Source organism: uncultured Psychroserpens sp. (genome assembly GCF_947494225.1).
Taxonomy (GTDB): Bacteria; Bacteroidota; Bacteroidia; order Flavobacteriales; family Flavobacteriaceae; genus Psychroserpens.
Map to the genome: position 1 here is coordinate 1 of NZ_CANLUG010000011.1, position 57,671 is coordinate 57,671.

62 protein-coding genes (1 of these 62 running past the window's edge) are annotated in these 57,671 nt (G+C 33.4%); 29 read left to right on the top strand and 33 right to left on the bottom strand.

Annotation, left to right across the window (positions count from 1 at the left end; translation table 11 throughout):
* Positions 1–499: 499 nt before the first annotated feature.
* The 6 genes from Q0893_RS18510 to Q0893_RS18535 all read right to left on the bottom strand — a co-directional run bounded on the left by Q0893_RS18510 (position 500) and on the right by Q0893_RS18535 (position 6,533).
* A complete protein-coding gene (locus tag Q0893_RS18510) occupies positions 500–961 on the bottom strand; it encodes a DUF5063 domain-containing protein (RefSeq protein WP_299278547.1) in 462 nt (153 codons plus the stop codon).
* Between the two features lie 477 nt (positions 962–1,438).
* Entirely contained in the window at positions 1,439–3,367 is a 1,929-nt protein-coding gene (locus Q0893_RS18515) for an NACHT domain-containing NTPase (RefSeq protein ID WP_299278550.1), read from the bottom strand.
* A 384-nt stretch (positions 3,368–3,751) separates the two neighbouring features.
* The gene (locus tag Q0893_RS18520; RefSeq protein ID WP_299278553.1) at positions 3,752–4,669 is read right to left on the bottom strand and encodes a site-specific integrase; all 918 of its coding nucleotides are present in this window, start codon (positions 4,667–4,669) and stop codon (positions 3,752–3,754) included.
* 79 nt (positions 4,670–4,748) lie between these two features.
* Positions 4,749–5,102: a MauE/DoxX family redox-associated membrane protein gene (locus Q0893_RS18525; RefSeq protein ID WP_299278556.1), complete on the bottom strand. Its 354-nt coding sequence runs from the start codon at positions 5,100–5,102 to the stop codon at positions 4,749–4,751.
* Positions 5,095–6,075, bottom strand: coding sequence for a hypothetical protein (locus Q0893_RS18530; RefSeq protein ID WP_298904711.1), 981 nt, complete (start codon positions 6,073–6,075; stop codon positions 5,095–5,097). Before Q0893_RS18530 ends, Q0893_RS18525 begins: the two co-directional genes overlap by 8 nt.
* Positions 6,076–6,188: 113 nt before the next feature.
* Positions 6,189–6,533, bottom strand: a complete 345-nt coding sequence (locus Q0893_RS18535; RefSeq protein ID WP_298904712.1) for a DUF6249 domain-containing protein — start codon at positions 6,531–6,533, stop codon at positions 6,189–6,191.
* Positions 6,534–6,674: 141 nt separating this feature from the next.
* On the opposite strand from Q0893_RS18535, the gene Q0893_RS18540 reads away from it, so the two are divergent.
* On the top strand, positions 6,675–7,265 hold the full coding sequence (locus tag Q0893_RS18540; RefSeq protein ID WP_299278560.1) for a sigma-70 family RNA polymerase sigma factor: 591 nt from the start codon (positions 6,675–6,677) through the stop codon (positions 7,263–7,265).
* A complete protein-coding gene (locus Q0893_RS18545) occupies positions 7,246–7,659 on the top strand; it encodes a hypothetical protein (protein ID WP_299278563.1) in 414 nt (137 codons plus the stop codon). Before Q0893_RS18540 ends, Q0893_RS18545 begins: the two co-directional genes overlap by 20 nt.
* On the opposite strand, the gene Q0893_RS18550 is transcribed toward Q0893_RS18545, so the two are convergent.
* On the bottom strand, positions 7,660–8,976 hold the full coding sequence (locus Q0893_RS18550) for a hypothetical protein (RefSeq protein WP_299278566.1): 1,317 nt from the start codon (positions 8,974–8,976) through the stop codon (positions 7,660–7,662). It lies immediately after the preceding gene.
* 109 nt (positions 8,977–9,085) lie between these two features.
* On the opposite strand from Q0893_RS18550, the gene Q0893_RS18555 reads away from it, so the two are divergent.
* From Q0893_RS18555 to Q0893_RS18570, 4 genes are all read left to right on the top strand, one after another.
* Complete coding sequence (locus Q0893_RS18555; protein WP_299278569.1) at positions 9,086–9,634, top strand: RNA polymerase sigma factor; 549 nt, start codon at positions 9,086–9,088, stop codon at positions 9,632–9,634.
* Entirely contained in the window at positions 9,618–10,163 is a 546-nt protein-coding gene (locus Q0893_RS18560; protein ID WP_299278572.1) for a hypothetical protein, read from the top strand. Before Q0893_RS18555 ends, Q0893_RS18560 begins: the two co-directional genes overlap by 17 nt.
* Complete coding sequence (locus Q0893_RS18565; RefSeq protein ID WP_298904723.1) at positions 10,144–11,322, top strand: hypothetical protein; 1,179 nt, start codon at positions 10,144–10,146, stop codon at positions 11,320–11,322. Before Q0893_RS18560 ends, Q0893_RS18565 begins: the two co-directional genes overlap by 20 nt.
* Before the next feature lie 96 nt (positions 11,323–11,418).
* On the top strand, positions 11,419–12,036 hold the full coding sequence (locus tag Q0893_RS18570; RefSeq protein WP_298904725.1) for a hypothetical protein: 618 nt from the start codon (positions 11,419–11,421) through the stop codon (positions 12,034–12,036).
* Positions 12,037–12,105: 69 nt separating this feature from the next.
* Here the strand turns inward: Q0893_RS18570 and Q0893_RS18575 are convergent, their stop codons facing one another.
* From Q0893_RS18575 to Q0893_RS18615, 9 genes are all read right to left on the bottom strand, one after another.
* Positions 12,106–12,465, bottom strand: a complete 360-nt coding sequence (locus tag Q0893_RS18575; RefSeq protein WP_299278578.1) for a hypothetical protein — start codon at positions 12,463–12,465, stop codon at positions 12,106–12,108.
* 32 nt (positions 12,466–12,497) lie between these two features.
* Positions 12,498–12,971, bottom strand: coding sequence for a YHS domain-containing (seleno)protein (locus tag Q0893_RS18580; protein ID WP_298904731.1), 474 nt, complete (start codon positions 12,969–12,971; stop codon positions 12,498–12,500).
* Between the two features lie 19 nt (positions 12,972–12,990).
* The gene (locus Q0893_RS18585; protein WP_298904733.1) at positions 12,991–13,347 is read right to left on the bottom strand and encodes a hypothetical protein; all 357 of its coding nucleotides are present in this window, start codon (positions 13,345–13,347) and stop codon (positions 12,991–12,993) included.
* Positions 13,348–13,422: 75 nt separating this feature from the next.
* Positions 13,423–14,478, bottom strand: coding sequence for an AraC family transcriptional regulator (locus Q0893_RS18590; RefSeq protein WP_298904735.1), 1,056 nt, complete (start codon positions 14,476–14,478; stop codon positions 13,423–13,425).
* A 12-nt stretch (positions 14,479–14,490) separates the two neighbouring features.
* Positions 14,491–15,726 (bottom strand): DEAD/DEAH box helicase, encoded by a 1,236-nt coding sequence (locus Q0893_RS18595; protein ID WP_299278583.1) that lies wholly within the window; start codon positions 15,724–15,726, stop codon positions 14,491–14,493.
* A 94-nt stretch (positions 15,727–15,820) separates the two neighbouring features.
* A complete protein-coding gene (locus Q0893_RS18600) occupies positions 15,821–16,453 on the bottom strand; it encodes an MOSC domain-containing protein (RefSeq protein ID WP_298904740.1) in 633 nt (210 codons plus the stop codon).
* A gap of 1 nt (position 16,454) precedes the next feature.
* The gene (locus Q0893_RS18605; protein WP_298904742.1) at positions 16,455–16,982 is read right to left on the bottom strand and encodes a nuclear transport factor 2 family protein; all 528 of its coding nucleotides are present in this window, start codon (positions 16,980–16,982) and stop codon (positions 16,455–16,457) included.
* An 8-nt stretch (positions 16,983–16,990) separates the two neighbouring features.
* The gene (locus tag Q0893_RS18610) at positions 16,991–17,764 is read right to left on the bottom strand and encodes a hypothetical protein (RefSeq protein ID WP_299278587.1); all 774 of its coding nucleotides are present in this window, start codon (positions 17,762–17,764) and stop codon (positions 16,991–16,993) included.
* Positions 17,765–17,868: 104 nt separating this feature from the next.
* Positions 17,869–19,524, bottom strand: coding sequence for a serine hydrolase (locus Q0893_RS18615; RefSeq protein WP_299278590.1), 1,656 nt, complete (start codon positions 19,522–19,524; stop codon positions 17,869–17,871).
* Positions 19,525–19,848: 324 nt separating this feature from the next.
* Here Q0893_RS18615 and Q0893_RS18620 point away from each other — a divergent pair, with 324 nt between their 5' ends.
* Entirely contained in the window at positions 19,849–21,228 is a 1,380-nt protein-coding gene (locus Q0893_RS18620) for a vanadium-dependent haloperoxidase (RefSeq protein WP_299278593.1), read from the top strand.
* Between the two features lie 33 nt (positions 21,229–21,261).
* Here the strand turns inward: Q0893_RS18620 and Q0893_RS18625 are convergent, their stop codons facing one another.
* The 3 genes from Q0893_RS18625 to Q0893_RS18635 form a co-directional block, all read right to left on the bottom strand.
* Positions 21,262–21,954: a YafY family protein gene (locus Q0893_RS18625; RefSeq protein ID WP_299278596.1), complete on the bottom strand. Its 693-nt coding sequence runs from the start codon at positions 21,952–21,954 to the stop codon at positions 21,262–21,264.
* A gap of 71 nt (positions 21,955–22,025) precedes the next feature.
* Positions 22,026–22,403, bottom strand: a complete 378-nt coding sequence (locus tag Q0893_RS18630; protein WP_298904750.1) for a VOC family protein — start codon at positions 22,401–22,403, stop codon at positions 22,026–22,028.
* 81 nt (positions 22,404–22,484) lie between these two features.
* Positions 22,485–23,162, bottom strand: a complete 678-nt coding sequence (locus tag Q0893_RS18635) for an RNA polymerase sigma factor (protein ID WP_299278599.1) — start codon at positions 23,160–23,162, stop codon at positions 22,485–22,487.
* Between the two features lie 120 nt (positions 23,163–23,282).
* On the opposite strand from Q0893_RS18635, the gene Q0893_RS18640 reads away from it, so the two are divergent.
* Positions 23,283–23,666: a hypothetical protein gene (locus Q0893_RS18640; RefSeq protein ID WP_299278602.1), complete on the top strand. Its 384-nt coding sequence runs from the start codon at positions 23,283–23,285 to the stop codon at positions 23,664–23,666.
* 83 nt (positions 23,667–23,749) lie between these two features.
* On the opposite strand, the gene Q0893_RS18645 is transcribed toward Q0893_RS18640, so the two are convergent.
* From Q0893_RS18645 to Q0893_RS18660, 4 genes are all read right to left on the bottom strand, one after another.
* The gene (locus Q0893_RS18645; RefSeq protein ID WP_299278605.1) at positions 23,750–24,925 is read right to left on the bottom strand and encodes an NAD-dependent epimerase/dehydratase family protein; all 1,176 of its coding nucleotides are present in this window, start codon (positions 24,923–24,925) and stop codon (positions 23,750–23,752) included.
* Positions 24,926–25,110: 185 nt separating this feature from the next.
* Positions 25,111–25,695 (bottom strand): Crp/Fnr family transcriptional regulator, encoded by a 585-nt coding sequence (locus Q0893_RS18650; protein WP_299278608.1) that lies wholly within the window; start codon positions 25,693–25,695, stop codon positions 25,111–25,113.
* Positions 25,696–25,864: 169 nt separating this feature from the next.
* On the bottom strand, positions 25,865–26,944 hold the full coding sequence (locus Q0893_RS18655) for a serine hydrolase (protein ID WP_299278612.1): 1,080 nt from the start codon (positions 26,942–26,944) through the stop codon (positions 25,865–25,867).
* Between the two features lie 64 nt (positions 26,945–27,008).
* The gene (locus tag Q0893_RS18660) at positions 27,009–27,800 is read right to left on the bottom strand and encodes a LytTR family DNA-binding domain-containing protein (protein WP_299278615.1); all 792 of its coding nucleotides are present in this window, start codon (positions 27,798–27,800) and stop codon (positions 27,009–27,011) included.
* Positions 27,801–28,083: 283 nt separating this feature from the next.
* On the opposite strand from Q0893_RS18660, the gene Q0893_RS18665 reads away from it, so the two are divergent.
* Positions 28,084–28,440: a hypothetical protein gene (locus Q0893_RS18665; protein ID WP_298904769.1), complete on the top strand. Its 357-nt coding sequence runs from the start codon at positions 28,084–28,086 to the stop codon at positions 28,438–28,440.
* Between the two features lie 77 nt (positions 28,441–28,517).
* On the opposite strand, the gene Q0893_RS18670 is transcribed toward Q0893_RS18665, so the two are convergent.
* From Q0893_RS18670 to htpG, 3 genes are all read right to left on the bottom strand, one after another.
* Positions 28,518–29,525, bottom strand: a complete 1,008-nt coding sequence (locus tag Q0893_RS18670) for a hypothetical protein (protein WP_299278618.1) — start codon at positions 29,523–29,525, stop codon at positions 28,518–28,520.
* Between the two features lie 24 nt (positions 29,526–29,549).
* Positions 29,550–30,230 carry a carboxypeptidase-like regulatory domain-containing protein gene (locus tag Q0893_RS18675; protein ID WP_299278621.1) on the bottom strand — a complete coding sequence of 227 codons (681 nt, stop codon included), beginning with the start codon at positions 30,228–30,230 and terminating at the stop codon, positions 29,550–29,552.
* Between the two features lie 180 nt (positions 30,231–30,410).
* On the bottom strand, positions 30,411–32,297 hold the full coding sequence (gene htpG, locus Q0893_RS18680) for a molecular chaperone HtpG (protein ID WP_299278624.1): 1,887 nt from the start codon (positions 32,295–32,297) through the stop codon (positions 30,411–30,413).
* Positions 32,298–32,505: 208 nt separating this feature from the next.
* On the opposite strand from htpG, the gene Q0893_RS18685 reads away from it, so the two are divergent.
* A complete protein-coding gene (locus Q0893_RS18685; RefSeq protein WP_298904882.1) occupies positions 32,506–33,516 on the top strand; it encodes a 3-oxoacyl-ACP synthase III family protein in 1,011 nt (336 codons plus the stop codon).
* An 884-nt stretch (positions 33,517–34,400) separates the two neighbouring features.
* Here Q0893_RS18685 and Q0893_RS18690 read toward each other — a convergent pair.
* Positions 34,401–36,866: a TonB-dependent receptor gene (locus tag Q0893_RS18690; protein WP_299278627.1), complete on the bottom strand. Its 2,466-nt coding sequence runs from the start codon at positions 36,864–36,866 to the stop codon at positions 34,401–34,403.
* Positions 36,867–37,038: 172 nt separating this feature from the next.
* On the opposite strand from Q0893_RS18690, the gene Q0893_RS18695 reads away from it, so the two are divergent.
* Positions 37,039–37,401: a CoA-binding protein gene (locus Q0893_RS18695; RefSeq protein WP_299278630.1), complete on the top strand. Its 363-nt coding sequence runs from the start codon at positions 37,039–37,041 to the stop codon at positions 37,399–37,401.
* On the opposite strand, the gene Q0893_RS18700 is transcribed toward Q0893_RS18695, so the two are convergent.
* Complete coding sequence (locus tag Q0893_RS18700; RefSeq protein ID WP_299278632.1) at positions 37,388–38,866, bottom strand: sodium:solute symporter; 1,479 nt, start codon at positions 38,864–38,866, stop codon at positions 37,388–37,390. The two genes, Q0893_RS18695 and Q0893_RS18700, sit on opposite strands and share 14 nt — an antisense overlap.
* Before the next feature lie 146 nt (positions 38,867–39,012).
* Here Q0893_RS18700 and Q0893_RS18705 point away from each other — a divergent pair, with 146 nt between their 5' ends.
* The 4 genes from Q0893_RS18705 to Q0893_RS18720 all read left to right on the top strand — a co-directional run bounded on the left by Q0893_RS18705 (position 39,013) and on the right by Q0893_RS18720 (position 44,812).
* Positions 39,013–41,559, top strand: a complete 2,547-nt coding sequence (locus Q0893_RS18705) for a T9SS type A sorting domain-containing protein (RefSeq protein WP_299278635.1) — start codon at positions 39,013–39,015, stop codon at positions 41,557–41,559.
* Between the two features lie 101 nt (positions 41,560–41,660).
* Complete coding sequence (gene recR / locus Q0893_RS18710; RefSeq protein WP_299278638.1) at positions 41,661–42,278, top strand: recombination mediator RecR; 618 nt, start codon at positions 41,661–41,663, stop codon at positions 42,276–42,278.
* Positions 42,279–42,285: 7 nt separating this feature from the next.
* Positions 42,286–43,383, top strand: a complete 1,098-nt coding sequence (locus Q0893_RS18715; RefSeq protein ID WP_298904798.1) for a glycosyltransferase family 2 protein — start codon at positions 42,286–42,288, stop codon at positions 43,381–43,383.
* Positions 43,384–43,474: 91 nt separating this feature from the next.
* Positions 43,475–44,812: a dihydrolipoamide acetyltransferase family protein gene (locus Q0893_RS18720; RefSeq protein WP_298904801.1), complete on the top strand. Its 1,338-nt coding sequence runs from the start codon at positions 43,475–43,477 to the stop codon at positions 44,810–44,812.
* Positions 44,813–44,892: 80 nt separating this feature from the next.
* Here the strand turns inward: Q0893_RS18720 and Q0893_RS18725 are convergent, their stop codons facing one another.
* The 3 genes from Q0893_RS18725 to Q0893_RS18735 are packed head-to-tail and all read right to left on the bottom strand — an operon-like array spanning position 44,893 to position 45,907.
* Positions 44,893–45,120 carry a DUF1059 domain-containing protein gene (locus Q0893_RS18725; protein WP_299278643.1) on the bottom strand — a complete coding sequence of 76 codons (228 nt, stop codon included), beginning with the start codon at positions 45,118–45,120 and terminating at the stop codon, positions 44,893–44,895.
* A gap of 15 nt (positions 45,121–45,135) precedes the next feature.
* Positions 45,136–45,585, bottom strand: a complete 450-nt coding sequence (locus Q0893_RS18730) for an SRPBCC domain-containing protein (RefSeq protein ID WP_299278647.1) — start codon at positions 45,583–45,585, stop codon at positions 45,136–45,138.
* On the bottom strand, positions 45,578–45,907 hold the full coding sequence (locus Q0893_RS18735) for a helix-turn-helix transcriptional regulator (protein ID WP_298904808.1): 330 nt from the start codon (positions 45,905–45,907) through the stop codon (positions 45,578–45,580). The genes Q0893_RS18730 and Q0893_RS18735 overlap by 8 nt, the downstream gene beginning before the upstream one ends.
* A gap of 148 nt (positions 45,908–46,055) precedes the next feature.
* Between Q0893_RS18735 and Q0893_RS18740 the strand changes: the two genes are divergently transcribed.
* The 11 genes from Q0893_RS18740 to rimO all read left to right on the top strand — a co-directional run bounded on the left by Q0893_RS18740 (position 46,056) and on the right by rimO (position 54,616).
* Complete coding sequence (locus Q0893_RS18740) at positions 46,056–46,832, top strand: 3'-5' exonuclease (protein ID WP_298904810.1); 777 nt, start codon at positions 46,056–46,058, stop codon at positions 46,830–46,832.
* Positions 46,833–46,841: 9 nt separating this feature from the next.
* Positions 46,842–47,453 (top strand): fumarylacetoacetate hydrolase family protein, encoded by a 612-nt coding sequence (locus Q0893_RS18745; protein ID WP_298904813.1) that lies wholly within the window; start codon positions 46,842–46,844, stop codon positions 47,451–47,453.
* Positions 47,454–47,795, top strand: a complete 342-nt coding sequence (locus Q0893_RS18750; RefSeq protein WP_298904816.1) for an Hpt domain-containing protein — start codon at positions 47,454–47,456, stop codon at positions 47,793–47,795.
* Complete coding sequence (locus tag Q0893_RS18755; RefSeq protein WP_298904818.1) at positions 47,795–49,042, top strand: competence/damage-inducible protein A; 1,248 nt, start codon at positions 47,795–47,797, stop codon at positions 49,040–49,042. Before Q0893_RS18750 ends, Q0893_RS18755 begins: the two co-directional genes overlap by 1 nt.
* Before the next feature lie 80 nt (positions 49,043–49,122).
* On the top strand, positions 49,123–49,359 hold the full coding sequence (gene rpmB / locus Q0893_RS18760) for a 50S ribosomal protein L28 (RefSeq protein WP_204346176.1): 237 nt from the start codon (positions 49,123–49,125) through the stop codon (positions 49,357–49,359).
* Between the two features lie 27 nt (positions 49,360–49,386).
* Positions 49,387–49,569, top strand: a complete 183-nt coding sequence (gene rpmG, locus Q0893_RS18765) for a 50S ribosomal protein L33 (protein WP_072764828.1) — start codon at positions 49,387–49,389, stop codon at positions 49,567–49,569.
* Between the two features lie 68 nt (positions 49,570–49,637).
* Positions 49,638–49,790, top strand: coding sequence for a DUF4295 domain-containing protein (locus Q0893_RS18770; RefSeq protein ID WP_298904831.1), 153 nt, complete (start codon positions 49,638–49,640; stop codon positions 49,788–49,790).
* 144 nt (positions 49,791–49,934) lie between these two features.
* Positions 49,935–50,909 carry a signal recognition particle-docking protein FtsY gene (ftsY, locus tag Q0893_RS18775; RefSeq protein WP_298904834.1) on the top strand — a complete coding sequence of 325 codons (975 nt, stop codon included), beginning with the start codon at positions 49,935–49,937 and terminating at the stop codon, positions 50,907–50,909.
* 232 nt (positions 50,910–51,141) lie between these two features.
* Positions 51,142–51,567, top strand: coding sequence for an SRPBCC domain-containing protein (locus Q0893_RS18780; RefSeq protein WP_299278658.1), 426 nt, complete (start codon positions 51,142–51,144; stop codon positions 51,565–51,567).
* A 31-nt stretch (positions 51,568–51,598) separates the two neighbouring features.
* Positions 51,599–53,272: an amidase family protein gene (locus tag Q0893_RS18785; RefSeq protein ID WP_299278661.1), complete on the top strand. Its 1,674-nt coding sequence runs from the start codon at positions 51,599–51,601 to the stop codon at positions 53,270–53,272.
* A gap of 39 nt (positions 53,273–53,311) precedes the next feature.
* Complete coding sequence (gene rimO / locus Q0893_RS18790) at positions 53,312–54,616, top strand: 30S ribosomal protein S12 methylthiotransferase RimO (RefSeq protein ID WP_299278664.1); 1,305 nt, start codon at positions 53,312–53,314, stop codon at positions 54,614–54,616.
* Positions 54,617–54,641: 25 nt separating this feature from the next.
* Here the strand turns inward: rimO and Q0893_RS18795 are convergent, their stop codons facing one another.
* Together Q0893_RS18795 and Q0893_RS18800 are read right to left on the bottom strand one after the other, a co-directional pair.
* Positions 54,642–55,484, bottom strand: coding sequence for a class I SAM-dependent methyltransferase (locus Q0893_RS18795; RefSeq protein ID WP_299278668.1), 843 nt, complete (start codon positions 55,482–55,484; stop codon positions 54,642–54,644).
* 23 nt (positions 55,485–55,507) lie between these two features.
* The gene (locus tag Q0893_RS18800) at positions 55,508–56,050 is read right to left on the bottom strand and encodes a DUF4287 domain-containing protein (RefSeq protein WP_299278671.1); all 543 of its coding nucleotides are present in this window, start codon (positions 56,048–56,050) and stop codon (positions 55,508–55,510) included.
* A gap of 383 nt (positions 56,051–56,433) precedes the next feature.
* Here Q0893_RS18800 and Q0893_RS18805 point away from each other — a divergent pair, with 383 nt between their 5' ends.
* The 3 genes in view from Q0893_RS18805 to Q0893_RS18815 are tightly spaced (at most 11 nt apart) and all read left to right on the top strand, a layout consistent with a single transcriptional unit that may run on beyond the window.
* On the top strand, positions 56,434–56,931 hold the full coding sequence (locus Q0893_RS18805) for a T9SS type A sorting domain-containing protein (RefSeq protein ID WP_298904850.1): 498 nt from the start codon (positions 56,434–56,436) through the stop codon (positions 56,929–56,931).
* Between the two features lie 4 nt (positions 56,932–56,935).
* Positions 56,936–57,583 (top strand): hypothetical protein, encoded by a 648-nt coding sequence (locus tag Q0893_RS18810; protein ID WP_299278675.1) that lies wholly within the window; start codon positions 56,936–56,938, stop codon positions 57,581–57,583.
* Positions 57,584–57,594: 11 nt separating this feature from the next.
* On the top strand, positions 57,595–57,671 hold the 5' portion of the coding sequence (locus tag Q0893_RS18815) for a hypothetical protein (protein WP_299278678.1). Its footprint extends 2,176 nt past the window's final position; only the first 77 of its 2,253 coding nucleotides appear in the window; its start codon is at positions 57,595–57,597; its stop codon lies beyond the right edge, outside the window.

Sequence of the window (57,671 nt, forward strand, 5' to 3'; positions counted from 1 at the left end):
TGGTCTATTGCATATATATTCTATAAATTCAATAAATGTTGGTTCTTTTTTCACGGTTATTTAATTGTGCCTAACGTATTTGTGTATGGTTAGTTGCGTTGGCTAGGTCTAAATTAGTAAAAGAAAACTAACCAGAGGAAAAACCGAAGGATTTTCCGAGTACTCATTGCACAAGCAATGAACTATACACGTTGTTGTAGCACGTTTTTTATTCCTTTATGAAACTACAATTGATTCTATTGCTATACCAGCAACAAATAATCCTAGCAATAAAAAATAACCATCCTTAATTTTTCTTTTCTTTAAAAATACTGATAAGCCAATCAAAGTACCTATTAGTCCCATTAAAATAAAAAGAATGAGTGTCCAATTCGGATACATAAAGAAAAATAGAATATCTGTGTAATGATATAAATATAATAACTCTCCATAATGCCACACCCAAAATAGTGATAGTAGTATTTGGATTATTCCATTTACGGATGAGCTTTGAAATAATCTAACCATTTTTATCCTTAATATATTTTAGGAAATTCACAAGATGTTGTTCAGAGTGAATTTGCATTATATCCTTAAAGCACCATTTTGCATATTTCTCACTCGTATTCTCAAATTGCCATTTAATTTCGAGCATATCCTTAATGATATCACTTAAATCGTCAATTGCATCTCCAGTTACCAAGTACGCATCTGGTATTATTAAGTGTGATTCCAAGACGGAATGATACCATCCAAAATCAGGAAAGTTTGCCTCAACGTTTTTTTTTATTGAGTCATAGTCAAAAGTAGGTTGTTCTTCTTCTTCAAAATCTCCATCATCATATTCCACTTCTAAATTCAGATATTCATAGTAAAGTCCTACTAAGAGTTTTTGTATTTCTAGTTCTTTATTTTCCGATTGTACTTTATCACTAAGGCCAAATTCTGTAATCCGTTTTATATACTTTTCTATCTCGTTCAATGCTTACTTCAAATGTGTTACAACGTGTTCGTGTATGGTTTCGTTGCGTTGCCTAGGAACTAAATTAGTAAAAGAAAACGAACCAAAGGAAAATCCGCAGGATTTTCCGAGTAATCATTGCACAAGCAATGAACTATACGCGTTGTTATGTACTGTTGCAACACAATAGAGTAAGAACGTGTTGCCACAACCAATCTAAGTTAAAGTGAGCAAGAGTAAGCACATAAAGCCGTAAACGAGCTAACGCAAGGAATTTTGAGTAATCAGTTTTCGCCGAAATAAGCTAACGTAAAGAGAGTATGAGTAAGTTACAAGAGAGAGAAGTTGCAATTGTACCTAACGGTCTTGTGTATGGTTAGTTGCGTGTTTCTGCAACTAATTTAGTAAACAAAAACGAACGCGAGAAAATTCCGCAGGAATTTTCCAAATAAGCCCTTGCCAAAGCAATTAATTATACACGTTGTTGGGCTTAGTTTTTTACCAATTCAAGAAGTCATCGTTAATATTCGAGCTCATATTTTTTTCTAGCTCATTTAATTTTTTCATAGCTTTATCATAGTCAAGAAAAATCCCAGATGCTATTACATTATTAATTTTTTCAAAATTTGATTCTAAATTTAGAGAGTTTTTATCTTTGTCGTTTACCTTATATGTCTTTTCTTCTTCTAATATTAGATTTTGAAAATCAATTGATGGTGCTTTATGATTAACCAACTCAGGTAATTTTTTAGAGATTATCTCTAAAATTGTTTCTTTTTTGAAATCAATATTGATAAAGGTTTCAATTATGAAATCTGCATTTGGTGAAATATTAAAATATTTAATGTCCTCTGGAAACTTAGAATTTACATTTTTATCATTTTTTGGTTTATCTGATCTATTATATTTTGGCGAATTACATATAGATATAGTTATTTCCCTTCCAAAAGAATTTTCTAATCTAGATTTAATGTTCTTTTTACTTGTCTCAAAATTTTGATAATTAGAACTTGCAAATTGTTCAAACTCCTTTAGCAACCAATATAAAAGTGATGTTTCAAAACTCTTAGGGTCTAAATCATAATATAGTTCCAGTAAATTATAGAACCTTATATTTTTTGAGTCTTTAAATATTTTTTTTAGTATTGATTTTTGATTTTCTTGAGCGTCAATCCAAATGAATTTAGCACCAAAATAATCTTGTAATGATTTATGTGACCACTTATAATAATTTCCATCTTTTCTAAAAATTGGCACAGTTGTAATTAAATCTTTTAATAAGTCATTTGATTTAAATTTTAAATCACTCAGATGAGTTTTAGCTTTATTTATGTAACTAATAATTCCGTTTTTATCATACTCAACTATATTTTCAATAGAAGTGAAGTAGGCTAAATATCTTAGTACTCTTTCAAAATCATCAATATGTAAATTTGAAAACTTTTTTCTTTTTAGGTACCCTTCTTTTGATAAGTCGTGATTTTCAAATAAAGCATCATAAACTTGTTGATAAAATTGAGTTTTCTTTATTGGAATATCTTTTTTGAAATCATAAGATTTATATAATAAGGATACAAGAAAAGGGTTGTTTAAATATTCAATTAAAGTTTCGTTTGTTGCATTTTTTAAATCCTCTATTAAAGAAAAAGCGATTTTGTGATGACTGTAAAAATCATACCGTTTTAGTAAACTAAATGCTTCCTCATATTCTAAAGGGTTAATATTGAACTTTTGAAAATCTCCAAAAGCAGTTAAAGATTCATCAGGTCTAGAAGTTAATAAGAAAAGGCTATCATTATTATTATCAATAAATCTCTTTAAATCTCTAACAACCGTTTCTTTATTCTCCAAGGAAATTTCGTCATAACCGTCAAAAAGAAATATAAACTCTCCTTCAGAAAGTAGGTTGTGAATAAATTCTTTAGATAATAATTCTCCAATCCCAGATATTTGGTTTTGTATTTCAGTTAAAATGTTATTGTTTGAATTTATTTGACTCAGCTCAATTAAAATAGGAAACCCTTTCTTCTCTCTTACAATTGAAGTAAATAATTTTTTAGTAAGAGTGGATTTGCCCATTCCTGCAGTATCTTCAATAATTATTCTGATAAATTTGGGTAGAAATTCATCTGAATATGAATCTATTTTTACTTCAAAATTTGGATTTTGATAACTATTACAACTTAAAGTTAATGGCTCGTATAAAATATCAAGTAAAGTTTGTTTATTTGGAAAAACTAGAGTGTCAATTATTTGAAATTTTTGATATCGCAGAGTTAGATAGTCATCTAACTTTTTTTCTACATCAAGTTGAACTACATCTCTATGTGTTAAATTCTTAATTACAGATTTGATTTTAGGTGCGACTATATCTTTTATTATAGGTAGCACTAAATCAGTAACTAAGATTTTTGTTTCTTCTTCCATTTGTTGATGTTCAAATTAAGCCCAACGTGTTCGTGTATGGTTTCGTTGCGTCTGCACTAAGTTAGCAAATAAAGAGAGACCTTTTGTTCAGAAGCAACAGAAATTCCGATAGGAATTTCCGAGCAATGAACTATACACGTTGTTATATGCTGTTGCGAAACAGAAGAGTAAACACATATTGCCTCAAGGACGCTAGGGATAGGTGAGTATGAGTAATCACAGTTAGCCGTAAGTAGCTCACGTTTTACTATTTGAGTAAGTGCGTATTGCCAGACACTAGCTAACGTACAGAGAGTATGAGTAAGCAGATAAATTGAGTTTGAGTGAGAATGAGCAATTGCACCTAACGTGTTATATGAGGATAAATATACACGTTTCTGGGTGTTATTCTCCCATAATCGGGAAGTTTTGTTCCTCATTACCGTTTTGTATTAAATCCTCAATGGCTTGATCTAATGGGCTTTTCACTTGCAATAAATCTTTTCTGGCTAGATGTGTGTATATCATAGTCGTTTCTGGTTTACTATGTCCTAATAAATCCTGGATATGTCTTAAACTAACACCTTGTTCTAATAAATGAGTCGCATAACTATGACGTAAAGTATGAGGTGTGATGGCTCTGTTAATGTTTGCTAATAAACAAGAACGCTTTAAAAATTTACGAATGCTACTTGCAGAATATGGCTTTCCTTTTGGACCTTCAACAAAATAATGTTTTGGTTTGTAGGTTAAAAAATAACTTTGGAATAGTTCTAAACAACTATTTGCTAGTACTACATATCGGTCTTTTCTGCCTTTCGCTTGTTTTATATGAATTTGCATTCTTCCTATATGTATATCAGTCAATCTTAAATTTATAAGTTCTCCTACACGTAATCCACTCGAATACAGCGTGCTAATAATTACACGATGCTTTAAATTTTGAGTTACTTGGATTAGTCGTAAGACTTCTCTAGTAGATAAAACCTCTGGCAATTTTTTAGATTTTTTTGGTCGAGTTAACTGCAAATTAGTAATTTGAGAATCAGGAAAAAATACTATGAATAACTTCAAAGCGCTTATGAATTGCCGTTGCGTACTTATTGAAAATTGTCGGGTAGACATGGCATTTTCGATGAATAATTCTACATCTTTATTATTGAGCTGTGAAATCGATTTTTCAGTATTAAATTCAACAAAATCGGCCACAAGATAGATGTAAGTATTTATAGTATTCATACTATAACGCTTTCCTCGAAGGTATTTAAAAAAGTTGTTTAGAATTAACCGTTGTTTTTTATCAAGTGATCTTTTCCGTATCATGGTAGTTATTTGAAATATAAACAACTAAAATATAGAAAATATACTAAACAAGATTTTTACAACATACTCAATCATTGCGCTACAAATACCACCAAGCCCAATACATCAAGCCAAATTGAAGCGGAATACGTAAAATTAATAACCACTTAGGAAAACCAGCAGATGCCTTTTTGCTAGACAGCATATAGAAATGTACAAGTAAAAAAACAGCTAACATCCCAATAATACCATAAATAGAAATAACGTTTAATTTAGGGATGCATATACCAATACCTAATACAATTTCTGCAAGCCCACTTAAATACACCAATAGCTTATGGTTTGGCAAATAGCGTGGCATAATACGCATGTATAGTTTAGGTTTTGCAAAATGCATGAAGCCAGCAACAGCATATAGGCCAGCCATAAGGTATAAATACCAAGGGCTACTCATCTTTATAGGCGTTGTAATTAATGCCTACACCATAATTATTAAGATTTGTGCGTAATAAACTAGACTCTATACCATTTCCTTTTTTAAACTGCACCCAATTATTACCACTTATAAAAACACGCTTTATAAACGTATTGTGGGTTGCAATTTCATCTGTAAAAGGTAGTAACGGTCTAAAGTTAGTTGGAATCTTTACAGTGCCTCGTTTTCCTTTAATCTCTTTATACTTTTTGTTAGGAAGCAGCTTCCCATTTTGATCGGTATAGCCTAGCACTTGTATTGATACAAAAAAACCATCCTCTGGAATAAATAAACTGTGATCCGAAACATCAAGTTCAAATTCATCACCATTTTTTTCGGTCACTCTAAACACAATATTCGAATAGGTCATCACATCTCCAGGAAAACCATTGTCGTTTTTATAGAATTTCACTTTAAAAAGGGTAGAGAACTTACGTTTATCAGCATTAGCACGTTTTCGCTTTTTCCAATCACGCGATTCTAAAGTAATAGGAAATAAAACAGATGTAATTTTCTTAAGTTTTGTGTTTCCGTTAGGGAAAAATACAGCAATTTCACTTTCTATAGTTGGCAACCAACACTTGTAATAGTCATCATCTAGATAAGGTTTTATAGTCTCTTTTTTAAACTTGCGGTTAATTTTAGCATTAACAATAACTTCATCTAGCTTGTCTGCTTCCACTTCCATCGTAATGGTTTTAGGTAAATTTGCGGTAGCTAGTGATATATCCTTATAACCTAAAGCCGAAATGTGCAACGAATCAATATCTGGATAGAGTTTTTTAGTGAAAATAAAAAGGCCATCATCGTCGGCAAAGAGGCCTTGGCCGTTCCCAAAGGACACTGTTGCGTAAGACACTGGGTATTTTGTTTCTACGTCTATAATTTTAGTTTGAGCAGTGCTAGAAAAGACTCCAGCGAGCAGCAGGACGTAACATAATAGGTATTTCATGTGAGTATGTGTAGCATTGAGTTCATTATGCCTAAATATACACATTAAGTCCATGTAAATAAAAAAACCACTGCGCATTAACAGTGGTTTAAGATTGATTGGTTAGATATCGGTTATTCTTTATCTAAATTTTTGGTCATATTAAAGCCTACAAATAGTCCAACTCCTGCCATGAAAAAGATGGTTGCCGGATAAACCGCATCTTCATCTAACGAGGTATAGTTGTCAAGCAGAGACGCGATGAATGTCCCAATACCAATACCCATTAGTAATAAGGCAAGGTTAAGAATAAGTACTTTCCAAATAGGAGCAGTATGTCCTTTACCTTTCATAAAGATTGTAGCATCTGCACCTTTTTCAATAAGTGCTAAGCGTTCTTTATTTCTAGTAGATAGATATAAGTAGAATATTCCAAATAAGGCTATAAAGAATGAGATTGGGATTAAAATTGCTTCCATAGTGTTTCGTTTTTAATTGATTAATTTTAAGTGTTCTGAGCTTATGACGACGGCTTTTGAATTTAGGTTACAAACTTTTGAATATTTTTTTTTCTTCGGAAATTGTAACCATATGGTTAATGATGTCGTCTTAATGTAAAAATGACCACCAACAAAGACCAAATACTCATCAATCAAATCATCGATGGCGATACAAATGCCTTTTCGACATTGGTTGATATGTATAAAGATTTGGTGTTCACATTGGCATTACGAATGCTGAAGAATAGGGAGGAAGCAGAAGAGGTTGCTCAAGATACATTTATCAAAACCTATAAGTCTATTGATAAATTTAAAGGCGACTCAAAGTTATCGACATGGATTTATAGAGTGGCTTATAACACCTGTTTAGACCGAATTAAAAAGAATAAAAAGCATTTAAACAACGTTGAGATTAATGAGTTTACAGCCCATGAAGTCAAAACCATTGACAATGCATTAGATAAAATTGAAGCTAGAGAACGCGAAGAAGCCATACAGCGATGTATTAATACGCTACCAAGTGAAGATAGCTTTTTATTGACCTTATATTATTTTGATGACTTATCTTTAGATGAAATTTCTAAAATTGTAGGTATCACAGCAAATTCTATTAAAGTGAAATTGTTTAGATGCCGAAAGAAGTTAGCCACAATATTAAAGTCGCAATTAGAACCAGAAATAATTGAACATTATGAACGAGAACGCAGATAAACATTTAGACAATCTAGCACGTAAAGTGATTGGTAAATCGGCAATTGAAAGTCCGTCGTTTGATTTTACAAATACAGTAATGTCTCAAATAAAACAGTTGAGTACGTCTAAGGTTACAACCTATGTGCCTTTAATTTCAAAGCGGGTTTGGTTTATAGTGGCAATTGCAATCATTGGAGTTATAGTCTATAGTATTTTTGGATCGTCTACAGCTGATAGCGGTTTACTCGATAAAATTGGTATGGAACGCTTTTCAAATTTAGAATTTAATAATCCTCTAGGAAGTTTAGATATCTCACCAACAGTAATTTATTCGGTACTTTTATTTATAGTCATGCTATGCATTCAAATCCCGTTTTTAAAACATTATTTCGATAAACGTTTTGAGGCGTAATTAGTCTTTGAAGTACCAAAACGGAATACGTTCTACAATCCAATTAATGGTGTCTTTCTTTCTAATACGTAGTCTACTTACACTAAGTACATGCTTACCTTTAGATAAACTATCAAGACTTACGTAAGTCTCGAAACCAAGTTCATTTTTGAAATTTTGTGCGAGTATAAATTCTGAGGGATAACTCGTAGAATCTATTTGAACAGTATAGATATAATTAAAGGTTTTTAAATATTCTCGTCTGAGGCTATCGCGATTTGAGCCACCAAAATTTACATTAACCATATTGTTTTGTAGGCCTCTCTTATCTCTTTTAGGTTTTAAACCACTATTAAAAGCGAAAACACGATCTTCAATGTTTTCATGATACAACATAAAAATCTTTAAGTGCGACGTCGTGATAACTTTAGACGGAATCGTGACATCTCCAGTAAATTTTTTGTTAGTAGCCAATTGATCGTCGTAATTTTCATTATTAGCAACAATCGTATTAGAACGAATATTGGCGTGAATGTAGTTTGAACTTTCATAATGAAAAGACGTTATAGCTAGTATCAATAAATAAAACGGGACAAGAATAAAACTTAGTCGCCTTCCAAATTTATGATCTAAGAAGTTGTAAACCAACGGACGATAAAGAAAGGATAAGGTGATAATGCTAAAAACCCAATATACTGGGAAGTAGATTTTAGAAATCCATTTTTTCTTTTTTAAATACCCTAAAGTCACAAAATCAATAAAAGTAATAAGCATGCCAATGCATATAAATAACATTAAAGGAATACCAATACCTTTAGATATCCAACCAGGCAAAGTATCACTGCTTATGACATAATTTCCAATTAATGCAATAGAGACTATTGTAAAGGAAATGGCAAGTACATAGAAAATGAGTAAAAACGAAATTGCAAAAATGATACTGCAATAATTTTCCAACGTACCAATATATTTATCAAAAGAGCCTACTTTCTTTTTAAGGTATTTGGTAAAGCGTTCGCTATAATTTAGCACATCATAATCGATATCTCCAGAGACATAACGAAGGCCCAAGGCACCAATCCAAAGACCGCGAAGTAGTACATGCAGAATCAAATTAAATATAAGAATAGCGCAAGAAATCTGAGCAATTAACGAAATAAAAAACTTGTAAATCTGTTGTGTGTTTTTGGCCTCATGCACACTGTTTTGTATGGGATCATAAATTGTAAATAATCCAAAAATGGCAAAACCAGAAATAATGAGTTCTAGCTGCCAACTTTCTTCCTGAAGTTTCTGGAGTAATTTTTTAAAACCAGGATTGTTGTAATCTTGACTCATTTGGTTGAATTTGAGTTTAAATATACAGACTTTTATAAAATTTTTTTAAGAATTTTGAAACCCTAGAGTATTTCCTTCGTTTTTAATTTTGAACACTAACCAAAACTTAATGTCTAAAGAGCATACTATTTTAATTAATCGCTGCAAGAAAGGAGATGAAAAAGCTATGATGCAAATCTATGACTTGTACTGCGATGCCATGTATCAAATAGCTTGTAGGTATTTAAATAAAGAAGATGCTAAAGACGCCATGCAGGATAGCTTTTTAAAGGCTTTTGCAAAACTTGAAAGTTTTAAAGAAGATTACACGTTTGGAGCTTGGTTAAAACGAATTGTGATTCATCAATGCATTGATGAACTCAAAAAGAAGCGATTGGCATTTACAGATTCTGATATTGCCAATCTAACCATAGAGGACGAATCAAATGGTTGGGATTTCGACACTGAGATAAGCAAAGAACAAATTATGGCTGCTATTGAAAAATTATCTAATAAGCATCAGGTTGTGGTTAAACTCTATCTCATAGAAGGCTATGATCATGACGAAATTTCAAAGATTCTTGATATTCCAGTAAAAACATCAAGAACACATTTAAGACGCGGTCGATTAAAACTGCAAGAACTTTTAAAAACACATTACAATGAAACAGGATATTAGAGATTTATTTCGGGAAGATGAGGTTTCAAATCACAAGTTACCAAAGCATCACAGACAAGAGTTTTATGAGAAACTCAAAGCGTCGAGACCACAACGTAAGTCAGGGTTAAAGATGAATTATATTCTTAAAATTGCGGCTATTGCTGTATTGTTCATAGCCATGGCATTCACAGTATTTAAAATGGCAAATAAGACCGTTGCTAATGAGATTGTTAATGAGTCGTCTTTAGAACATCAAATTGAAAGTATAGAAAAAGAGTATTTAGCAAGTATAGATAAAGAGTGGGGAAAGTTTGTAGCTGTTGCTAATGACGAAAAATTGGTAAAACGCTACAAGGACAAATTAGACGATTTAGATGCAGATTATCAGGAGATTTCTAAACAATTTAAAGCAGACAATAATAATATTCTAGTTATTGAAGCCTTAGTTGATAACCTAAAAACACGACTTCAGCTTTTAAAGGATATACAACAACATATCAATTTATTAAATCAAAAAACAGAACAATATGAAACGATTAACATTTAAAATCTGCCTGCTGATACTCATCACTTCAGTATCAGTTTTTGCACAAAAGAAAACAGTCTATTCTGAAAGTTTTTCTGTCAATAAAAACACAACGGTAATTTTTAATTTAGACAACATAACTGTAGCTATTGAAGAATCTAGAGATGGCAAAATACATTTTGATTATACCCTAGAGTTTGATGGTTATTCCAAAAAGGAGATGCAAAAGAACTTAGATGAACTCAAAGTAAAAGCGACTATGTTTGATAATCATGTCACATTAGTTGCAAATAGCACATCACAATTATCAGCTGTAAATTATGTGTATAGCGTTAATGAATTGGTTATTGAGGACGATATTTTTTCAAAATCAAGAGATTCTATCGTTAGAAAATCAAGAGATTCAATCATTAGAGAGGTTAGGTCTCATGGTAGGTTTGGGAAGTTTACCAATTCGTTAAAATATTTAAATAATCGCTTTAAGACTAGAGATAAAGATGGGAAATTACGGAATATTAGAAATGGCGATGTTAAGATAATGAGAAATCATTTTGTGATTAAAATACCATCATTTCTGAAGTTAAAAATTAATGGAAAAAACGCTCAAGTTACTATGCGGGAGAATACCATTAATGAGCTGTCTGTTGAACTTAAAAGAGGCTATTTTAATGCCAAAGAACTATTAAATGATTATAACGTATTTAAAATTATTGATGCCAGTTTTAAGTCGGAAGGCTTAGTAGGAGGGAGCTACGAATTTAATAATGTGAGTCAAGGTTTAATAGGAAGTATACGTGATGTAAAAATCACCTCCGAATTTTCAAAGATTGAAATTGGCGAGATTCAAGAAAAGACTTCAATTACCGATTTTAATAGTGAATATTGGTTTTATAATTGGGGCAAAAACTTCAAACGTTTCGATCTCCTTTCAGAATATTCTAAAATTCATTTTTTCTATCCGGAAACTTATGACTTTAGTATGAAATTTATTGGAAACAATACGGTTAATCATTTCGATAACGTTTCAGTAACTATGCAGCCTACAAAAAATGGCGAAAAGTTCAATATGGTAGAACGAAAGGCTAAAGGAGAAGGTCATTTTTCTGGAGCTATTAACTTTGATATTGTCCATGGCATAATCTATACTGTCAATGATACATTCATTATACCAAAAGAATAATTAACGGAATAGAAAGATGAAAAGCATCTTAAAATAAAAACGCTTTGGCTTTCAAAATTCCATCGTACCATTACTAACAAATAATAAATATTTAAAATGAAACATCTCATTATTCTAGCTGTTGCATTCATTTGCTTCGGCACACTAAACGCGCAAAAAAGTGACATTAAATTACAAACCAAATATGGGTCTGATCAAAAAGAAATACATGACTTATTGAGGTTTCAAAATGTCGAAACCATTAAATTGAGGTTTACAGGAAACGACTTAAAAGGTAAAAACTATAAGTTATTCGTAAAAGAATACACCAATGGTAAACTTGCTAAAACAGATACGATTATAGATAGTGGAAGATATGATTACATACCAGCTATTAATGATTCGATTTTTGAATTTAAGTATTATGTGAAAACGCAAATTGATAATACGATTAAAATGAACTTTATGTTCGATCGTTTTTCTACACCAAGATTGTACGATATTAAGGCGCCAAAAGATAAGTATGCCTTGCACGACTTTTTAAAAACTAGTGATCCTATGCCTGTTAATTTAGATACAGGTACTTTAATTATGGGCTATTTTTTACCTTATATTGATAAAGAAACTGGTTGGAAAAAGTACTGTGATGTGTCAGGAAGTAAGCATAAACCAGAAGATTGGGGAACCGCTTTTAATATTCCAAACTATTATCTCATAGAAATCATCTTCGAGTAATAAAAGCAATAAAAAAAGCACAAGTAACTCAATACTTGTGCTTTTTAAGTAACCATATGCTGGTTTTGTTTAAACTATAAATCCTGGTTCTGGTTTATGTAAACTTACTACAATTAGAACAGCAGCTCCATTGATCCAGTAATAATAAGCATCTATACCTTCAAAAGAAAAAATAAAAGGTGCTAGTATAAAAACTACAGCTACTAAAAAGTCTACAACGAGATGAAATTTGTATGACAAAATTTTAAACACCCCTAAATGATGGTCTGTTAGTACTGTTAAAATTAAAGCTGCAATCCCTATGGCTACAGACAACTGTAAAGCCAATGCATTTGAGTTACCTAATCCTAGTACGAAAGGCAGTATGATTAGAGCAATAGCTACAGGATAATCTAAATAGGCATGTATTCTCTTAGTGATAAATTTCATGATATTTTATTTTAATAGATTACACCCATAACTTAGTTATGAGTTTTGCTCAATTTTTTCCAGTTTTTATCTGCCCCAGCAACAAGTTTATTATGGTTTTTTTCATTTAGCCATAGTTGTTGTGCGTCTAAATTAAGATCATATAAGAAAAGAAAGTATTTACCGTCTTTTACAATAAATTTGTTTGGGTCTGGTCTAAACTTTGCTCCAGCATAAGTTCCAAATGCACAGAATCCACCATATTGAGGTTTGTATTTATTTGGATTTTTGTCGAATGTTGCTTTTTGTTCTGCAGACGTGAAATAGTATGTAATCTTTTCATGTACAGACTTAAATTCTTTTAATCCTTTTTGAGCAATACCCAAATCTAAGTAAGATACAGGGCTATAACCTTGTAAATGAATTGTGCTGTTATCTACATTGTTTGCCATTCTGTCTTGGGCAAATGTTATTGAACTTACTAATAGTGCAAGTCCTAAAATTGATGTTTTTATTAAATTTTTCATTGTTATTGTTTTTAATAGTTTATTCTGCGTTAAAGTATTCTTCTTGAATAACTTGTCCTTGATCGTTCCAAATTCTACGAATGATTTCATGCCAGTAAATTTTACTGCCATCTTTCATGTCGAAATCGAATGTAAATTCTGAAGCTGATACATTACCATCTACAATAGTATGATGTAAGGTGATACCATTTACATTTGCTATTCCTGCCGTAAAGCCTTCCATTTTTGCTATCATTGCTGCTTTGTCTGCAGTTGTGCCACCTTGACCATGATCTGAAGTGCTAGCGCTATCTGCGAAAAATGTTTTTACGGCGTCTACTACTGCTCCTGTTGAAACAATAGCATCCATTTTTGTTACTTGTTCTTTAATATTCATCTTTTTAATTTTTTAGTGAATTAATACACTGCAAAGATGAACCGAATGTGGCCTTTAGATGCTACAAAAAAAAGACTAAGAATTGTACTTTTTAGATTTGAAATCGGTTGGTGTTTGTCCAGAATAGTGTTTGAAAAATCTTGAGAAGTGATTAGGTTCTTCAAAACCTAATCGGTGTGAAATAGAGGCTATAGTTTCACCGGCTAAAATCATTAGTTTAGCAGTATTAATAAGTTCTAGTCTAATGAGTTGCCCCAGAGAAGTGTTCATTTTAGCTTGAACCTTTGTCGATAGTGTTTTTATTGAAAGGTTCATTTTATCGGCATAAAATGATAAGTTTCTTTCTTGTGTATGATAGGTTTTAAGAAGCTCAAGAATATCTTGCGCAAATTGATCTCTATTCTCGAAATCGAAATGAGCTCTAAAAGCCTTTGGTGTTTGTCCTGTCGATTTTTTAAACACACGATTAAAATAGGCATCGTCTTTAAAGCCTAAATCATAAGAGATTTCTTGGATGTTTTTATCTGTAAAGGCCACTTCTTTGAGGCTTTCATGTAATCGCTTAGAGCCCATTAGGTTCTTTACCGATAAACCAACTTTATCCTTTATAAGAGCTTGTGCATTATAACCACGATCATTAATTAATCCAACAAGATCATGACTCGTAAGTTTGTTCACATATTCTTTATCAATGATCTCTTTAGCATCAAAGATCACTTGATACTCTTCTTTACTAGCTTTAAATGGGTTTTGCCAATACCATTGTTTTGATGAAATATCAATAATATCGGCAGAGTTATCTGTAAGCACAGATGTAGATAAAAAGGTCTCACATTCTGCACATTCTAGTAAATCTATATAACCTAAAGAAATGAGATGTTTAAACAAAACTCTGATGTCTGGGTTATGAAATTTTGTGTCGTTTGAAAATTCAATCCTTCTAACCGTAAAATCATCAGATTGAAATTTGATGTACTGCCCTTTTTCTAAAAATATCGCTTTTTGCTGCCAATCGAAATAGGTTTTGAAATCAACTTGAATACTCCCTTTTCCAGATAAAATGTGAATAAGCGTATGACTTTTTATAAAGTATACCTTGTTAATTTCTGGACTAAATTTTTCGACTTTCAATTGTAAACTCTTTTAATACCAGCGCTTCTTTTTCTTTTTAGATGCTTCGCTCTTTCTTCCTTTCTTGTATTTACTACCTTTCTTTTTATGAACAATCGGCTTCACCTTTGGATCTAATGGATAAGGATGATGTTCCTCAATTGGAATCTGAACGTTTATAAGTTGCTGGATACTTTTTATATAAGTCTTTTCGTCTGCAGAACACAACGAATATGCATGACCAATATGTCCTGCACGACCCGTTCTACCAATACGATGAACATAGGTTTCGGGAACATTTGGGAGGTCAAAATTTATGACAGCATCTAATTCGTTAATGTCAATCCCTCGAGCAGCAACATCGGTTGCAATAAGAATATTAACTTTAGCACGTTTGAAATCGGCGAGTGCATTCTGACGTTCATTTTGAGACCTGTCTCCATGTAAACGTTCAGCCAAATATCCATTTTTTGTTAGGGTCTGATGTAGCTTATCCACACCAAACTTTGTACGCCTAAATATGAGAATACTCCCTTTAATTTCATTTCTTAATAGATGCAGGCAGAGCTCAATTTTATTTCGCTTAGGCACATAATAAAGTACTTGACTTACTGTTTTTGCTGCCGAAGATGTTGGTGTCACCTCAATCCGTTCTGGAGCCGTTAAAATAGAATTGGCCAATTGCTCAACTTTATAAGGCATTGTTGCCGAAAACAAAAGTGTTTGTTTTGTTTCAGGACAAAGGCGTTCAATCTTTTTCACATCATCAATAAAACCCATATCCAACATAAGGTCGGCCTCATCTAAAACAAAGGTTTCTACATAATCTAAATTTACTACATCTTGTTTATGAAGATCTAGCAAACGACCAGGAGTGGCAACTAAAATATCAACACCTTTTGCTAAAATGTCTTTTTGAGGTTCAATAGATGTCCCTCCAAAAATAACGGCAGATCGCAAATTTGTATACGTAGAATAGGTAGAGAAATTCTTGGCAATTTGAATGGCAAGTTCACGTGTTGGACTTATCACTAACGCTTTTATTTTTTTTCCTTTTTTAGGAGCGTCTTGTTTGTCAAATAACAACTGTAAAATTGGTAAGGCAAATGCAGCGGTTTTTCCTGTTCCAGTTTGCGCAGAAGTAATAACGTCTTTTCTATCTAAAACAACCGGAATTGTGCGTTCTTGTACTAACGTAGGGTTGTCGTAACCAGCCTCGGCAATGGCTCTTAAGATAGGTTTATTGAGTTTTAAGTCTTTAAATGACATGCACTAAATTTTATGCAAAGGTAGCTATTATTTTACTGATGTGTTTCTTATGTTTTTTCTAGATATTAAGTGGGTTTAAGCCATGTTGTGAACCTTATAAAAAACGTTCTAAACGCTTTCGTTTTCGAAGTGGTAAGGCCTCATTGTTTAAAACAGATTTGATATGATCTTTGTTTTTATTTTCAGCATATAACAACTGAAAAAAGTCATAAGTAGAGATGCTGTCTTTCACATGTTCTATAAGTTCAAAAGCATCGCCCGGAGCAACCATGCCTTCTTTTATAACACGTACGTATGTGCCTGGATAACCATGGGCAATAAATTCGTTAAGCACATTTTGGGATTCAAACTTTAGAGCAAATTTATAGCAAGGCTCTCTAGGCTGAGTAATTTGAATAATTGCATCGCCCACTTTATAGATGTCACCAATACTTAGTTCCTTTTCGTTTAAACCTTCTACAGTGAGATTTTCACCAAGCATCCCATAGGTCCACTCTAAATCTGGATATTTACTTTTCCAATATGGATAGTGGTCTGTAGAAAATAAATAGCACGCTTTAAATTCGCCGCCATGTACTTTTCGGTCTGAAATTTCATCACCTTTTACGGCCTCTTTTTCAAGGAAAATTGGAGCAGAGGTAGGTTTTTTATAAATGCCCGTTTTTTCTTCTTTGCCATTCCAAATAAAAGTGTGTGGTTTGGCTATATTGGTTGATGTAATTTTCATATTACTCTTTTATGAATTTTTCGAAATCGTCAATCGCATAGGCTTTGTCAAAATCTTCTTTATCTATAGTGTCAAACTCGCTAGAGTCATAATCCATGGTGATTTTCCATTCACCATTTTCTTTAGCAAAAATTACGTGAAATTGGCCATAGTACTTTTGCTCATTTGCTTTTCCTTTATTGCGTACTAATTGATAAACACCTCTTTCGCTGGCTGTAGATTTCGTATTTATGCGCTCAAAAAAGCGTAAAGAAATATTACTAGTAGTGTTGTTATTTGCATCTCTTTTAAAACCCGTTTTATAATTATTAATATAGGTTTCATAATCGATGATGTTTTTTCCTCCCGAAATCCGTACTAGTTTCTTGGAGTGAATATCTGCCATTAATTTATAGTTGAGTGTGCTAAAAGCCTTATAGAATTTATCCCAGACAAGGTTGATTTCTTTGAGGTTTTCGATAGATTGTGCTTTTGCCTGAGTAGAGAAGGCAAGGAAAAGTACAATGATGAGTATTGTTTTTTTTAACATAATACAGTTTAATTTTTAGGGGTTCCAAGGAGAAATATTATAACACCTGGACCAGATTTTACTTTATTGATTTTCCAATTGAAACGGTCTCTATCCTCTAGTCTATTTACCAGCGATTTCATTTCTTTTACAGAATATGTTCTTAAACACGACACAATACCATCCCAGAGTACAAATAAAGGAACAATAGGGATGAGGTAGGTGAAAATGATTCGGCCAATTTTAAACGGACGAATAAAGGGTGTTGTAAATAGCACGCTAAGTGGTGAAAAAATCATAGCCAGAATACTGGGAAAACTACGCTCTTGAGCTTCAAAAACTGCAATACCATTATTACTGTCGACCGCATTTTGTAAAATTTTAACGGCATCCTTAGGTTTAAAGTGGTGTAATGACAAGAATTGTGTTCTTAAACCTTCTAATGATTCTGGAACATTTCTGGCATCTATTGAGCTTGCTATAAAATCGATGTTATCTGTTGTTGTTTTGGTATATTCAAAAGCCGGAATATTAGGATAAAAGTCGGTTAAAAGAATTTTAAGCTCTGGGATACGTTTTTTTAGTTCAGAATTAAGCCATAGCAAACCACCACCACCTCCAGAAGCCAAATCTAAAATTTGATTTGTCTTACTGTTTCTAAGTCCTTCTTCAAGAACAGGAACAATAGGCTTATAAATTTTGGCTTTGTTTGATAAAAATTGCAAAAAATCTGTTCCGTAATTTCTTAGAAATGATGGAAACCATTGCTGGTCTTCAAATTCGAAAAGATGTATACGTCCCATTGTGTTGCAGATTATTGACGCCCTAATTTACAGCTTTTATCTCTGTTATAAAAAAACCATCCTGATATTTCAGGATGGTTTTTTATACGTTGATGTTTCATCAATTAGTCTACTTTTTTTCCTGGAACTTGTTGTCCTCCTTGGTGAAGTGTTAAGCTCTCAATGTTTCCTTTGTCATTTCTTTTGAAATGGATTTCGGCAGGAACGACCTTTAAAAAGAATTTATCTTTTTCTGAAGCAAACAGTTCAACTTCACTTTGACCCGTTGCAACAGCATAAATTTTGTTGTCCCTAACACTTACAGTAATATGAAATGTTGGCTGTAATTCGTAGGTTCCTATGTAATTGGCTAAAACTTCTGGTGCTAGAGTAATTTCTTCACGTTGTGCTGGTGGAGCCTTATCTATTCCTTTACCAGTTATTGCATTTCCATTAGCGGTCATTTTTACCATACGCTCTCCATTTTCAGTATAAAAATCATACGAGGTATCACCACCATCAAAGATAAAGTTAGTTTCAGTCATTGGGTAGATTTTTAAGTTTGTACTACCTTCTCGCTGACTGTATAGTTGGTTGTCTTTTAGGGTGATATGTCGTACAATACCTCCATCATATTGATAGGCACCAACCCACTTGCTAAGTTGTTTTTCAGACAAACTTATGGCATCTTCTATTTTCTGAAATGGTTTTCCAATGGCCATAGCAGCAATATTAGACACAGTTGCACCTATATTACCACAATCACAATTTGATAACCCAATAACATAGACGTTTTCTTCAGGGAGAAAAATACCATTGGTAGAATAGCCAAAAATACCACCAGAATGCTCTACTGTTCTGGATCCATTGACATTACCTTTTATCCAACCATAGCCATAAGGAATGGCTTCACCCGAATTTAATTGGGATCCATTAATAGCCTTTTCCAAAGAGCTCCTTTTAATGAGCACATTGGCACTAATAGCATTTTGCCATTTTAGTAGGTCTTCTGTTGTTGACATAATCGACCCGGCTGCATATGGTAAGGTTAAACTTAAATAATTGGCATTTTGATATCCAGAGTCAGCCTCAGAATATCCACTAGCACGATTAGGTATTAATTTTGTCATGCTACCATAATAAGAATTTGTCATACCAACCTTATCAAAAATATTGGTTTGAATAAAATCGGCATAGCTTTGTTCTGAAATCACTTCAATGATGTAACCTAAAAGAACATAGCCAGAGTTGTTGTAGTTAAAGGCTGTTCCTGGATCGAACTCCATAGGTTCATTTTTAAATTTATCAATAAGTTCTGTTGGCGTCATATCTGTTCTTGCTTCGGTCATGAAACTTGGCATATTGGTATAACTTTTTATACCAGACGTATGATTTAATAAATGATGAATCGTAATAGTTTTACCTTGTGTTGGGTAATCTGGAATGTATTTGGTAATCTCATCATTGACGCTTAGTTTGCCTTGTTCTTCAAGCATTAAAATAGAGACCGCTGTAAATTGTTTGGTTATAGAACCTATTTCGAATACATGTTTTGGAGCGGCTTTTACATCAACTTCTAAATTGGCCATTCCAAAACCGTTTTTATAAATGACCTTACCATCTTTTGCAACTAAAATGGAGGCGCCAGGAGTTTCAGAATTGTATTGTTCATTAACATAAGCATCAATTTCGGCGCTTAAATTTTGAGCAGTGGTAGAGAAGGTAAAGATAAAGCAAAGACTAACTAAGAGTGCTTTTAATATGGGTTGGTTGGTTTTCATCGTGATTGATTTTAATTGAATATGGTTTAACTTATTGTTTGACGACTGAATAGAAATTTAGTTACAGGTTATTTGCAGGGAGCTGATATAAAAATAGTGCTTTTTTATGTCTATTGTTTGGCCTTAAATGATATGGTCATGTTTTAGTTACTAAATGCTTCATGATAAATTCAAAAAGGCTTTTAAACAATTAAAATCTATAGTAGGTCGAGATTATACAATTAAACTCTTCACTTTTTGCTAATTTTCATTCAGGTTAATTTTTAAAGTGATTGGTGCATTTAATTAATGCTATGCTTTTTTTTTAACTTAAACTCTAACATTATGAAAAACCCAAACTTAAAATGGATGCCAATAGTCTTATTGGTATTAGGACTTTCCGTTTCCTGCGCTAATGATAATGATGATTTTGCGGTTATTGAACCAGAAGGCATCACAAATGAAACAACCCAACTTATAATTGATTGGAATAATCTATGGCTCGAAATTGATCGATCGGCTTTTGGTATGCGACCAACCGCCACAGCAAGATCGCTTGCTTATATTCACCTTGCCGCTTACGAAACTTGTGTCTATGACATGGAAGGATATGCATCTAACGAGGCTAGATTCTTGGAATTGACTATTGATGATAGTCAACGTGCCATTGATATAGATATAAACATTGCATTAAACACATGTTATAGTCGCGTGATGGAACATTTCATGTATAATGTTACAGGAGGTCTTGAGACCTTAATAGGGCAATTAGAAGAAGAAAAGGACACTCAATTCTCTGCAGGTTTGTCAAATGATTTATTACAAGATTCGAGGGATTGGGGAAATTACGTAGCCGAACGTGTCATTGCCTATAGCCAAACAGATATAGAAGCCGAACAGCAGATATTAGAGCCACAACCTTTATCATATGAGCCTCCTGTTGGTGATGGTTTTTGGACCTACAGTGCAGACGAGGAAAGAGCTTTGTTTCCATATTGGGAATCTGTGAGAACTTTTGTGATTTCTTCTGAAGAAACTACAACCAATCCGCCATCAATAATTTATAATGAAACGACTAACAGTTCATATTACAATGAAATGTATGAAGTTTATGAATCAAATAATGCTGCAAAAGTAGAGGATAATGACGATTTATGGATTGCAGAGTTTTGGTCTAATGATGTTGAAGGCTTAATGATGAGTCCTCCAGGTAGGCAATTTTCAATTGCTGGACAACTTGTCGAACAATTTGATTTAGATTCTGAATTAACATTAGAACTTTTTCTGAAATTAGGTTTTTCACTTAATGATGCTGCTGTATCCTGTTGGGCAGATAAATATGAGTATATGGTGATGCGACCAAATGTATATATCGAAGAATTTATCGATTCAGAATATGAGACCAATTTGTACCGATTAATTTTTTGGCCAAATCCCTCGTTTCCTGGGTATCCTTCTGGGCATTCCACATTTGCCTCAGCGGCAGCGGGAATAATGATAAACGTATTTGGAAATGATATTAACTTTACAGATAGAACACATGAAGGCGAAACTGAATTTAGAGGTGCGCCAAGAGCATATAACGCTTTAAGTGATATGGCAGAAGAAAACGCATTCTCTAGAATTCCTTTGGGTGTTCATATGCGTATAGATTGTACAGAAGGCTATCGTCTAGGTTATGAGATTTCGGATGCTGTAAACGGCATAGATTTGTCGATTAACTAATTTGTTTTTTTTAGTTAACCGTTCGATAGTAAGTTATTTAGTGTCATATGGGCAAGACTGAAAGTAGATTTGAAGATTAAATTCTCGATCTTCAAAAGTTTCGGTTAAGATTTTAAAATTCTGAACACGATCTACCCTAAAAGCTCGATAATCGTGTCTTAAATGGCACCAAGCAATCAAAATCCATTTATGCTGTGTGACATAAAAGGCATAGGGCTCTATTTTTCTAAATGTGATATTAGGATCCTCTGCTTTTCGGTAGTAAATTTCTACATAGTTGAAATTGGTAATGGCAAGTTGTATTTCAGAAAGTGCATTACTAGTGATGTTTTCGTAATTAGAGTCAAAAACATAGATTTTGCTTTTAAGGCGTTCACTTTTTTCTTGAATGGAGGTCTTAAATACAGATTTTATCTTGGTGAGAGCCTCTTTAAAATCGTTGGCAAATGAAGAGTCGTTTGTTTGATTAACAAGGTGTTCTGCCGTGATGAGTGCATTGGCCTGTTTTTCGGTAAACTGAACAGGAGCTACAGTATAGCCTTCCATGAGTGAGTAGCCTTTACCTTCTATAGTCATTACTGGGACACCAGCTTCCTCAAGTTTTCTAATGTCTCTGTATACTGTTCTAACACTAACATTAAACTTGCTTGCAAGTTCGTTAGCTGTTAGCAATCGCTTAGATCGCAATAGGGTTAATATAGAGATAAGTCTTGATAATTGAGACATAAGCACAAAGATAGTGAACCACATAGCAATTCACTATCTCTTTGTTTTTTGATTGATAAGCTAACACTAGTTTATAGAATAGAATGTAATGCAACACGATTCCCTTCTGTATCTAGGAATTGTGCAATAAAACCAAACTGACCAATGTCTGTTTTGGGCATCATTACTTTTCCGCCATTGGCCTCTACTTTGTTTAGAGCGGTTTCAAGATTTTCTCCACCATTTAAATAAATTGTAGCTCCGTCAGTTGTTGGGTTTTGACCTTCACCTTCAATGATAGCACCTCCAACACCATTATTATCTTCATCATATTCAAATACACCATACTTCATATTGTCTTCAGGCATGGGAAGATCGGTAATTTTAGAGTCCATAACTGTAGCATAAAATTGCTTAGCTCTTTCGTAATCTTTTACTGGTATTTCAAACCAGTTCACTGCATTTTTCATTTTTTAAATTGATTTAATTGTTAAACGTAGTGCAAAGATATTTGAGCATGTGTCAGAATATGTCAGGGGTCCTTTTTTATTTTAATTCTTTAAAATAATGGCCATAGTTTGAGCTGTAAGTTGGTCACATTTACTAAATCCGAATTGAAAAATATCGACATTTGTCGTCACCTCAAATAGTTTGTCTTTGAGCATATGTTTTGCTCTATGTAACCTTACTTTAGTGTTCGCTGTTGAAATATCAAGACATATAGCGATGTCTTTTATAGTCATGCCTTCTACTTCCTTTAGAATGTAGACTGTCTTGTATTTACTATCTAATTTGTCAATCGCATTCTCTAAAAGCTGTTGCGTTTCTTGTCTGATAATTCTACTCTCAGGATTTAATTGTGTTGTGTCTGGTTGTTCCAAAATAGAATTACTATTTAACTGTTGAGGTGTATTTAAATGATATAGTTTAGATTTTGTCTTTAGTCTAGCAAGCGCTTCATTAATGCCAATTCTAATAAGCCAAGTTGAATAACTTGCATTATGCTTAAATTGGTATAACTTTTCATAAGCCTTCAAATGCGTGTTTTGCATGATGTCTTCAATCTCAGCAGCGTCGGTTAAATAACCTCGAATGACACGATATAGCTTTTGATTATTTCGTCTTAATAAAATCTCAAAGAGTTCTTTTTCTCCAGACAGAATGCGTCTAATAATGTTCGATTCTGATAAGGTATGATGATTAAAATCATTGATTTTGATGACTTCCATTGATGTGCCTTTTTCCTTTAGATATAAATATTCAGAAATAGTTACAAAATTTTGTAACCTTTTGATAGGTCCTTTATCTAAAGCCTGAAACAAATTTAAAAATTATAAAACCAAAACATTATGAATTCAAATGTAGATTTAGTGAAAACAGTTTTAAAATACACGTTTGGTCTTGTTCCTATTATTGCAGGTTTAGACAAGTTTGTAAATATATTAACCGACTGGAGTCAGTATATTTCCTCTGGATTTTCAGAGTTAATACCATTGGAAGCAGGTACTTTTATGATGATTGTAGGAATCATCGAAATTATCGCAGGAATTTTGGTGTTCTTAAAGCCAAAAATTGGTGCTTTGGTGGTTATGGGCTGGTTAATCGTAATAGCATTGACATTAGTATTTAGTGGGCATTACATAGACGTGGCAGTTAGAGATTTAGTTATGGCAGTAGGAGCGTTCTCTTTGGCTAAACTATCTGAAAACAAAATAGAAAATAACAGAGCTTGATAAATTAGTTAGTATTAAGTAGAAAACCACCTTTGCGAAATGCGAGGTGGTTTTTTAATAGATTTTTATTGGCGAGCGAATTATTAATTCTTAATTAGACTCCACTCCGATAATAAGTTCTTTTCTTTATTTAAAACAGAATTAACATCATTCTCATATGCCGTTCTACGTTCTTGCGATACAGCATCAGATTTCCACCAGTCGTATGTATCTTTAATCGTTGTTTTTAAATCTCTATAGGTGAGCCCAGCATCTATTGATTTTTGGTGTGCAATTCTTGCCGACCCGTAATGGTCCCCTTCTGGCATTACCCAAGGAATCATATAGTAAATTCCATTATTTTTTAAAAACTCATAATCGTCTATTAAAGTAAACGATGATTGGGCATCAAAAGTTTTTGATGCTTGCTTTGCAAACTCAATCATTTTTTGAGATGCCTCTGGACCTACGGCATTGTAGGTTCCATATTGTTTGTTTTCGGCCAATCTAATATACCATTCGGCAACATCTCTTACATCAACATATTGTACAAAATCTCCTTGTTTCCCTGGAATTAATATGTCACCTCCTTTAGCAAAACGTAGTGGCCAATGAAGAAAACGATTGGTTCGATCTGCAGGTCCAACCATATACGTGGGTCTTATAATAATAGCCCGTTCTTTTCCGAAGGCCTTAATAGCTTCGAGCTCAGAATTTCCTTTCATAATCCCATAATCTTGCTCATACTTTTCGTCTGGAGTTAGACCTTCTGGCATTTCAAGAACAAGTTTTGTGTCTTCAGTAATGCGATTTCCTTTATAGGGATAATACACACCTGTAGAAGAGGTATACATATATAAACCTGCATTATCCTTTAAAAGATTAGCAGTGTCTTTTGTCCATTTTACTTTTCGACCAGAATTATCAATGACGACGTCCCATGTTCTGTTTTCTAATGCTTTAAGATTGTCTTCTCGATCACCAACAAGTTGCTCTACGTGTTTAAATACGTCTTTATGGACTGTCGGTAAGGTTTTTCCTCGAGTGAATGTAGATACTTTATGTCCGCGTGAGATGGCATAAGCAATTTGATGAGGTCCTAAAAAACTCGTTCCTCCTAAGATTAGAATATTGAGTTTTTTCTCGGATTTAGCCATATTAGTAATGGCCTTTTGTTCTTTAGAATTGCAAGCCAATAAACCTGTGCTAAATGCAGGTATAGCCAGAGTAGCTAAAGCTCCTTTTTTAATAAACTGACGTCTCGATTTTGATGTTTTCATCTATAGCTGGCTTTTAAACTTTTAGTATGTAGTATCTAAAGTTATAAAAAAAAAGCACAAGTGTCTTCTACTTGTGCTTTCATAGCTATTAATCATAGGGATTTACAATAGGGTTATGTCAATCTTACTATTTGTGCAAAATTAGAATGAAAAATGTTTAAAAAAATTGATGTATGATAAGAAATTTAATTTGCGAGTAATTCTTTTCTTATTCTACTTAAACTTTCTGTGGTAATTCCTAGATAAGAAGCAATATGATAATTTTTTACACTGCGCTCAATGTTAGGATACTTATTGATGAAACTTATATAACGTTCTGTGGCCGTTTGTGATAGGTTGGATAGTATACGCTTTTGGAAAGCAGCGAAAGCACGTTCTAGTTTTTTTCTAAAAAACGATTCGACCTGAGGGATTTTTGCATATAAATATTCTTTGTCTTCTTTGGAGAGCCTATACAGTGTGGCATCTCTTAAAACTTCAATATTCATTATTGATTTGGATGTAGAAAAGAAAGCTGTATAGTCGCTAATCCACCAATCTTTAACTCCAAACTGGACAGTGTGCTCTTTTCCGTGCGAATCAATATGATAAGACCTTAAACAACCACTATAAATATAGTATTGTTTGTCTACAATATCATTCGCGCTTAAAAGAATACTTCCTTTTTTATAGGTGGATTTATGGAATACAGATTCTATGATCTTAATTTCTTCTTCGGAAAAAGAAAGATCTTTAAAAATGTCGTTGATTTTTGAATTATCACTTCGCACTCATACTGTTGTTGGTCACATTAAATTACGTAAAACCTTTAAGATGTGTATGCTAGAGTCGATATTCTCTCTAAATATTAGTTAATCGGTCTATATTAACAAGAAAAGTAACTTTATCTAGGCATGCTTTTTTTCGTTTTGTTATGAGATTTCGCATGACATGACATAATTATTCTTCTCGAAGTGCAATGTTGATTAAGTTTCCTGCAACGGTTTGCACCTCTTTAATTGCGCCAGATGTATTAGATACCACAACAATAACAACGTTCTTACTTGGAACAACAAATAACTGTGTAGACGTCCCTCTTTGAGCACCATTATGCCCAATAATACTGCCTTCCTCTGGTTGTTTTCCATATAGGTAAAATCCAAGACCGTAACCATTATTTATTTTTTCTAGACTATGATGTTGCGTCATGAGTTTGAACGTTTCAGCACTAATTAAACTGTTGTTTAAGAGCGCATTGCCAAATAAAATAAGGTCGTCTACTGTAGAATATAAACCTCCAGCTGGAGTGCGATTACTTAGATTATTAATTTTGGCTCTTTTAATCTTTCCTCTGTTATCACGATGGTATATCACTCTCGATTTTTCTTCATTTGTATCTACCATTTCAATGCCTGTATTGGACATATTTAGTACGTCCCAAATGTGCTGTTGCATATAATCTTTATAAGATAGTCCAGATATATTTTCGATTAACATACCAAGAACAACATAACCATAGCTTGTATAGTAAAACTCAGTACCAGGTTCAAAACGTAATTTGCGGTTTTTGAATACATCATAGACTTCCGAGAGTGTTTGGTAATTAATTTTGTTTTCAATTTCTCTATCATTTTTGTAATCACCTATTCCAGATGTATGTGATAATAAGTGTTTTGTTGTGATTTTGGTTTTACCGTTTTGAATAAACTCAGGAATATAACGATCTAATGGCGCATTTAAATCAATGAGTCCTTTTTCAACAAGTTGCATAATTGCAACTGCTGTCATCGATTTTGCGATTGAAGCCGTTCTCACTCGGCTGCCCGAATTAAAATCGATTTTTTCGTTTTTATTAGAATAACCAACGGCAGATTTCCATTGGGTTTTACCATCAATTGAAAACCCTCCAGAGGCACCAACAACAACATTATCGTTTATTAATGATTCTAATAAAGCGTTGGATGCTTTAATTTTTTCCTGAGTACTAGAGTAATATGATAGGAATGCTATGAAAATTGTTATATAAAATGTCTTTGTCATGATGTGAAGTTTAAAAATTAATTCAAATCAAAATTAATAAGTCGTTTAACCTTAAGCCACATATTTATTGACTTTGGGACAAAGTATTCGTTTTTAGGGACGATTGATTCATTTCTAAAATGGCGTCTCTATAACGTTTTGACACCGGGACTTCCATAAGTGTTAAAATTATAGTGTTGTTTCCTTTCCATTCTATGAAATGAGAAGGATTAATGAGGTGAGAACGATGTACTTTTAATAAACCATTAATGTCGTTTTGAACAGATTTTAATGTATTACGTAATAACTTCTTGTGCAATTCTCCATGCTTTGCATAATTAATTTCAATGTAATTATCTGCACTTGATATACAGATGAGTTCTTCCGGTAACAATTGTATAACATCATGTTTGTTATCACCTCTTAAAATGAGCTTTTTGTGTGTTTGATTAGGAACTTTTTTGTTTAAAAACCATCTTAAAAAAATAATTATAGGCAGTAGAATAAAAAATATGGGAAGATAAATTTCAAGTCCGAATTTTTGAAAATCATAGTTGCCATTAACAATGCTAGACTTATAATATCCATAACAGATAAAGATTTGAATAATATTGAATAGGACAATAAAAATACATTCAGTACCAATGGTCCAAGTCTTAAAACGTTTGAATATCCAATTTTGAATAGGAATCAATATAGTATAGGCAAGAAAACTTATGAGACCATAAGTTGGTAAAATTTCTAAACGCGCGGAAAAAGTGAGCTCGGCAATATCAAAAGGCGCAATAAGAATTAAAAATAGAACGAGCCATAAGCTAATAATTAAACTAATAAGTAGATGGTATTTATAAGAAGTGTTTAATGGTAATGTCGACATTTATAACATGTTTGCTGGAAACAAGTTAAGTTTTTTCTGAATACAACTTAAAATACAGATGCATAATACTAACAATTTATGGCGTAGAATTGAATTAAAAACCGCGTATATCTTTTTTGTTTGTAGGTAATATTACTCATTTGAAAAATAAGTGATTGCGCTCTAAAATCTAGACAGGTGATTTTGGAAATTTGAATTGTATTAAAAGCTGTTTTTAGTATTTAATACTGGCGATAACCGAAAAGCCAATGCAATAGAGTAGGTGACTCTAAAATATTATATTATGGGATTTTATATGAAACAACCAGTAGATGCAAGTAAGACAACAGCAACGTATTTATGGACAGGTTTGCGTACGCCTGGAATTTTTGTTATTGAAGTTGAAGGTGACGCTCAAAATTTTTCGTACGGATTTACCTTAAAGCGTGATGAGCACTTTGTTGGTGGACTTAAAATTGATTCTATGGGTTGGACAGGGCCTATAGGACAAGGAACAACACCTTATAAAGTGCATGGATCGTTTCCTGGGCAATTTACCCCAAAGATTGTCATCTCTGGTGCTAATGGTGATTTTATTGTAGATGTAAAGGAAATACCATCAGACCAAGTAGAAGACTACGTTAAATCTAAAGTTGGTTAATAGCTTTGGAGTATTTGCACTAAAAAGCCAAAACATGTGTTTTGGCTTTTTTTAGTAAATAACACATAACGATTTAACTATTTCATTTTGTTAACATGTATTGTGTACGTGGCTACAATATCATTGTTAATTTTTAAATGAACATCGTGAGTGCCTCTATGTTTAAATAGATGTTTAAATGAGATTAATCCGTTTTCATTTTTTAAATCGGAAATAGTTAAAGACGTTTCATGGGTTCTATTAATTTTTACTAAGGCTATCTTTTTATTTGAGATTGGGTTTTCAGATTTGAAGCTAAAACTAATCTCTGTATTTTTGTTTATATCAACATTCATTTTCTTTGGATATAAAGGTGTAATATGTTGTTTAAAAGTTTCGGCATAAACTAAAGGTCCTGCCACAAATTTACTATTGATGAGTGAATCATCTAACAGCCATTTTTTGTTTAACGGATAATGGCTTTTTGCATATAATATGGGGTCTGCCAAAAAGTAGCCTTCATTATAATCTCTCACAAAAACATTTCCAGATTTAATATATCCACTAGACCAAGTGGCGTCACTTAAGTACCATTTACCACCTAAGTTAACAGCATTCCATGAATGATTAGGCGATTCGAGTTTCTTAATGTTAGAGTCAATTGTTCTTGCATAACCATCAACTATAACGCAGTCTAAATTTGCTAAAAAGCACAATTCTTTAATGAGGTAAGCATAGCCTGTACACATGGTTTCTTTACGCTTTAATAATTTTTGAAATGCTATTTTTTTATATGAATTATTCCATTTCATAAATGCAATACTGTCATTTTCTAGGGTTCTTCTTTTTCTGGCAACAATATCATGCTGATTAGAATCGGCCTTAATATTATGGCAAACCCAAGTATGAATAGCTCTAAACTTTTCAACTTGAGTTGGAAGCGTTGAGGTAAGATTATGCGCAAGTATTGCCAAATTATCTAGGTTCGCACCTTCATTAAGTTTTGCAATATTGTCTGCTCTTGTGAAATCTATGTTTTTAAAATCTGAAACTTGAGCGTAAGATATATGACAAATAAAAATTAAAGTGGAAATGAGCCTTTTCATGAATACCTATTTAATTGTACACTATTAGTTTTTCTTAGACTTGTAGACCTCTTTTACAGCAACTTTCCCCATAAGAACACATTCTGTAGCAGTCATGTCTACTTGTAATGTAATATTGTATGCTGTGTGCTTATCTGTAATAACAACTTTTTGGGAATTCATGCCTACATAAGTAAAAACGAGCACATCTCCTTTTTTTAGTTTATCCGGAAACTTAAAATTACCATCAAAATCTGTTTGTACGCCCTTTGTAGTTCCTTGTAAAATAACACTTGCGCCAGGTAAAGGATAAGATTCGTCAAAAACAGTTCCTTTTACAAAAAACTCTTTTTCTTGTTGTTTAACCGTAAATTTAGAATCATCGGTTTTTGTGTTGGGGGTTTGCTTTTTGATGTCTTGAGCCTGTAGTGTGCTAAATGAAAAAAATGATAAACACGCAAGACCAATAGTACTAATAAAACTTAGTTTTTTTTCTTGCTTAGGCGCTTGATTGTAAGTTTTTAATTGGTTGCTGTTAAATCTTCCGCAAGTATTTTGATTGCTTTTATTTTTAAAGTAAGTTTTGATGTCTTGAGCGTTCATTTTTGTGAAATCAATAACTTCTTTTTCACAAGACTGGCAAAATCCACCTTTTTGAGTTGCTGTAAATTGGTTGAAATTTTCAGAACAAGGTGTTTTAATCTCTAAGTTGAATGGTTTAATCATGGTGTCGTCTTTAAATGTTATTATACATTCAAACCTATGGATACTAAGTATGTGAAAAAACAGGTGTTTAGCGAACGCTACCTTTTAATGAGTAAACTCTAGTTTTTGTTTAGTTAGAAAAAAAAACCATCTTGACGAAACAAGATGGTTTTGATATTTTATTTGTAAATGACTTTATGTTTACTTAATCATATCGTAACTGCGCTTGATAAAGTTAGTTAACTCTTCGCCTTTTAATAAGCCCTGAGATAAACGTGCTAAATCTAAACTTTGATTGATTAAACGTTCTTGTTTCTTTTTGGTTTTTGTGTTTAGTATTTCACCAACCAATTCAGAATTAGTATTCACAACAAGGTTATACATTTCTGGCATATTACCCATACCAAACATACCGCCTCCGCCAGTTTGCTGCATCTCTTTCATTCTGCGCATAAATTCTGGTTGCGTAATTATAAATGGCGATGCATCACTATCCATAGCTTCTAACTGTACTGTGAACTTTTCGGCAGGAATAACTGCTTTCAACAATTCATCTAATTTGGTGTTTTCTTCTTCAGATAATTTAGAAATTGCGGTATCCTCTTTCTTAATTAAATTATCAATATGATCACCATCAACACGAGCAAAAGAAATCTTTTCCTTAGTTGTTTCTAGTTTCTGAATGAGGTGCGATACAATTGGAGAATCCAATAGCAATACTTCATAACCTTTGGCTTTTGCAGCTTCTATATACGAATGCTGAGTATCTTTATCAGAAGCATATAAAATCACAAGTTTGTCATCTTTGTCAGTTTGCTTCGCTTTGATTTTATTATATAATTCTTCGTACGTATAGTAGGTACCATCAACCGAAGGATATAAAGCAAAGGCATCTGCTTTATCAAAGAATTTCTCTTCAGAAAGCATTCCATATTCAATAACAATTTTGATGTCGTCCCATTTCTTTTCGAAATCCTCGCGATTAGCATTAAACAGAGATTTCAATTTATCTGCCACTTTACGAGTGATGTATGATGAAATTTTCTTCACTGCACCATCGGCTTGTAAATAACTACGAGACACATTTAATGGAATGTCTGGAGAATCAATTACACCGCGAAGCATTGTTAAAAACTCAGGAACAATACCTTCAACGTTATCGGTTACAAATACTTGATTTTGGTAAAGTTGAATACGATCTTTTTGGACGTTTAGATCATTCGTCATTTTTGGGAAATACAAGATTCCTGTTAAATTAAACGGATAATCTACATTAAGATGAATGTTAAATAATGGCTCTTCAAACTGTGTTGGATACAATTCTCTATAGAAATTTTTATAATCATCTTCTTCTAATTCTGTGGGTTGTTTTGTCCAAGCAGGATTAGGGTTATTAATGATATTATCTACTTCTTGAGTTGGCGCGGCATCTTCTTCTTTTGCATCTTCAGGTTTTGGAAGTGTTTCAGTTTTCATTCCAAATTTAATTGGAACAGGCATAAACTTGTTATACTTTAATAAGAGTTCACTAATGCGTCCTTCTTCTAAGAATTCTGTAGAGTCTTCTGCAATATGCAAAATAATTTCAGTCCCTCTTTCGGTTTTATCGGCTGTTTCTAAAGTAAATTCTGGAGAACCATCGCAAGTCCAATGAGCTGCAGGTTCATCTTTGTGAGATTTAGTAATAATCTCTACTTTTTCGGCAACCATAAAGGCAGAATAAAATCCTAGTCCGAAATGTCCAATAATTCCAGAGTCCTTCGCAGAATCTTTGTACTTGTCTAAAAATTCTTCGGCTCCAGAAAATGCCACTTGATTGATGTATTTTTCAACCTCTTCGGCAGTCATCCCTAAACCTTGATCAATAATGTGCAATTTTTTTGCGTCCTTATCAATTTTAATTTCAATTTGCGGATTTCCATACTCGCTTTTTGTTTCACCTATACTTGTTAAGTGTTTTAACTTAAGTGTAGCATCTGTGGCGTTACTTATTAACTCACGTAAAAAGATTTCGTGATCGCTATACAAGAATTTTTTAATGAGCGGGAAAATATTTTCTACCGATACATTAATGTTTCCTTTTGTCATGATAAATTATAATTTAAGTGTCACTTTGAAATGACAATGTTTAATTTTTATGTTCATTATGTCTAAGACAAAAAAAGTACCAAGAACATTAAGGTGACAAACTGACATTTTTGAGATACTATGCATGCATAACGAATTAGGTTTGAGTTTAAAAGATGATACTACTGAAATGGTTAAATTGCAAGACTTATTTAATATTAAGATTACTATGTACAATTCCAAAATAATAGGTTTGGGACATTATGTTCCTGACAATGTGGTGACCAATGATGATTTATCCAAAATGATGGATACAAACGATGAATGGATTCAGGAACGAACTGGAATCAAGGAACGTCGTTGGGTTGTTAAAGGCTCTGGTGATACTACGGCAACAATGGGAGTGAAGGCTGCCAAAATTGCTATAGAGCGTGCAGGTATTGATAAAGATGATATTGATTTTATCATTTTTGCAACCTTGAGTCCAGACATGTATTTTCCAGGTCCTGGTGTTCAAGTACAACATGCCTTAGATATTAAAACAGTTGGTGCCTTAGATGTGCGTAACCAATGCTCTGGTTTTGTATACGCTGTTTCTGTTGCAGATAATTTTATTAAAACAGGAATGTATAAAAACGTGTTAGTTATTGGAAGTGAGTTACATTCTCATGGTTTAGATAAAACAACGCGTGGTAGAGGGGTCACTGTAATTTTTGGTGATGGTGCTGGTGCCGCAGTATTAACTAGGGAAGAAGATACGACTAAAGGGATTTTATCAACACATTTGCATTCGCAAGGTGAGCATGCCGAAGAATTGGTATTAATTGCACCAGGAATGGGTAAGCGTTGGGTGAATGATATTATCGCCGAAAGTGATCCTAATGATGAGAGTTATTTCCCGTATATGAATGGGCAGTTTGTGTTTAAAAATGCCGTTGTTCGTTTTAGTGAAGTTATTATGGAAGGTTTGATGAAAAATCAACTCGAAGTAGATGATGTAGATATGCTAATTCCACATCAAGCCAATTTACGCATTGCTCAATTTATTCAACGTAAATTTAAATTAGAAGATCATCAAGTATTTAATAATATTCAAAAGTATGGTAATACGACTGCCGCTTCAATTCCTATTGCCTTAACCGAAGCGTGGGAAGAAGGTAAAATTAAAGACGGAGATACAGTTGTGTTGGCCGCTTTTGGTAGCGGTTTTACATGGGGAAGTGTTATTATGAAATGGTAATTAAAAAAATAATTGTGTTTTGAAGCAACCTTTTGTTTGTTTTTACATCTAGTAAGAAACAGGTCTTTCTCTCAGACTAATAAAACAAGGGTTAAGCATTGTTTTTGATAATTATAAGAAAAGAAATCCCGAAGCACAGCTTTGGGATTTTAAATATGAAATAGATTAAAGCGTTTATGAAGTCTTTTTATTAGATATTAGGTGTATTTAGAACTTCTGACTATATTCAATACCTAATCATATAAAAAACATCATGTCGAATTCTTTAAAAGAGGACCTTTAGGAGGTGGACTCGCTGCCATTATTTTTGGATTTTTAATACTATTTAAATTTTACGATGCTACTCAATATAAGTATATTGGACTGGCTTGTGGAGCGATTTTAATAATTTTAGGAATAGCTAGGCGATCCAAGAAACAATCTTAATACAAAAAATCCCAAAGCTATTGCTTCGGGATTTTTCTGCTATTAACCAATTTTACTAAAAACACTAAAACTATAAAAGAGTGATTTTTTTAAACTGATTAGCTTTAAAACTTATCACAACCTATAGACGCTAAAAAGTGTGTTTTATTTTATCTATTAACATTTTTAACATCAATTAACAAAACGATGATTCATAAAAAAATCCGAAACGTTTAGGCTTCGGATTTTTTTTGCTACTAATCAATTTTGTTTCTCTAAAATTCTAACATGTAAAAAACTAACTTTATGTTGTTTACAAGTGTTAAGTCGTAGATACAGATAAAACATTACAGTAGCATTCGAAATTCTTTATAACAACAAAAACCCAAGACAAAAGCCTTGGGTTTTCTTATTTAATAACCAAACATTAACACTAACCATCAACTATTATATGTAGGTTACTAAACTTTACTTGTTCTCTATAAGAAACCTCCTCCAGATTTCTCATCGTTATCTCTGTTTTTACGAGATTTAGCACGATATTTTCCGCCACCAAATCGGTAGCTAAATCCAAGATTCCATGTGTTGCTTTCCCAGTTGAATTCTACATTTTGTCTAAAAGGTCTTCCAGAATCTGCAGAGAATTTCATAGTATTAAACACATCATTGTAACCAAAGTTGAAGGTTGCTCTATTGCCTTCTAAGAAGCTATAACGTATTCCAAGGTTTACGAAATGCATCGCATCCTGATCAAATTGGATATTTTCATTTGCGCCTCTATAAAAAGCAAAAGCAGTAAATGATAATTTTGGACTAACTCTAAAGTTGTTGAAGATTCTAAAGTTATAAGCGACGTTATCAACTTCTACAGTTTCTAATACAATATCGGCCTCTGTTGCCGTTTCTGCAGGAGCAGTTAAACGTTCACTAATGCTTTTTTGTGTTTGCGCATAGAGGTCAAAACTTCCATTAATAGACCACCATTTTGTTGGACGATAGTTAGAAGAGATTTCTAAACCATAAGATGATGTGTTTTGGAAATTATCATCTGTTAAAATTAATCGGTTAAAATCTGCTCTATCTACAAAAACTATTGTTGAAATTTCGTCTTTAATTCTTCTGTAAAATACACCAGCTGTAATGGTTCCTTTCTTTAATCTTCTCGTGTAATTCGTTTCGAATGAATTTGTAAACTGAGGTAATAAGTCTTGGTTACCAAACTTAGAAATTAAAGGTGTATTAAATTCTGGTAAAGGATTCACTTGGCCAACACCAGGTCTATCAATTCGTCTGCTGTAGCTAAACTGAAATGAGTTCTTTTCTGAAGCTTGTAATGTTACAAACGCCGAAGGATACAATTCAAAATAATCATTATCAAAAGGAGTTAAGGTAACTATGTTCGTTTGTAAGTCTGTTTCTTCAGCTAAGGTTTCAACATTAACAGTTTCGGCACGTAAACCTAATTGGATGCTCCATTTGTTAATTTTTTTACTATAATTTACATAGGCAGAGTAGATATTTCTACTATAATCAAAATTAGTTAAAGAAGGAATGTAATCGCCATTTGCGTTTTGCGAACGACCATCAGATTCGTACTCAATAGCACTATTAAATAACCTAGCCTGTAATCCAGCTTCAAGTTTTGTTGTTTCAGATAATGGGTCTACATAATCAAGGTTAATCGATGTACGTTCTCTTTCTGTATCTGTAAGCTCAAAGAAGTTTGGTCTATTATTAGCACTTCCAGAAAAGAGGTTATTTGTGTTGGCATCCCCATCAAAAATGTTATGATCAACTTCTAACTCTATGTTTTGTCCTTCTTTGTCAAAATCTAATTTATAATCGAAATTGTATTGTTGAGATGTATTGTCTCCGTCATTGGTAATAAGTTGATTCTGGAATGTATTATTACCAAAAAGAATACCAGTTTCAGCATCTGTTCCTCCATCAAATAAATTTTGATTGGTAAATACTGAAAGCGTGTTCTTATCATTGATATAGAAATCAACTCCAACTTTAAATACATGAGATTTTCTGTTATCAAGAACGGTCACATTTTGAAGTGTGTTTTGGTCTATTCTATCAATAAAACCGAAATTGAAATTCTTCGAAATGTTATTACTATAGTTCCCATATAAGTTGAATTTACCATTTCTGTAATTCATATTTAAAGCACTATTGAACTTTGGACGTCTTTCGTAGCTAAAGTTAGTACTTACACTACCATTAAATCCAACCATGGTATTTTTATGGAGTACAATATTAATAATACCACTCATACCATCTGGATCATACTTTGCAGATGGATTAGTAATTAATTCAATAGATTTAATAGCACTTGATGGAATTTGCTTTAGTAACTGAGCAGTTGGTATGTTTGATAGTTTCCCATCAACCATAACACGAACGTTTTGATTTCCTCTTAGTGCAATGTCACCTGTTTGAGAATCTACACTCACAGAAGGAATTCCTACCATAAGTTCTGATGCAGTACCAGTGGCCGCTAAATCTTTTCCAATAGTAATTACCTTACGGTCTACCTTTTGTTGAATGGTCGATACTTCTGCTATTACGGTAACCTCGTCTAAACCAGCAACATCTTCCTCTAAGAAAATGTCTCCCAATTTAACTTTGTAGTTTCCTTTACCAATGGTAACGTCTTTTGATACCGTTTTGTATCCTATATATTGAATACTTACAACGATTTTTCCTTCAGGGATTTTTTCGATTTCAAATGTACCATTATCCTTTGTTATTCCTCCAGTTATCGTTTCTCCTGAAGCACTTTTAATAACGACATTTACATAGGGTAACGGTTCTTTAAGTTGCGCATCCATTACTCTTCCGGATACGGTTCCATCTCTTAGGTTTGAGTCTAAATTTGATGGTGTTGCAAATGCTATTACAGTGAATAGAAAAATGCACAATTGCGTGATTTTTTTCATTTTTTGATTGATTTGATTGATTAGTCTTTTTTGTTTAAATAAAACGGTTGTTATCTCATAGACGACAACTTTGGTGAGGTGTTACTTTTTTTAACACTAGTTAACATCTTTTTAACATTTGAGAAGACGCATTAAATTCTGGTATTTTATTTTTGTACCAAATTATAGAGCTATGAATAAAAAAACTTTGGTGCTAGGAGCATCGTTAAAACCAGCACGTTATTCTAACATCGCAATTAACAGATTAGTTAATTACGGTCTAGATGTTGTTGCCTTGGGTTTACGTGATGGGATAGTTGCAGGGGTAACAATAGATACACATTTGATGCCTTATAAAGATATTCATACTATTTCGCTTTATCTTAATCCTGAGCGTCAAAAAGCATTTTATGATTACATCATATCGTTACAACCCGAACGTATTATATTTAACCCTGGGACTGAGAACTCAGAATTTCAGAATGTATTAAGACAGGCAGGTATTTATTTTGAAGAAGCCTGTACTCTGGTTTTACTTTCAACTAATCAGTATTAAGTTGAGATTTTTTAGTAATAAACAATAACCCTAAAAAGGTTAGAAGTCCATTAATTATTAAAATTTCAAATCCAATTTGATAACCATTTAATAAGTCTACCGAGAACATATTTATTAAATAAGAAACTACAGGAGCTATTAAAGCAATTATCCATACATAACTATCTTTTAGATGCTTTTTGGTTAAAATTCCAAAAGCAAAGAGACCAAGTAATGGACCATAAGTATATCCAGCTGCCTTAAATAATTCCCATATTACAGAAACATCAGTAAATAGGAGGTCGAATAAAATAATGACCAATACTAGAATGAAACTAAAAAGTATATGTACTTGTTTTCGAACTCTTTTTTGACTGTCTTTTGGCTTTTTATCTAATTCAATAATATCAATACAAAATGATGTTGTTAATGAAGTTAAAGCACTATCGGCACTAGAATATGCCGCAGCAATTAAGCCTAGTAAAAAGAAAGCAGACGTGATAACACCAATTTCTGGTAACATTGCAATAGTTGGAAACAAATCGTCTTTATTTGCAGTGATGCCATGTTGTTGTGCGTATTGCGTTAATAAAAGCCCTAAAACTAAAAATAGAATATTTACAAATATTAAAATTACACTAAAGCTAACCATGTTTTTTTGTGCATCTTTTAAGTTCTTACAGGTTAAGTTTTTTTGCATCATATCTTGATCTAAACCTGTCATTGTAATGGTTATAAATATACCGGCTAAAAAGCTTTTAATAAAGTATTGTGCATCATTAAAATCATCAAAAAAGAAGACTTTACTTAGCTTGCTAGCTTTTACATTATTATAGACTTCAGAAATACTATTAAGATCTAAGGCATTTGCTAAAAATGAAATGGTAACAACCACAGAAATTAGCATGAATAGTGTTTGAAGAGTATCAGTAAAAATAATAGTTTTAATACCACCTCTAAAAGTGTAAAGCCAAATAAGAGCGACCGTAATTACAACCGTTATAGGAAAAGGTATAGTGTATTGATCGAAAATTAGAATTTTATCAAAAACAAGCAATTGAAGTACTTTTGCTACTAAAAATAATCGAAGTGATGCACCAACGATTCTAGAGATTAAAAAAGCTATCGATCCTGTTTTGTAACTTACTTTTCCAAAACGTTCCTTTAAATACGTATAAATGGAGGTGAGATTCATTTTATAGTATAACGGAAGCAATACATAGGCAATAACCAAATAACCAAAAAAATACCCTAGAACTACTTGAAAATACCCAAATTGTTTCGCTTCAACAGCACCTGGAACCGAAATAAAGGTCACACCAGATAATGAAGTCCCTATCATTCCAAAAGCCACTAAATACCAAGGAGCCGATTTATTAGCCTTAAAAAAGGCATCATTTGAATCTTCTTTCCCAGTAAAATAAGAAATTAGAATAAGTACGCCAAAATAGGCTAGGATGAGAAAAATGATGGCGTTCGTCGACATAATTGAGGTTTTAACAGGTTTTTGGCCGAAATATCTTATTTTAGCTAAAAAATTGCAAACAATATTAACTAATTAAAATTAAACGTAAATAAAAGTTGACATGGATGACTTTTTTTTAGGGTAATTTTAACCTAAATTTATTTGAAATGAAAAAGATACTTACTTTTTTAACTATCGCTTCTTTTTCCATTACAGCAGTTGCACAAGACTATAAAGACATGATTGCTGAAGGTACCTACACTGTTGCTGAAATCGTTTCGGCTGCAGAATCTCATTTTGAGAATGCTGGCACAGGACGAGGAACAGGATACAAATCTTACCGCAGGTGGCTCTATAATGCAGAACGTAATATGGATGCCACAGGAAAACTTAAATCACCTGAATATTTTCAGGAAGAATTAGAAAATTACATTGCATCGCAAAATGCCAATCAAAATCAATTGGCAAGAACAACGGTTGGAATCTGGGAAGAAATGGGACCTACATCGTGGAATGCGACTTCTGGATGGAATCCAGGTGTTGGTAGAGTAACTTCAATTGCTGTAGATCCATCATCAGTAACAACTATTATAGTTGGTGCAGAAACCGGTGGTATTTGGCGTTCTACAGATGGTGGACAAAACTGGACGGTTTTAACAGATAACCTGTCTAACATTGATGTATATGCATTAGCTATAGATCCAAAAAACCCAACACATTATTATTGGGGATCTACTGGAGGTACAATTTTTAGATCTACAGATTCTGGGGCAACATGGAATTTTTATTCTGATATAGGAAACGGAAACGTAAACAAAATATTAATTGACCCAACACCAAGTAGTACTAAAATGTACTGTACTGCTCAAGGAGGTGGATTTCATAAATCAACAAATGATGGACTCAATTGGACTCAAGTTTTTGGTGGTAGCGCTTATGACGTGGAATTCAAACCTGGTGATACAAATATCGTATTTGCTTCTGGGTCTAGTTTATACAGGTCTGGTGACGGAGGAGGTACTTTTACAGAAATTCCTACCGTTGCAACTACCGGACCTAAAATGATTGGAGTATCTGCAGCAGATGCTTCTGTTGTTTATGTGTTAGAATCTGGTGGAGGAGCGTTCAGTAATTTGTATAAGTCTTCAAATTCTGGAATTTCATTTTCAACACTAAATCATTCTGGTAAAAATTACTTTGGTTACAGCTCAGATCCTAACGATGTTAATGATGCTGGTGTTGGTCAAGCTCCTAGAGATATGGATATTGCTATTAATCCTAGTAATATTGATGAAGTTCATATTGCAGGAGTTAATACTTGGAGATCTACAAACGGCGGCATTTCTTTCTCTATTTCATCACAATGGACAGTTGGAGGTGCGCAGTTTGCAAACATTGGATATTGTCATGCCGATGTAGATATTCTAGAATTTATAGGAAATGCAACAGATGGATATAAATTATATGCAGGAACCGATGGTGGATGTTTCGTGGCAAATGATACAGGAAACCTTAATAGTAATTACTATACAGATTTAACAACAGGAATTGGTATACGTCAGTTTTATAAAATAGGAATAAGCCAAACAGATCCTGTGGTAGTCACAGGAGGTGCACAAGACAATGGGTCTTCTGTAATGGATGTTAACGGAAATTGGACAGATTGGCTTGGGGCAGATGGAATGGAGAGTTTTATAGATAAAAACAACTCTCAGATTATGTACGGAACAAGTCAGTTTGGAACGTTTTATAAAACACTTAATGGAGGCGCAAATTTAGTTGGAATCTCTCAACCAGACGGGAAAGGAGGTCAAAATAACTGGAATTGGATTGTACCTTTTGAACAAGATCCAATTGACGCAGATGTTATTTATGCCGCTTTTGATGAGGTTTATAAATCTACAGATGGTGGAGGAACGTGGAATTCAATATCTCCAAATTATGGATTAGATATTGATCATTTAAAAATTTCTCCTGCCAACAACGACAATATGTATATAGCAATTAATGATACATTTTATAGAACTACAGATGGAGGAAGTATTTGGTTAGAATCTACCAATTTAGATCTTGGGTTTACAGGGTCTATTACAGATATAGCAGTACATCCTACAGATCCTTCCAAAGTAGCAGTGTCTTCTTCTGGATTTGGTTCTCAAAAAGTGTTTTTAAGCACAGATAATGGTGTGTCTTGGAATGCCTTAGGAACAGGGTTGCCTAATTTTGTAGCATTAGCTGTTGAGTTTCAGGATAATGATGATAACGGAGTTTATGTAGGGATGAATTATGGTGTTTACTACATAGACGATACAACGAGTAATACTTGGGTGCCTTTTAATAATGGTTTGCCTAATGTACGTATCAGTGAATTAGAAATCAATGCTGCAGATAATAAAATCTATGCAGGAACTTATGGTCGTGGATTATGGAGATCTGAAGTTTTTGATGCAACGCTTAGCGTTGCAGAATTTGAATTAGAGTCCTTTAAAGTGTACCCTAATCCCGCTAAAAACAACGTAACTTTAAGCTGGGATAAAAATGAACCTGTTTCAGTTAGAATATACGATGCACTTGGTAAGTTGATGTACTTTACTAAGAACAAAAATATTTCTGAACCAACATCAATAGATGTTTCAAACTATGCTTCAGGACTTTATTTTGTAAAAGTTAATAATGCTAATGGGTTTGTCACCAAAAAACTTGTTATCGATTAAGCAAAATGTATTGTAAATAAAAAAACCACTATGATTTTGTTGTAGTGGTTTTTTTATGCAATCAGACTTAAAATTACTTTACAAATTGTAAATTAGCCGTTATGGAATTTTCTTCAAAATTACTTGAAAACGCTGTTAACGAAATGTCACAATTACCAGGAGTTGGTAAGCGAACAGCATTACGTTTAGTTTTACATCTTTTACGTCAGCCTAAAGAACATACTTTAAATTTTGCTAAAGCATTAAGTGATATGCGTACCGAAATCAAGTTTTGTCAAAGTTGTCATAATATAAGTGATACTGAAACGTGTGAAATTTGTGCTAACCCTAATCGTATTAATGATGTGGTTTGTGTTGTTGAAGATATTAGAGATGTTATGGCTATAGAGAATACCAGTTCGTTTAAAGGCTTATATCATGTTTTAGGTGGAAAGATCTCTCCAATGGATGGTATCGGACCAAATGAATTAAATATCCAGTCATTAGTTGAAAAGATAAAACAAGGAAAAATTAACGAATTAATTTTTGCTTTAGGCTCCACTATGGAAGGCGATACAACCAATTTTTATATCTATAAGCAAATTCAAGGTTTCGATGTAAAGACATCCACGATTGCTCGTGGGATTTCTGTAGGAAACGAATTAGAGTATACAGATGAGGTTACACTTGGTCGTAGTATTATTAACAGAATTCCCTTCGAGGCCTCTTTAAAATCTTAATTACTATTTGAAGCTATCTGTTGTCATATTAAACTATAATGTACGTTATTTTTTAGAGCTCTGTCTAAAAAGTGTAGAAGCGGCATTGGTGCATATTGATAGCGAAATCATTGTGGTTGATAATCAGTCCTCAGATGATAGTTGCGAGATGATAAAAAAGCGCTTTCCCAGAGTGACTCTTATTGAAAATCAATCAAATTATGGGTTTTCAAAAGGAAATAACATCGGTGTTGCCAAGGCTAAAGGAGATTATGTTTGTATTCTTAATCCAGACACTATAGTTGCCGAAGATACTTTCGAACGTTTACTTAATAAGTTTGATGACCAACTCAAACAAGGTATTTTAGGATGCAGACTCATAGATGGTAAAGGGCAGTTCTTACCAGAAAGTAAGCGTAATATTCCAACACCTTCTGTAGCTATTAAAAAGATGTTAGGTTGGTCAACATCCTATTATGCTTCACATGTCGATGAAAAAGAATCGGCTAAAGTTTCTGTATTTGTAGGTGCTTTTATGTTAATGCGCAAAGTAGTTTATTCTAATGTTAATGGTTTTGATGAGGACTATTTTATGTATGGAGAGGATATTGATTTGTCTTATAAAGTACAGAAAGCAGGATATTTTAATAGCTATCACGGAGACGTTGCAATAGTCCATTTTAAAGGTGAAAGCACACTTAAAGATAAGGTCTATGCTAAACGGTTTTATGGAGCCATGCAAATATTTTATAATAAGCACTTTAAGTCAAATCTATTTTTTGATACCTTGGTGTGGTTCGGAATTAAGTTAAGTCCGTTATTTGGTCGTACCACCAAAGCAAGGAAAGCCAAGTTAGATCAGACAATATTAGTGTCTTCAGAAATGAATACAGATCTGGATACTGTTTTAAAATCCGATTTAAAAGTACAGCCTCATTTCTCATTATATGAAGAGAAAACAGAATATATATTAGACAATAACCTCCTGAGTTTTAAGGATATCATAGATATCTTGTCTAATGCTCCTAAAAATTGTACGACCACGTTTAAAATTCTACCAAAAAATTCTAACTTTATCATTGGAAGTGACCACTCTAAAAGTAGAGGCGAGGTGATAAACTTCTAGAGAATAATTATTTGAAATAATCTCAATAATTGTATTGATTTTTCATTAATTTTGCAATCAACAAACCAATTATTGACCTTAGATTACAGATATGGCAAAATTTGAACTTAAGCTTCCAAAAATGGGAGAGAGTGTTGCAGAGGCAACAATAACATCTTGGTTGAAAGACGTAGGTGACACTATTGAAGCAGATGAAGCTGTTTTCGAAATTGCAACAGATAAAGTTGATAGTGAAGTGCCTAGTGAAGTAGATGGTGTTTTGGTAGAAAAATTATTTGACGTTGATGCTGTTGTGCAAGTAGGGCAAACCATTGCCGTAATAGAAACTGAAGCTGATGTTGCTAGCTCTTCAGAAGCGACACAAACCGAGCCAGTAAAACAAGAAGTTGCCGAACCTGCAGCTGTTGCAGAGGTTTCACAAGCGGTTACTGCCGCTCAAGAGGCTGTGGCTCCGATTGTTAGTACGGGCGATCGTTTTTATTCACCTTTGGTACGAAATATAGCTAAGCAAGAGGGGATTTCTCAAACCGAATTAGATACTATTGCTGGTTCTGGTAAGGATGGACGTGTGACTAAAAATGACATTCTTTCTTATGTAGATAATAGAAGTTCTCAACCAGCTCCTGCTAAGGTAGCCACTCAAGAGGTTTCAAAACCTGTGGCAGCACAGGCTAACGGTGTAGCTAAAAAAGCGGCTCCTGCGCCAATTGTTGCAAGCGGTGATGACGAAATTATAGAAATGACCAGAATGGGTAAACTTATTGCACATCATATGGTTGAGTCTGTACAAACATCGGCACATGTTCAAAGTTTTATAGAGGCCGATGTGACTAAAATATGGAACTGGCGTAATAAAGTTAAGAACGAATTTAAACAAAGAGAGGGAGAGAACTTAACGTTTACACCAATCTTTATGGAGGCCGTAGCAAAAGCACTACGAGATTTTCCAATGATGAATATTTCGGTTCAAGGTGATTCAATAATCAAGAAAAAACATATTAATTTGGGGATGGCAGCAGCCTTACCAGATGGAAATCTTATTGTGCCAGTTATTAAAGACGCAGACCAATTAAACTTGGTTGGAATGACCAAAAAAGTAAATGATTTGGCTAGTCGTGCAAGAGAGAATCAACTAAAACCAGATGATATTGCAGGAGGAACATATACAGTGACTAATGTTGGAACTTTTGGAAGTATTATGGGAACACCAATTATTAATCAACCTCAAGTGGGTATATTGGCTTTAGGTGCTATTAGAAAAGTACCAGCTGTTGTAGAAACACCTGAAGGTGATTTCATAGGCATTCGTTACCGCATGTTTATGTCGCACTCTTATGATCATAGAGTTGTTAACGGTGCATTAGGTGGCCAATTTGTAAAAGCGGTTAAAGATTATTTAGAAGCTTGGGACCCAAATAGAGAGATTTAATTTTCCTATTTATAATAGGAATCTGAATATAAAAAGCACAATCTTAAGATTGTGCTTTTCTTTTTAAGGCATGTTATTTATTAGCTGTCAGGAAGTTCTTCGAACATTTTTCGTTTGCTGTCAAGCCAGGCTTTCATAGCTTCAGGTGATTTCATTAGTTCTTGCATATCTTTCATTGCCTTTAAATGTGGTTCATCTTTCTCATGAAACATGTCCATGCCGTGTTTTTTACTTTGTTCGGCAATAGCTTCAAATGTATCGGCATGAAACTCTTTCTCACATGCACCTCCCAATTGTTTACAATTCATTGTTTTCATTTGCGTCTATTTTTTATCGGTTAAAAATTCATCTAATCTATTAAACACTGATCCCCATCCATTTTGAATGCCCATTTTTTCTTGCGCAATTTTATAGGCTTCTGTAGGATGTATTACATGGAAAGTGAACTCGGTTTTTTGTCCATTTTTTTTGAAAATCGATTGAATTTCAACGCCCTCGGTCATTGGTCTAAAATTGGCTAAAGAGCAAATCTTTTCTAGCTCGACAATTTCAGTATATATTCCTTCGGCCGTAAATTCGTTGCCATTTGGCATAGGCATAATATATTTCCATTTTCCGCCTACTGTAAATGAGTGTTCAATAATTTTTGTAGTCATTCCTTTAGGACTCCACCACTTAGCAATATGCTCGGGCGTGGTCCAAGCTTCCCACACAAGTTCTATAGGTGCATTAAATGTTCGCTGTATGGTTACGGTTTTGTTAGGATCATTCATTCTGTTTGTTTTTTGATTGTAATGTTGTTAAGTAATTTTCAAATGAGTCGATTTTATCTTCCCATAATCTTTTGTATTGTTCAATCCATAAAAAGGCAGGCAATAAATTTTGAGGCTGTATGAGACAAAAGCGCTCTCTGCCTTTTTGATTAATGTCAATAATCCCGCATTCACTAAGAATTTTTATATGCTTTGAAATAGCAGGCCTACTAATTTCAAATTGCTGTGCGACATCATTTACAGTTAATGACCCATTAGATACTAACTCAATAATATCTCTTCTTACTGGATCTGCAATGGCTTGAAAAACGTCTCTTCTCATATTTATATGTAATCGATTGGTTACAAATATAAGTGTAACTATTTGGTTACGCAAATTTTTTTAATAATATTCAATTTTCACTAAAAGGTTTAAGGTCAAAATATCTTCTTCCACTTATTCTATTTATCTTTACCCAAAAATTGATGACATGCAGTTAAACCTTAAAAAACCTATTTGTTTTTTCGATTTGGAAACAACTGGAATAAATATTACCAACGATCGTATTGTTGAAATTTCTATTCTGAAAGTTTATCCTGATGGAAAGGAGGAAACCTACACCCAACGTGTCAACCCAACTATTCCAATTCCTCCTCATGTCACTTTAGTACATGGGATTTCAGATGAAGATGTTGCAGATAAACCTGAGTTTAAGGATATCTCTAAAATTGTACACAATATGATAAAGGATTCCGATTTGGGAGGTTTTAATTCTAACCGATTTGATATTCCATTATTGGCTGAAGAGATGTTACGTGCCGATGTGGATTTTGATATGAAAAACACACAGTCGATTGACGTACAAACCATTTTTCATAAGATGGAAAAGCGAACATTGAGCGCAGCTTATAAGTTCTATTGTGGCAAAGATTTAGAAGATGCACATTCTGCTGAGGCTGACACTTTAGCCACTTATGAAGTTTTAAAAGGACAGTTAGATCGCTACGATGAACTCAAAAATGATACAAGTTTTCTTGCCGAATTTAGTTCGAGAAAGAAATTTGCAGATTTTGCAGGATTTATTGCTTTTGACAAAGACGGACAAGAATGCTTTTCTTTTGGAAAACATAAAGGAAAACGTGTAACAGACGTTTTAGAAACCGAACCAGGATATTTTGGATGGCTTCTTAATGCCGATTTCCCATTATATACTAAAAAGGTACTTACTGCAATAAAACTTAGAGGGTTTAATAATAAATTATTTTAAAGGATTCTAATGAAACTCATTTGTATAGGTCGAAATTATACCGAACATATTAAAGAATTAGAAAACGAAAGACCTACAGATCCTGTGATCTTTTTAAAGCCAGATACGTCTATCTTATTAAAGAAGCAACCCTTTTTTATTCCAGATTTTTCGAATGATATTCATCACGAAGTCGAAATTTTAGTTAAGATTAATAAAGTAGGGAAGCACATTGCCAAAAAATTTGCTCATAAATATTATGATCAGATCGGACTAGGTATTGACTTTACAGCTCGAGATTTGCAAACACAATTGAAATCAAAAGGATTGCCTTGGGAAAAAGCTAAAGGCTTTGATGGAGCGGCTGTCATTGGTAACTGGTTGCCAAAGTCAGATTTTGAAAGTGTTGACAATATTAATTTTAGCTTGTATAAAAACGATGCTATCGTACAGGAAGGAAATACCAGTTTGATGCTTTGGAAAATTGATGAAATCATAGAATATGTCTCTAAATATTTTACTTTAAAGATTGGAGATATTATATTTACAGGAACGCCAGCAGGAGTTGGCAAAGTTCTTGCTAACGATAAATTAAAGGGATATATAGAAGACAAGCAATTGTTTTCAATTACAGTAAAATAAATGGAACAACATTACAAATTAGATAGAGTACGTGAATTGGCAGATAATGATGCCGATTTTATCAAATCATTAGCCGAAGCATTTTTAGATGAAGTGCCTGAAGATGCCGAAAGGCTAAAAAAAGCAGTCTCAGAACAGGATTTTTTCAATACCTATCAGGCTGCTCATAAAATGAAACCAACAATAGATTTATTCGAACTAGGCGTACTTCAAGATCTTATTGTCGTGCAAGATTGGGGGAAATTTGAAAGAGTAGGAGAAGATTGCTCAACAGAATTACAGCATGTATTAACTGCAGTAGAAAATGCTACAGCAGAACTCAAACAAGACTTCAGTTTGTAATGCAGGCAGAAATTATTACCATTGGTGATGAAATTCTCATTGGTCAAATTGTAGATTCAAATTCGGCATTCATAGCAAAACAACTAAACGCCATTGGCGTTTCGGTTTATCAAATTACTTCCGTACAAGATGACCGAACCCATATATTAAAGTCGCTTGCCGAAGCCGAAGCAAATGCCGATATTGTTATTATTACTGGAGGATTAGGACCGACAAAAGATGACATCACGAAAAAAACGCTAGCCGATTATTTCAATGATACCTTGGTTGAAGACCTTTCTGTTAGAAAGAACATAGAACAAATTTGGGAAATTTATGTAAAGAAGCCTATTATGCAGGTCAATTTGGATCAAGCTCTTGTGCCTTCCAAAGCAGACGTATTAATGAATAGGTATGGCAGTGCGCCAGGAATGTGGTTAGAACACAATGATACAGTTTTTATATCATTACCAGGTGTGCCCTATGAGATGGAAGCCTTAATAAAAGATGAAGTTATCCCCAAATTAAGAACACGATTTCAATTCCCATATATTCAGCATAAAACTTTTTTAACCTACGGAATGGGCGAAAGCGCGTTGGCCAAACGCATTGAAACTTTTGAAAATGAATTGCCAGAGTTTATTAAACTGGCTTATTTACCAAGTTTGGGTCGTGTAAGATTGCGTTTATCGGCTAAGGGAGTTGAAAAAAGAACCATTGAAACAGAAATGGAAAATCAAATAGCAACACTATTGCCTCAAATTAAAGACATTTTTGTTGGGTTTGAAGAAGATTTATCTATAGAAGCTGTTATTGGTAAACAGCTCACGACAATAGAAAAAACTGTAGCGACTGCCGAGAGTTGTACAGGAGGATTAATTGCTGAACGTTTTACAGCAAATCCAGGCGCATCAAAATATTTTAAAGGAAGTATAGTAAGTTACACCAAAGAAGTTAAAGTTAATTTGCTCAAGGTTCCAGAACATATTATAGATGAGTTTTCTGTAGTAAGCGCTCAAGTTGCCGAAACAATGGCGATGAATGTTCGAGAGCAGTTGCAAACAGATTTTGCTGTGGCAACAACGGGTAACGCTGGTCCTACGAAAGATGATACAGCTGAAGATCTAGGGATTGTATATATCGCAATTGCAACAAAAGAGGCCGTATATTCCGAAAAATTTAGCTTCGGAAATCATCGTATAAAAGTCATAAATAAAGCGGCAAATAAGGCTTTTGAAATGCTACAAAAAGAAATTTTAAAAAAGTAGTAGTTTTAGTTTGTTGATATTACAAAGTTTTACTAAATTTGCACCCTGTTTTAAAGAAACATAATTAAAGTTAGAAAGAAATGTCAAGAGTTTGTGAACTTACAGGAAAGAAAGCGATGGTTGGGAACAACGTATCTCACGCGATGAATAAAACGAAGCGTAAATTTAACGCTAACTTAATCAAAAAACGTTTTTATATTCCTGAGGAAGATAAGTGGGTAACTTTAAAGGTATCAACTTCAGCATTAAAAACTATCAATAAAGTAGGTATTTCTGCTGCAATCAAAGAAGCTAAATCCAAAGGATTTTTAAAATAATAGCATAACGCGTTAAAGACACGTACAATGGCAAAAAAAGGAAATAGAATACAGGTTATATTAGAATGTACAGAGCATAAAGAATCTGGAAAGCCAGGAACTTCTCGTTACATTACTACAAAAAATAAAAAGAATACGCCAGATAGAATGGAGATTAAGAAATTTAATCCAATTCTTAAGCGTATGACAGTTCACAAAGAAATTAAATAATAAGAGATTTTCGTAAGAAAACTCAATTAATACATAAATTAGAGTTATCTCTCAAAATATATAGAGTCATGGCAAAGAAAGCAGTAGCATCATTACAAACAGGATCTAAAAGACTTACAAAAGCAATTAAAATGGTAAAATCACCAAAAACAGGTGCTTACATGTTTGTTGAGTCAGTAATGGCACCTGAGTTTGTCAATGATTTTTTAAAGAAAAAATAATTTAAACATATCATGTTTAATGATGAACTGCTTTCATATTTGAAAGCAGTTTTTTTATGTCTATATTTGATCAGTTTTCTGCCAAAATAGCAGTAAAAATTTTCGGCGTGACATTTGACTAGAACTTATAAATAAGTATAACGAATGAGTTTTTTTAAAAAAATATTTTCTTCGGAAAAAAAAGAAACCCTAGATAAAGGGTTAGAGAAATCGAAAACATCGTTTTTCTCGAAACTAAATAAAGCGGTTGCTGGTAAATCTAAAGTAGATGATGACGTATTAGATAATCTAGAGGAGGTATTAGTAACAAGTGACGTTGGGGTGAACACAACCCTCAAAGTTATCGAACGCATAGAAGATCGCGTTGCTAAAGATAAGTATTTAGGAACATCAGAATTAAATAAAATCTTACGTGAAGAAATAGCAGGACTGCTATCTGAAACTAATTCTGGTGAAGACACAGATTATACCATTCCGGAACTTCCTAGACAAGAAGATGGCTCTAAAACACCTTATGTTCTAATGGTGGTAGGAGTAAATGGAGTAGGGAAAACAACAACAATTGGTAAATTGGCTTATCAATTTAAAAAGAAAGGACTAAATGTTGTTTTAGGAGCAGCAGATACCTTTAGAGCAGCTGCGATTGATCAACTTCAGGTGTGGGCAGATCGCGTAGACGTACCAATGGTACGACAAGAAATGGGCAGTGATCCTGCAAGTGTAGCCTTTGATGCTTTGCAATCTGGAGTTAACCAGAATGCCGACGTGATTATAATTGATACAGCCGGACGCTTGCATAATAAAGTAAACTTAATGAACGAGCTGAGTAAAGTGAAACGTGTAATGCAAAAGGTAGTAGGAGATGCGCCTCATGATGTGTTATTAGTTTTAGATGGTTCTACAGGTCAAAATGCATTCGAGCAAGCCAAACAGTTTACGGCGGCAACTGAAGTGACTACATTGGCTGTTACGAAGCTAGATGGAACTGCTAAAGGCGGTGTTGTTATTGGTATTAGTGATCAGTTTCAAATTCCAGTTAAATATATAGGCGTTGGAGAAGGTATTGAGGATTTACAAGTTTTTAATAAGTATGAGTTTGTAGATAGTTTTTTCAAGTAAAAAGCTAATGCATGAAAAGCGAAAAAGTTTTGAGAATGTTGTTGATTGCGACATTTGCTCTGGCCCTTATTCATGTTCTGTATTATTTACAAAATGTAGCGTACACTTAAGTTATAGGAGTTAAAAAGCAACAGCTATAACCCTTCTGTTGTTCGTAAATTATTTATCTATTCCGTTTTGTTTATCTTTAAAGGAGGTTATATTTATGAATTCATAAATAGTTTTAATCCTTATGCATAGTATTTATTTCGATTTTTATATTAATGCACCAAAGCAAAAAGTCTTTGAATCGTTTGCATTACCTGAACATTTAGATCGTTGGTGGACGCTTAAATCGTCTGGACAACCAGAACTAGGAGCAACTTATAATCTTAACTTCACAGATGATTATAATTGGTTTGCTGAAGTGTCAAAAGTTGAAACTAATAATCATTTTTATTTAAAAGTAACTAAGGCCGATGCCGACTGGAATCCAACAACCTTTGGGATTACTTTAGAAACGCATGACAATAAGACCTTGTTTAAGTTTTCTCATATCAATTGGCCAGAGAATAATCATGAATTTAGAAATTCTTCATTTTGCTGGTCTCAACTACTACAAGGTTTAAAAAATTATATCGAAAAAGGAACTATTATTTCATTTGAAGAACGCAGCTGATTTTTCCGTATTTTTATTAAAAATACAAACCATGCGATATATACTTCTTTTCTGCCTCCTTTTTATAACCTACAACTGCAAACCTTCCGAAGAAAAAAAAGACAGCTCTCCTGATGTTGAAACGATCGAAACAGACGAAGACGCTAATGATCTTAGCGCGATTTCAACCAAAGATTTTAGAGAATTCAAAGTTTTAGATTCAAAATACATCAATAATGCAGAATTATGGGATGTAATCGATGAAGACTTAAAAGATTTTACTGAAGATGATTACTTTACATTGAAACCCTTTGTTATTGATCAGGATATTCCTGCGCTTCAAAAGTATATCTCAGAAGGACAACTTAGCTATGAACTATTAACTAAATTCTATCTATATCGTATTCGAAAATTTGATAGAGAAAATGATCTATCATTAAATGCTGTAATTGCTATTAACGCTAATGTTGTTACCCAAGCAAAAGCTATAGATGAAGCATTTCAACAAAACAAAAGGCAAGACAGACATCCAATTTATGGAATGCCTATTCTTTTAAAAGATAATATTAATACAGCCGAGATGCCTACAACGGCAGGTGCAGTAGCCTTAAAAGATAATACTACGGAAGATGCGTTTATTGTTAAACAATTGAAATCGAAGGGAGCACTAATTCTTGGAAAGGCCAATTTAAGCGAATGGGCTTACTTCTTTTGTGGAGATTGTCCAAGTGGTTATAGTGCTGTTGGAGGGCAAACTTTAAATCCGTATGGTAGAAGAATCATGGATACAGGAGGCTCCAGTTCTGGAAGTGGTGTTGCTGTGGCAGCTAATTTTTGTGTTGCAGCTATTGGAAGTGAAACATCGGGTTCTATTCTATCACCTGCGAGCCAAAATTCTATAGTAGGACTGAAACCAACTATTGGTTTGGTGAGTAGAGGAGGTATCGTACCAATTTCATCAACATTAGATACGGCTGGACCAATGACCAAAAATGTTATAGACAATGCCATTCTATTAGATGCAATTTTTGGAGAAGATAAATCAGATTCAAAGTCTATTTATGCCTTGTGGGAACCTGGATTTTATTGGAAAGATGCTTGGAAAGAATTTGAAGTTAAAGGGAAACGCTTTGGCGCCTTTAAAGGTCTAATGGAGGATGAGCTTTATGCTAAGGCGGTTGAAGTGTTAAAGGAACAAGGTGCGGAAATTGTTGAAATTAAAGCCCTTGATATTAATCTTCCAGGATTTTTGAGATTACTTAATCTCGATATGAAAACAGATTTAGTAAGCTATCTTAAAGACTACGGAAATCCTTATTTAGAGTATACATCAATCGAAGATATTATGGATTTTAATCGTAAGGATAGTCTTAGCGTTATGCCTTATGGACAACGATTATTTCAAGGTGTTTCTGACGATGCTGCAACTGATGAAGAATTTAAAGAAATAAAAGCGGTTTTAAAAGCAAATGGAAAACGCTTTTTCGATGAACCAATGAAAACTCACAACTTAGATGGTATATTATCTATAAATAATTATCATGCAGGTTATGCGGCAGTAGCAGAATATCCTGCCCTAACTGTACCTATGGGGTATAATGATGAAGGTGAGCCAGAGGGATTAACATTTATTAGCTCTCGCCTTCGTGAAAAACAACTACTAGAATGGGCTTATGTGTATGAACAAGCATCTAAAATGCGAGTTGCGCCTAAAAATTACAATTAGACCAATTTTAGATGTATCTTTGCAGCCTGAAATTTGACTATGAGAACTAAATCACTTAAGAAAAACAAAATCAACGTCGTAACCCTAGGTTGCAGTAAGAATGTATACGATAGCGAAGTATTGATGGGGCAACTTAAAGCCAATGGAAAAGATGTCGTTCATGAAGAAGAAGGAAACGTCGTTGTAATTAATACATGTGGTTTTATTAATAATGCAAAAGAAGAGAGCGTTAACACCATTTTGGAGTTTATGCAAAAGAAAGAGGCAGGTGATGTAGATAAAGTATTTGTGACAGGTTGTTTGAGTGAACGTTATAAACCAGATCTTCAAAAAGAAATCCCGAATGTGGACCAATATTTTGGGACAACAGAATTACCTCAATTATTAAAAGCTTTAGGAGCCGATTATAAACACGAACTAATAGGAGAGCGTTTAACAACGACACCTAAAAATTACGCTTATTTAAAAATTGCAGAAGGTTGTGATAGACCTTGCAGTTTTTGTGCTATTCCTTTAATGCGTGGAAAACATAAAAGTACACCAATAGAAGAATTAGTTATCGAAGCCGAAAAGTTGGCGGCCAATGGTGTTAAAGAACTTATTTTGATAGCTCAAGATTTGACATATTATGGCTTGGATCTATATAAAAAAAGAAACCTTGCCGAACTATTGGAGCACTTAGTCAAAGTAGATGGGATTGATTGGATTCGCTTGCATTATGCATTCCCAACTGGGTTTCCTATGGATGTATTAGACATTATGAATCGGGAGCCAAAAATATGTAACTATCTCGATATTCCGTTACAGCATATTTCAGATGCTATTCTGAAAAGTATGCGTCGTGGAACAACCAAAGAAAAAACAACTAAACTACTCAATGAATTTAGAGCTAAAGTGCCAGAAATGACGATTAGAACCACCCTTATTGTTGGTTATCCTGGTGAAACAGAAGAGGATTTTCAGACACTTAAGCAATGGGTTAAGGACATGCGTTTTGAACGCTTAGGATGCTTTACTTATTCTCATGAAGAAAATACTCATGCTTATAATTTAGAAGATGATGTTCCTGAAGATGTTAAAATTGATAGAGCAAATCAAATTATGGAAATTCAGTCTCAGATTTCATGGGAATTGAACCAAGCGAAAATCGGACAAGAGTTTAAAGTAGTAATCGATAGAAAAGAAGGAAATTACTTCGTGGGACGTACAGAGTATGATTCTCCAGATGTAGATAATGAGGTTTTAATTGATGCAACATCAACCTATTTAAAAACAGGAGAATTTACAACAATTAAAGTAATTGAAGCCGAAGATTTTGATTTGTATGCAGAGGTTGTTAACTAGAAGCTGTTTTTTTAGTTTTAAGATGTTATTGGTATTCTTTTTCTAGTAAATAAAAATGCTCATTTAAAATTAAATCGTGTTTCAGTTGTACAGAATTATTATAAGTTTTAGATAAACTGAAATAATCCTGATGATCTATAAGCTCATAATTCTTTATGCTTTTATAAAAGTCATCTTCAATAGTTTGGTATTCATTTTTGCCTGTGTTTATTATCTGTTTATCAAAAAAATTCAACAATCTTTTATAGGCCATTGTAGATTTAAGCTCACCCCTAAAAGAACCACTTCCAATAAAATCTCCAGAAGTTTGAATCGCATCAAAGAAGTTAAATAACCTATTGGTAGAGGGTCTGTCTAAAAAAAACAAAACACCTTCGAGAAGAATAAAACATTTACGACCATCTTTGATAGTTTCTATTTGCGTTTTTAAATCATCTTCATAATGGTCACTAAAATCTACACCAATAGAGTAGATTTGACGTTTAGGAAGTACGTTTTTATTTTGCCAATCGTTTATTTTTTTTGTTTTAAACCGTATGACTTCGTGTTTGTCAATTTCTATGTTGACGAGATTCTCATTCAAAAGAAAAGGGTACATGCTAAAACCGCTTCCAAAATTAATGAGTACTTCAATATGATGTGTTTCTATTAATGTTTTGAGTGTGTCAAGAAAATATCTATTCCTTAAGCAGTGGGTTAGTGGTTCTTCAGTAGACACATCATTAAGATAGTTCTTTATCCATTTTTCGGTTTTCGGATTGTTCCATAGTTTAGCGAAGCGATCTTGACTCAATTGTTCATTGGATGATCGAAACATTGATGTTACAAATGCAGTTTCGTGTATTGCTATGGATTTGTTTTTTTTCATTAGCATTTAGTTAACTCATATCATTACTCCGCTTTTATGTAGGCCTCTTTCATCCAGTCAATAAGTTCTTGATCTACATCATTCTCAGAAGTGATTTGTACACGATGAGTGCACATCGTACCAAACGGTCCAGAGTTCCCCAAACGATCTGTAGTTGGCTTGTCTGGAAGTTTTAATCCTAAATCGACGCGTGTCTTTGTTGCTGGTTTTATGAGTACGAATTGACGTTTTCTAATAACACTAACACTTGTTTTTTTAGGTGTAACAGTGACATCATTTCCAAAATCTTTTACCGCTGTTAGTAATTTTTCGTAGATCGGAAATAAAACCTCTTTGCCTTTGTATTGACTGCTCACTAAATCATCAGCTGTGTGCTGTTCTTCTTTAGATAGTGTGACTATGGTATTGGCAAAACCGTGAGTAACACCATGTTCTTTTTTTAGAAAGTTGACACCTTCAGAATGCTTCGCAAAGGCTTTACTTCTTAATATCGATTTCCATTCTTCTAGTGATTTGCCAGTTTTCTCAGGCATGTTATTAATCATGGTTTCTAGTGCTTTGTCCATAGCGTAATTGAGTATTGAAGTTTATTGCTTTTAAAGATAAAGGAAGTTTATAATATTTCAGAAAAACCAACAAAAAAAAAGAGCAAGCATTTGGAGAACTTACTCTTTTAAACAAACTAATGGGATTTGGCCAATCCCATCATTAGATTTTTTATAATGAATTGGTTGTCATTGGTTTTTGTAGCGACTTGCTACTGGCGAAACGACAAGTCTAACCAGAGCAAGGCACCACAAAACTGGTTGTCAAGTTAATGACACTGTAAACTTACAATCCGTACACATTGATTTAAAATTTAAGGGGTGGACAAAGAGTGGACATGAGCTTTTTTGCTTTTTTTTAGTGATTTGCTGTCCTACCTTAGATGAAATTAAACATGTTAATTATGTCACATCAAAACTGGATTGTTACAAGTTTAATGCTCATCTTTTCATTGGGATCTGCTCAAACTTTAAAACGAGAATCGCTAGGAATTCAAGGATCATCTCATGTTGTCTATGCTAATGCTAAAAGCTATTATATTCAAGAGAGTATTGGTCAGCAAAGTGTTATACGAACCTACGACGCTAGCAACTATAGCTTACGTCAAGGGTTTTTGCAGCCCGTAAACGTGTCTTTGATTTCAGAAAACTTAGATGGTAGTCTATTGGGATTTACCTATCCGAATCCTTTCGTAAATCAAATTAGTATAGAGTTTCAAGAACCGGTTTTCGATCGTGTTAATGTAACCATGCATGATATCTTAGGGCGACTAGTTTATAACGAAATTTTTAATCCAGTTCAGACCTTAGTTTTAAATTTTGGAGATTTAAGTTCTGGTCAATATCTATTACGAATACAAATGCGTACCGAGTTATTTGTGGCTAAACTGATTAGGAAATAAGGGTATGAAACGTATTGTTTTTTTATTAGTAATAGCGAATTCATTCTTAGGTTATACGCAGCAACTCTATCTAGAATTGGGTAAGACCATTTCAGCATTTGATTATAAAAACTCTTTAGGATTGGGATTAGAAAACTTGCAATCTAAATCCAATACATACTTGAAAATGGGGTATCGAGATGTGATTAATAATGAAGAGACATTCTTTTTTTCAATTGGTGCGACATACAATGGATATGGCGCCATTGGAAGTGATAGAACTCTTGATAATTTCTTTGAATGGGATGTTACCTATATAGGTTTGGAAGCAGGTCTCGATTTTAGATTATTTAGAGTTCGGGATTTTTCCTTTTTTCTGAAAGGAAACGTTTCAGCAGAATTTTTAATGCAGGGCAATCAAACGGTTAATAATCAGGTATTCAATCTTGTAGGAGAGGAAGAATTTAATAATCATATTTTTTTCTTAAGAGGCGGATTAATGATGACCTATCCAATTTCAAGAAACACCCTTATTACAGCAAATTATTCCATTGGAAAAACGGCATTATTAGACCAAGGTAATGCTATAGATAAAGAAGAATTAAAACTCACGGCACATCAATTTGGATTTGGTATTATCATAAGTCTGCCTAATTGTAACTGCCCATTTTAAATTAAAACGTCATGAAGAAGACCACACTATTATTAATGTTAATGTTAAACGTTATTGTATTTGCGCAAACAGATGGAATCAATTATCA

Coding starts and splice junctions, on each gene's coding strand:
- Q0893_RS18515 (WP_299278550.1), bottom strand. CDS start 3,367: ATGGAAGAAGAAACAAAAATCTTAGTTACTGATTTAGTGCTACCTATA.
- Q0893_RS18520 (WP_299278553.1), bottom strand. CDS start 4,669: ATGATACGGAAAAGATCACTTGATAAAAAACAACGGTTAATTCTAAAC.
- Q0893_RS18525 (WP_299278556.1), bottom strand. CDS start 5,102: ATGAGTAGCCCTTGGTATTTATACCTTATGGCTGGCCTATATGCTGTT.
- Q0893_RS18530 (WP_298904711.1), bottom strand. CDS start 6,075: ATGAAATACCTATTATGTTACGTCCTGCTGCTCGCTGGAGTCTTTTCT.
- Q0893_RS18535 (WP_298904712.1), bottom strand. CDS start 6,533: ATGGAAGCAATTTTAATCCCAATCTCATTCTTTATAGCCTTATTTGGA.
- Q0893_RS18540 (WP_299278560.1), top strand. CDS start 6,675: ATGACCACCAACAAAGACCAAATACTCATCAATCAAATCATCGATGGC.
- Q0893_RS18545 (WP_299278563.1), top strand. CDS start 7,246: ATGAACGAGAACGCAGATAAACATTTAGACAATCTAGCACGTAAAGTG.
- Q0893_RS18550 (WP_299278566.1), bottom strand. CDS start 8,976: ATGAGTCAAGATTACAACAATCCTGGTTTTAAAAAATTACTCCAGAAA.
- Q0893_RS18555 (WP_299278569.1), top strand. CDS start 9,086: ATGTCTAAAGAGCATACTATTTTAATTAATCGCTGCAAGAAAGGAGAT.
- Q0893_RS18560 (WP_299278572.1), top strand. CDS start 9,618: ATGAAACAGGATATTAGAGATTTATTTCGGGAAGATGAGGTTTCAAAT.
- Q0893_RS18565 (WP_298904723.1), top strand. CDS start 10,144: ATGAAACGATTAACATTTAAAATCTGCCTGCTGATACTCATCACTTCA.
- Q0893_RS18570 (WP_298904725.1), top strand. CDS start 11,419: ATGAAACATCTCATTATTCTAGCTGTTGCATTCATTTGCTTCGGCACA.
- Q0893_RS18575 (WP_299278578.1), bottom strand. CDS start 12,465: ATGAAATTTATCACTAAGAGAATACATGCCTATTTAGATTATCCTGTA.
- Q0893_RS18580 (WP_298904731.1), bottom strand. CDS start 12,971: ATGAAAAATTTAATAAAAACATCAATTTTAGGACTTGCACTATTAGTA.
- Q0893_RS18585 (WP_298904733.1), bottom strand. CDS start 13,347: ATGAATATTAAAGAACAAGTAACAAAAATGGATGCTATTGTTTCAACA.
- Q0893_RS18595 (WP_299278583.1), bottom strand. CDS start 15,726: ATGTCATTTAAAGACTTAAAACTCAATAAACCTATCTTAAGAGCCATT.
- Q0893_RS18600 (WP_298904740.1), bottom strand. CDS start 16,453: ATGAAAATTACATCAACCAATATAGCCAAACCACACACTTTTATTTGG.
- Q0893_RS18605 (WP_298904742.1), bottom strand. CDS start 16,982: ATGTTAAAAAAAACAATACTCATCATTGTACTTTTCCTTGCCTTCTCT.
- Q0893_RS18610 (WP_299278587.1), bottom strand. CDS start 17,764: ATGGGACGTATACATCTTTTCGAATTTGAAGACCAGCAATGGTTTCCA.
- Q0893_RS18615 (WP_299278590.1), bottom strand. CDS start 19,524: ATGAAAACCAACCAACCCATATTAAAAGCACTCTTAGTTAGTCTTTGC.
- Q0893_RS18620 (WP_299278593.1), top strand. CDS start 19,849: ATGAAAAACCCAAACTTAAAATGGATGCCAATAGTCTTATTGGTATTA.
- Q0893_RS18625 (WP_299278596.1), bottom strand. CDS start 21,954: ATGTCTCAATTATCAAGACTTATCTCTATATTAACCCTATTGCGATCT.
- Q0893_RS18630 (WP_298904750.1), bottom strand. CDS start 22,403: ATGAAAAATGCAGTGAACTGGTTTGAAATACCAGTAAAAGATTACGAA.
- Q0893_RS18635 (WP_299278599.1), bottom strand. CDS start 23,162: ATGGAAGTCATCAAAATCAATGATTTTAATCATCATACCTTATCAGAA.
- Q0893_RS18640 (WP_299278602.1), top strand. CDS start 23,283: ATGAATTCAAATGTAGATTTAGTGAAAACAGTTTTAAAATACACGTTT.
- Q0893_RS18645 (WP_299278605.1), bottom strand. CDS start 24,925: ATGAAAACATCAAAATCGAGACGTCAGTTTATTAAAAAAGGAGCTTTA.
- Q0893_RS18655 (WP_299278612.1), bottom strand. CDS start 26,944: ATGACAAAGACATTTTATATAACAATTTTCATAGCATTCCTATCATAT.
- Q0893_RS18660 (WP_299278615.1), bottom strand. CDS start 27,800: ATGTCGACATTACCATTAAACACTTCTTATAAATACCATCTACTTATT.
- Q0893_RS18665 (WP_298904769.1), top strand. CDS start 28,084: ATGGGATTTTATATGAAACAACCAGTAGATGCAAGTAAGACAACAGCA.
- Q0893_RS18670 (WP_299278618.1), bottom strand. CDS start 29,525: ATGAAAAGGCTCATTTCCACTTTAATTTTTATTTGTCATATATCTTAC.
- Q0893_RS18675 (WP_299278621.1), bottom strand. CDS start 30,230: ATGATTAAACCATTCAACTTAGAGATTAAAACACCTTGTTCTGAAAAT.
- htpG (WP_299278624.1), bottom strand. CDS start 32,297: ATGACAAAAGGAAACATTAATGTATCGGTAGAAAATATTTTCCCGCTC.
- Q0893_RS18685 (WP_298904882.1), top strand. CDS start 32,506: ATGTACAATTCCAAAATAATAGGTTTGGGACATTATGTTCCTGACAAT.
- Q0893_RS18690 (WP_299278627.1), bottom strand. CDS start 36,866: ATGAAAAAAATCACGCAATTGTGCATTTTTCTATTCACTGTAATAGCA.
- Q0893_RS18695 (WP_299278630.1), top strand. CDS start 37,039: ATGAATAAAAAAACTTTGGTGCTAGGAGCATCGTTAAAACCAGCACGT.
- Q0893_RS18700 (WP_299278632.1), bottom strand. CDS start 38,866: ATGTCGACGAACGCCATCATTTTTCTCATCCTAGCCTATTTTGGCGTA.
- Q0893_RS18705 (WP_299278635.1), top strand. CDS start 39,013: ATGAAAAAGATACTTACTTTTTTAACTATCGCTTCTTTTTCCATTACA.
- recR (WP_299278638.1), top strand. CDS start 41,661: ATGGAATTTTCTTCAAAATTACTTGAAAACGCTGTTAACGAAATGTCA.
- Q0893_RS18720 (WP_298904801.1), top strand. CDS start 43,475: ATGGCAAAATTTGAACTTAAGCTTCCAAAAATGGGAGAGAGTGTTGCA.
- Q0893_RS18725 (WP_299278643.1), bottom strand. CDS start 45,120: ATGAATTGTAAACAATTGGGAGGTGCATGTGAGAAAGAGTTTCATGCC.
- Q0893_RS18730 (WP_299278647.1), bottom strand. CDS start 45,585: ATGAATGATCCTAACAAAACCGTAACCATACAGCGAACATTTAATGCA.
- Q0893_RS18735 (WP_298904808.1), bottom strand. CDS start 45,907: ATGAGAAGAGACGTTTTTCAAGCCATTGCAGATCCAGTAAGAAGAGAT.
- Q0893_RS18740 (WP_298904810.1), top strand. CDS start 46,056: ATGCAGTTAAACCTTAAAAAACCTATTTGTTTTTTCGATTTGGAAACA.
- Q0893_RS18745 (WP_298904813.1), top strand. CDS start 46,842: ATGAAACTCATTTGTATAGGTCGAAATTATACCGAACATATTAAAGAA.
- Q0893_RS18750 (WP_298904816.1), top strand. CDS start 47,454: ATGGAACAACATTACAAATTAGATAGAGTACGTGAATTGGCAGATAAT.
- Q0893_RS18755 (WP_298904818.1), top strand. CDS start 47,795: ATGCAGGCAGAAATTATTACCATTGGTGATGAAATTCTCATTGGTCAA.
- rpmB (WP_204346176.1), top strand. CDS start 49,123: ATGTCAAGAGTTTGTGAACTTACAGGAAAGAAAGCGATGGTTGGGAAC.
- rpmG (WP_072764828.1), top strand. CDS start 49,387: ATGGCAAAAAAAGGAAATAGAATACAGGTTATATTAGAATGTACAGAG.
- Q0893_RS18770 (WP_298904831.1), top strand. CDS start 49,638: ATGGCAAAGAAAGCAGTAGCATCATTACAAACAGGATCTAAAAGACTT.
- ftsY (WP_298904834.1), top strand. CDS start 49,935: ATGAGTTTTTTTAAAAAAATATTTTCTTCGGAAAAAAAAGAAACCCTA.
- Q0893_RS18780 (WP_299278658.1), top strand. CDS start 51,142: ATGCATAGTATTTATTTCGATTTTTATATTAATGCACCAAAGCAAAAA.
- Q0893_RS18785 (WP_299278661.1), top strand. CDS start 51,599: ATGCGATATATACTTCTTTTCTGCCTCCTTTTTATAACCTACAACTGC.
- rimO (WP_299278664.1), top strand. CDS start 53,312: ATGAGAACTAAATCACTTAAGAAAAACAAAATCAACGTCGTAACCCTA.
- Q0893_RS18795 (WP_299278668.1), bottom strand. CDS start 55,484: ATGAAAAAAAACAAATCCATAGCAATACACGAAACTGCATTTGTAACA.
- Q0893_RS18800 (WP_299278671.1), bottom strand. CDS start 56,050: ATGGACAAAGCACTAGAAACCATGATTAATAACATGCCTGAGAAAACT.
- Q0893_RS18805 (WP_298904850.1), top strand. CDS start 56,434: ATGTCACATCAAAACTGGATTGTTACAAGTTTAATGCTCATCTTTTCA.
- Q0893_RS18810 (WP_299278675.1), top strand. CDS start 56,936: ATGAAACGTATTGTTTTTTTATTAGTAATAGCGAATTCATTCTTAGGT.